General features: G+C 43.5%; 47 protein-coding genes and 1 riboswitch (1 of these 48 running past the window's edge). Of the genes, 12 read left to right on the forward strand and 35 right to left on the reverse strand.

Annotation, left to right across the window (positions count from 1 at the left end):
- Window positions 1-469 precede the first annotated feature (469 nt).
- From IT393_06375 to IT393_06385, 3 genes are read right to left on the reverse strand one after another with little or no spacing between them, the layout of a single operon-like run.
- Entirely contained in the window at window positions 470-2,101 is a 1,632-nt protein-coding gene (locus IT393_06375) for an FAD-dependent thymidylate synthase (GenBank protein ID MCC7202264.1), read from the reverse strand.
- A gap of 21 nt (window positions 2,102-2,122) precedes the next feature.
- Window positions 2,123-3,121: a molybdopterin molybdotransferase MoeA gene (locus IT393_06380; protein ID MCC7202265.1), complete on the reverse strand. Its 999-nt coding sequence runs from the start codon at window positions 3,119-3,121 to the stop codon at window positions 2,123-2,125.
- Window positions 3,102-3,731: an HAD family phosphatase gene (locus IT393_06385; GenBank protein ID MCC7202266.1), complete on the reverse strand. Its 630-nt coding sequence runs from the start codon at window positions 3,729-3,731 to the stop codon at window positions 3,102-3,104. The genes IT393_06380 and IT393_06385 overlap by 20 nt, the downstream gene beginning before the upstream one ends.
- Window positions 3,732-3,847: 116 nt before the next feature.
- Between IT393_06385 and tldD the strand changes: the two genes are divergently transcribed.
- The 3 genes from tldD to IT393_06400 are packed head-to-tail and all read left to right on the forward strand — an operon-like array spanning window position 3,848 to window position 7,271.
- Entirely contained in the window at window positions 3,848-5,293 is a 1,446-nt protein-coding gene (gene tldD, locus IT393_06390; protein ID MCC7202267.1) for a metalloprotease TldD, read from the forward strand.
- A gap of 33 nt (window positions 5,294-5,326) precedes the next feature.
- Window positions 5,327-6,670: a TldD/PmbA family protein gene (locus tag IT393_06395; protein MCC7202268.1), complete on the forward strand. Its 1,344-nt coding sequence runs from the start codon at window positions 5,327-5,329 to the stop codon at window positions 6,668-6,670.
- Between the two features lies 1 nt (window position 6,671).
- Window positions 6,672-7,271, forward strand: a complete 600-nt coding sequence (locus IT393_06400; protein ID MCC7202269.1) for a TetR/AcrR family transcriptional regulator — start codon at window positions 6,672-6,674, stop codon at window positions 7,269-7,271.
- Between the two features lie 53 nt (window positions 7,272-7,324).
- Here the strand turns inward: IT393_06400 and IT393_06405 are convergent, their stop codons facing one another.
- Window positions 7,325-7,651 (reverse strand): cytochrome c, encoded by a 327-nt coding sequence (locus tag IT393_06405; protein ID MCC7202270.1) that lies wholly within the window; start codon window positions 7,649-7,651, stop codon window positions 7,325-7,327.
- Window positions 7,652-7,861: 210 nt separating this feature from the next.
- Between IT393_06405 and IT393_06410 the strand changes: the two genes are divergently transcribed.
- Together IT393_06410 and IT393_06415 are read left to right on the forward strand one after the other, a co-directional pair.
- On the forward strand, window positions 7,862-11,155 hold the full coding sequence (locus IT393_06410) for a CoA activase (GenBank protein MCC7202271.1): 3,294 nt from the start codon (window positions 7,862-7,864) through the stop codon (window positions 11,153-11,155).
- Window positions 11,118-12,572, forward strand: a complete 1,455-nt coding sequence (locus IT393_06415) for a hypothetical protein (protein MCC7202272.1) — start codon at window positions 11,118-11,120, stop codon at window positions 12,570-12,572. The genes IT393_06410 and IT393_06415 overlap by 38 nt, the downstream gene beginning before the upstream one ends.
- Window positions 12,573-12,780: 208 nt before the next feature.
- On the opposite strand, the gene IT393_06420 is transcribed toward IT393_06415, so the two are convergent.
- Together IT393_06420 and ispH are read right to left on the reverse strand one after the other, a co-directional pair.
- Window positions 12,781-13,665, reverse strand: coding sequence for a DUF4438 domain-containing protein (locus tag IT393_06420; protein ID MCC7202273.1), 885 nt, complete (start codon window positions 13,663-13,665; stop codon window positions 12,781-12,783).
- A 333-nt stretch (window positions 13,666-13,998) separates the two neighbouring features.
- Window positions 13,999-14,907, reverse strand: coding sequence for a 4-hydroxy-3-methylbut-2-enyl diphosphate reductase (ispH, locus tag IT393_06425; GenBank protein MCC7202274.1), 909 nt, complete (start codon window positions 14,905-14,907; stop codon window positions 13,999-14,001).
- Window positions 14,908-15,052: 145 nt separating this feature from the next.
- Here ispH and IT393_06430 point away from each other — a divergent pair, with 145 nt between their 5' ends.
- Window positions 15,053-16,042, forward strand: a complete 990-nt coding sequence (locus IT393_06430; protein ID MCC7202275.1) for a polysaccharide biosynthesis/export family protein — start codon at window positions 15,053-15,055, stop codon at window positions 16,040-16,042.
- A gap of 78 nt (window positions 16,043-16,120) precedes the next feature.
- Here the strand turns inward: IT393_06430 and IT393_06435 are convergent, their stop codons facing one another.
- From IT393_06435 to IT393_06450, 4 genes are all read right to left on the reverse strand, one after another.
- Window positions 16,121-16,909, reverse strand: a complete 789-nt coding sequence (locus IT393_06435) for a CpsD/CapB family tyrosine-protein kinase (protein MCC7202276.1) — start codon at window positions 16,907-16,909, stop codon at window positions 16,121-16,123.
- Between the two features lie 20 nt (window positions 16,910-16,929).
- Window positions 16,930-18,438 carry a hypothetical protein gene (locus IT393_06440; GenBank protein MCC7202277.1) on the reverse strand — a complete coding sequence of 503 codons (1,509 nt, stop codon included), beginning with the start codon at window positions 18,436-18,438 and terminating at the stop codon, window positions 16,930-16,932.
- Window positions 18,407-18,886, reverse strand: coding sequence for a GGDEF domain-containing protein (locus tag IT393_06445; protein ID MCC7202278.1), 480 nt, complete (start codon window positions 18,884-18,886; stop codon window positions 18,407-18,409). Before IT393_06445 ends, IT393_06440 begins: the two co-directional genes overlap by 32 nt.
- Before the next feature lie 268 nt (window positions 18,887-19,154).
- Window positions 19,155-20,219 (reverse strand): sigma-54-dependent Fis family transcriptional regulator, encoded by a 1,065-nt coding sequence (locus tag IT393_06450; GenBank protein ID MCC7202279.1) that lies wholly within the window; start codon window positions 20,217-20,219, stop codon window positions 19,155-19,157.
- Between the two features lie 193 nt (window positions 20,220-20,412).
- Between IT393_06450 and IT393_06455 the strand changes: the two genes are divergently transcribed.
- Complete coding sequence (locus IT393_06455; GenBank protein ID MCC7202280.1) at window positions 20,413-22,689, forward strand: tetratricopeptide repeat protein; 2,277 nt, start codon at window positions 20,413-20,415, stop codon at window positions 22,687-22,689.
- Window positions 22,690-22,740: 51 nt separating this feature from the next.
- Here the strand turns inward: IT393_06455 and IT393_06460 are convergent, their stop codons facing one another.
- The 5 genes from IT393_06460 to IT393_06480 form a co-directional block, all read right to left on the reverse strand.
- The gene (locus tag IT393_06460; protein MCC7202281.1) at window positions 22,741-23,511 is read right to left on the reverse strand and encodes a choice-of-anchor N protein; all 771 of its coding nucleotides are present in this window, start codon (window positions 23,509-23,511) and stop codon (window positions 22,741-22,743) included.
- 24 nt (window positions 23,512-23,535) lie between these two features.
- The gene (locus IT393_06465; GenBank protein ID MCC7202282.1) at window positions 23,536-24,276 is read right to left on the reverse strand and encodes a DUF4114 domain-containing protein; all 741 of its coding nucleotides are present in this window, start codon (window positions 24,274-24,276) and stop codon (window positions 23,536-23,538) included.
- Between the two features lie 300 nt (window positions 24,277-24,576).
- Complete coding sequence (prsR, locus tag IT393_06470) at window positions 24,577-25,932, reverse strand: PEP-CTERM-box response regulator transcription factor (GenBank protein MCC7202283.1); 1,356 nt, start codon at window positions 25,930-25,932, stop codon at window positions 24,577-24,579.
- Window positions 25,929-27,902: a PEP-CTERM system histidine kinase PrsK gene (gene prsK, locus IT393_06475; protein ID MCC7202284.1), complete on the reverse strand. Its 1,974-nt coding sequence runs from the start codon at window positions 27,900-27,902 to the stop codon at window positions 25,929-25,931. The genes prsR and prsK overlap by 4 nt, the downstream gene beginning before the upstream one ends.
- Window positions 27,903-28,052: 150 nt before the next feature.
- Entirely contained in the window at window positions 28,053-29,063 is a 1,011-nt protein-coding gene (locus IT393_06480; protein ID MCC7202285.1) for a sigma 54-interacting transcriptional regulator, read from the reverse strand.
- A 714-nt stretch (window positions 29,064-29,777) separates the two neighbouring features.
- Between IT393_06480 and IT393_06485 the strand changes: the two genes are divergently transcribed.
- The gene (locus IT393_06485; GenBank protein MCC7202286.1) at window positions 29,778-31,136 is read left to right on the forward strand and encodes a TIGR03013 family PEP-CTERM/XrtA system glycosyltransferase; all 1,359 of its coding nucleotides are present in this window, start codon (window positions 29,778-29,780) and stop codon (window positions 31,134-31,136) included.
- A gap of 7 nt (window positions 31,137-31,143) precedes the next feature.
- On the opposite strand, the gene IT393_06490 is transcribed toward IT393_06485, so the two are convergent.
- Window positions 31,144-32,304, reverse strand: a complete 1,161-nt coding sequence (locus IT393_06490; protein ID MCC7202287.1) for a GNAT family N-acetyltransferase — start codon at window positions 32,302-32,304, stop codon at window positions 31,144-31,146.
- Window positions 32,305-32,602: 298 nt separating this feature from the next.
- Window positions 32,603-32,696, forward strand: a riboswitch (cyclic di-GMP riboswitch).
- Window positions 32,697-32,744: 48 nt separating this feature from the next.
- Between IT393_06490 and IT393_06495 the strand changes: the two genes are divergently transcribed.
- The 4 genes from IT393_06495 to IT393_06510 are packed head-to-tail and all read left to right on the forward strand — an operon-like array spanning window position 32,745 to window position 38,032.
- Entirely contained in the window at window positions 32,745-35,162 is a 2,418-nt protein-coding gene (locus IT393_06495; GenBank protein MCC7202288.1) for a fibronectin type III domain-containing protein, read from the forward strand.
- Entirely contained in the window at window positions 35,137-35,844 is a 708-nt protein-coding gene (locus IT393_06500) for a hypothetical protein (protein ID MCC7202289.1), read from the forward strand. Before IT393_06495 ends, IT393_06500 begins: the two co-directional genes overlap by 26 nt.
- A gap of 23 nt (window positions 35,845-35,867) precedes the next feature.
- Complete coding sequence (locus IT393_06505) at window positions 35,868-36,275, forward strand: fibronectin type III domain-containing protein (GenBank protein MCC7202290.1); 408 nt, start codon at window positions 35,868-35,870, stop codon at window positions 36,273-36,275.
- Window positions 36,276-36,322: 47 nt separating this feature from the next.
- Window positions 36,323-38,032: a hypothetical protein gene (locus IT393_06510; protein ID MCC7202291.1), complete on the forward strand. Its 1,710-nt coding sequence runs from the start codon at window positions 36,323-36,325 to the stop codon at window positions 38,030-38,032.
- A gap of 29 nt (window positions 38,033-38,061) precedes the next feature.
- Here the strand turns inward: IT393_06510 and IT393_06515 are convergent, their stop codons facing one another.
- The 19 genes from IT393_06515 to IT393_06605 form a co-directional block, all read right to left on the reverse strand.
- Window positions 38,062-39,249, reverse strand: a complete 1,188-nt coding sequence (locus IT393_06515) for a glycosyltransferase family 4 protein (protein ID MCC7202292.1) — start codon at window positions 39,247-39,249, stop codon at window positions 38,062-38,064.
- A gap of 13 nt (window positions 39,250-39,262) precedes the next feature.
- Window positions 39,263-40,003, reverse strand: a complete 741-nt coding sequence (locus IT393_06520) for a polysaccharide deacetylase family protein (protein ID MCC7202293.1) — start codon at window positions 40,001-40,003, stop codon at window positions 39,263-39,265.
- A gap of 81 nt (window positions 40,004-40,084) precedes the next feature.
- Window positions 40,085-41,206, reverse strand: coding sequence for a terpene cyclase/mutase family protein (locus IT393_06525; protein MCC7202294.1), 1,122 nt, complete (start codon window positions 41,204-41,206; stop codon window positions 40,085-40,087).
- Between the two features lie 68 nt (window positions 41,207-41,274).
- A complete protein-coding gene (locus IT393_06530) occupies window positions 41,275-42,381 on the reverse strand; it encodes a glycosyltransferase (protein ID MCC7202295.1) in 1,107 nt (368 codons plus the stop codon).
- Between the two features lie 5 nt (window positions 42,382-42,386).
- On the reverse strand, window positions 42,387-43,385 hold the full coding sequence (locus IT393_06535; protein ID MCC7202296.1) for a sulfotransferase: 999 nt from the start codon (window positions 43,383-43,385) through the stop codon (window positions 42,387-42,389).
- The gene (gene cysC, locus IT393_06540; protein MCC7202297.1) at window positions 43,385-44,017 is read right to left on the reverse strand and encodes an adenylyl-sulfate kinase; all 633 of its coding nucleotides are present in this window, start codon (window positions 44,015-44,017) and stop codon (window positions 43,385-43,387) included. Before cysC ends, IT393_06535 begins: the two co-directional genes overlap by 1 nt.
- 40 nt (window positions 44,018-44,057) lie before the next feature.
- Window positions 44,058-45,215, reverse strand: coding sequence for a hypothetical protein (locus tag IT393_06545; GenBank protein ID MCC7202298.1), 1,158 nt, complete (start codon window positions 45,213-45,215; stop codon window positions 44,058-44,060).
- A gap of 13 nt (window positions 45,216-45,228) precedes the next feature.
- Window positions 45,229-46,557, reverse strand: coding sequence for an O-antigen ligase family protein (locus IT393_06550; GenBank protein MCC7202299.1), 1,329 nt, complete (start codon window positions 46,555-46,557; stop codon window positions 45,229-45,231).
- 25 nt (window positions 46,558-46,582) lie between these two features.
- The gene (locus IT393_06555; GenBank protein ID MCC7202300.1) at window positions 46,583-48,043 is read right to left on the reverse strand and encodes an oligosaccharide flippase family protein; all 1,461 of its coding nucleotides are present in this window, start codon (window positions 48,041-48,043) and stop codon (window positions 46,583-46,585) included.
- A gap of 13 nt (window positions 48,044-48,056) precedes the next feature.
- Window positions 48,057-49,112 carry a hypothetical protein gene (locus tag IT393_06560; GenBank protein ID MCC7202301.1) on the reverse strand — a complete coding sequence of 352 codons (1,056 nt, stop codon included), beginning with the start codon at window positions 49,110-49,112 and terminating at the stop codon, window positions 48,057-48,059.
- The gene (locus IT393_06565) at window positions 49,105-50,208 is read right to left on the reverse strand and encodes a glycosyltransferase (protein MCC7202302.1); all 1,104 of its coding nucleotides are present in this window, start codon (window positions 50,206-50,208) and stop codon (window positions 49,105-49,107) included. Before IT393_06565 ends, IT393_06560 begins: the two co-directional genes overlap by 8 nt.
- 46 nt (window positions 50,209-50,254) lie before the next feature.
- Complete coding sequence (locus IT393_06570) at window positions 50,255-51,067, reverse strand: formyl transferase (protein MCC7202303.1); 813 nt, start codon at window positions 51,065-51,067, stop codon at window positions 50,255-50,257.
- Window positions 51,046-52,185 (reverse strand): glycosyltransferase family 2 protein, encoded by a 1,140-nt coding sequence (locus tag IT393_06575; GenBank protein ID MCC7202304.1) that lies wholly within the window; start codon window positions 52,183-52,185, stop codon window positions 51,046-51,048. Before IT393_06575 ends, IT393_06570 begins: the two co-directional genes overlap by 22 nt.
- Before the next feature lie 13 nt (window positions 52,186-52,198).
- Window positions 52,199-53,329, reverse strand: a complete 1,131-nt coding sequence (locus tag IT393_06580; protein MCC7202305.1) for a GNAT family N-acetyltransferase — start codon at window positions 53,327-53,329, stop codon at window positions 52,199-52,201.
- Window positions 53,329-54,351: a polysaccharide deacetylase family protein gene (locus IT393_06585; protein MCC7202306.1), complete on the reverse strand. Its 1,023-nt coding sequence runs from the start codon at window positions 54,349-54,351 to the stop codon at window positions 53,329-53,331. Before IT393_06585 ends, IT393_06580 begins: the two co-directional genes overlap by 1 nt.
- Window positions 54,352-54,367: 16 nt before the next feature.
- A complete protein-coding gene (locus IT393_06590) occupies window positions 54,368-54,979 on the reverse strand; it encodes an SGNH/GDSL hydrolase family protein (GenBank protein MCC7202307.1) in 612 nt (203 codons plus the stop codon).
- Between the two features lie 143 nt (window positions 54,980-55,122).
- Window positions 55,123-55,737: an acyltransferase gene (locus IT393_06595; GenBank protein MCC7202308.1), complete on the reverse strand. Its 615-nt coding sequence runs from the start codon at window positions 55,735-55,737 to the stop codon at window positions 55,123-55,125.
- A 21-nt stretch (window positions 55,738-55,758) separates the two neighbouring features.
- A complete protein-coding gene (gene xrtW / locus IT393_06600; protein ID MCC7202309.1) occupies window positions 55,759-57,369 on the reverse strand; it encodes an exosortase W in 1,611 nt (536 codons plus the stop codon).
- A 5-nt stretch (window positions 57,370-57,374) separates the two neighbouring features.
- Window positions 57,375-57,671: the end of a DUF3473 domain-containing protein gene (locus IT393_06605; GenBank protein ID MCC7202310.1), read on the reverse strand. The gene runs 534 nt beyond the window's last position; 297 of the gene's 831 nt are visible here — the last part of the coding sequence; the start codon falls outside the window, past its right edge; the stop codon is at window positions 57,375-57,377.

A 57,671-nucleotide genomic window follows, 5' to 3' on the forward strand; every position in this document is an offset into this window, starting at 1 on the left:
GCGGGAATCCAGACCGATGCCTGATTCCAGATTCCCACTACCCGCTTAAATCCTGCGGGGACAGGTTCCGTGGGAATGACGGGTAGACAGGAGCATTTTCAGGTAAACCGTCATGAGCCTCAGGCTCACCAAGGTTAGAGAAACCGTCATTCCCGCGTACGCGGGAATCCAGACCGATGCCTGATTCCAGATTCCAACTACCCGCTTAAATCCTGCGGGGACAGGTTCCATGGGAATGACGGGTAGACAGGGATTTTCGAGTGAACCGACATGAACCCTTCGACTGTCCGGCACGCTCACAGCTCAGGGCTCACAAAGGCAGATGAAAATCCCCCTTAGTCCCCCTTTACAAAGGGGGAAATCAGTTCCCACACTTTACAAAGGAGGAAATCAGTTCCCCCCTTTATTAAAGGGGGGAGAGGGGGGATTTGAACGGGGATTTTCGAGTGAAACAGTAGTCAGGCCGGGTTCAGATTATCCGCCTGTAATCCTTAAGCCTGAGGCGCCAGACTTTTACACCGCAGAACCGGTCTCCTTCAGGACAAACCGGCCTGACACGGGCCATATCCCTTGACGTGCACGGAGGCAGGAGATATTTTCCTATGATGGGATCAACCTCCCTGATCTGTTCTACTTCATCAAGCGAGGCCCTCCATATCTCTTCCTGTGCATTATAGCAGAGCCGCATGGCATACTTGTGACGCAGGTTCAGGAGATCCCCTGACTCTGTAAAACGGACGGCCACGGCATTTGGCAGAAGGTACATGGCAAACTCACTGCTCACTCCCAGTTTCTTAAGCTTGTTGACAGAATCCCATATCCGGTTCATTACTTCTTTATAGTTCTTCTCTATCCTGGAATCCTGACTGATAATAGCCGGCGTAATATAATCCGGCTCATCCGTTATTTGCCTGTGAAGACATGGGCGGGATGCAGGGGTATTCCTGTGTCTCTGATCCTGGGAATCTGCAGTGTGGCTGAGCCTTTTTCTGAATGTATACGATACATGTGACAGTGTTCTTGCAAGTTTGGACATTGTAGTCAGATTTAATGTCTCTCCATAAAGCCCGTTTACAGAAGGGTCTAATACCTGCCGAATTGCCTTCCTGTCACTGAAACTCCTCCTGTCTTTCTGCTTCGATGACGGGATACCGAGCACCTCACGAACAGACTGTGCGAGAATAGGTTCATTATGCTTCTTAAAGTCAACAAGCCTTGAAATCCTGCCGTCGAGGCTTGAATCAAATTCACTCAGAAATCTTTTTGTGAGCCTTGAAGTCCTGTCATGTCTCTCTGACTGAAAAAACTGATACTCCGGGATTGCATCCTCCTCCAACGGCTCTTCAAGAATCAGTTTATAGAGCGGCTCCAGGCGGAGGACCTCCTGCACCATCTTTTCAACAACTGCCTGCTGCTCAAAAGGGGTGTCATAGGATTTACACAGCCTGTAGTACCTTAAAAGGGTGACTGCACTGATCGTATGATAAAGATATGTAAATGCTGAAACTGGTATGACATACCTTGCAGCCTCCTGTGCCTTCTTGATCACAGCCCTGTTCAGGTCATCCGCTGACTTAAAGAATGGCAGGTCCAATTGCGGAGATGCACTGCCCTTTTTACTCTTTCTGCTGCCCTTCTTCTCCTGCACCTTGAAAATCTTCAGATATTCATTCCTTGCTATCGGCAGCAGCTCTTTAGAAAGCCTGCTGTATGCCTCCATCTGAAAAGATATGGTCTTTTCATATAATGCGAGGGCCCTCCCCTTCAGGGGTGGAACAAGAAAACTGCCGGGCCTGATTGCAACATAGCGCTGGCTTACCTGTTCGGAGTTGTAGAATGGATGACTGTGCAGGAAAGACCAGACGAACTGACGGGAGACGTTAGATATCGCAAACTGAAAGTGCGCGTGCTGAAGAGTTGTGTGGTGGCCTGCCTTGTAAATACTTTTTGCGAGCCTCCTGTGATCTTCTGTTATGCTGTCTTCAGTAACTATACCTTTGCCTGAGTAACATGTCCGGGCGGTTGCTATGAAATTATTGAAAGGATTGGAGAATGCCTTCTCCAATGTTACGACAGGGGCAGGAGATATAAAACGTTCCATAGATATTTCTCTGAATGCCCCTTATCCGGCAACCTGACCGAGAAGCCTTGAAATAGCCGGTATCCCGAATAATTCAAACCCCCTTATGGCCTCAGGCGGATAGCCTGCCACACACACAACAGGCTTTTCCGAAAGCACACCCATAATCAGAGGCTTTCCTGACTTCATGGGGACGCCATTCACAACAACACCAGGGTCATCAATGGAATTAATAAGCTCTGCTATGAACTCCCTGCCGCCGGCGGCTGTGCCGCCTGAGATTACTGCCATGTCCGCACGGGTCAGGGCGCCCCGCAGCGTTTTTTGAAATGCGGTAAAATCGTCTCTCATTATGTCCACTACCATAGGCATTCCGCCGCATTCTTCGACAAGCGCAGCAAGGGTGTAGGAATTTACATCCCAGACATACCCTGGTTTAAGAGGCTCCGAATGCCTTAAGATATCAGTTCCTGTACTGAATATAGCCACCACCGGTTTTTTTGAGACGGTAACTGATGAAACTCCCTGGCCTGCGAGCAGCATAATCTCCTTAGGTGACAATTTTGTTCCCGGCCTGATGATTACATCACCTTTCTTATGTTCATATGCCTTAGACTCAACATTTTCACCCCTGGCAACAGCCTTCTTTACTATTATCCCGGTCCCTGTCTTTACAATATCCATGTGCCTTACTACGGCATATTCGCCTTCCGGTACAAGGCCGCCTGTGCTTAACTCCATACAGGTCATTGACGCCAGGCCTTCAGCATATGCCTTGCCAGGCTCTATCGTTCCGGTGACCGCAAGTGTTACTGGTTTGTTTTCTCCTGCAGAGGCAGTATCTGCCACATTAACAAGATAACCTTCCACGAGCGCCCTCGAAAATGGGGGAGAATCTGTTGAAGCCTTCACATCAACCGCCACTATCCTCCTGTTGCACTCACTTAAAGCAGCCTCCTCTATGCCAAGGGGACCGGAGGGGAATGCATCAAAAAACCTCTTAAGAGCTTCTGCCACTGCATCATTTTGCTGACTGTTCATATACTGTCTCCTCAATAAACCTTGTTATCTGTGACACTGATTTAAACTCCACTGCATTTATACCCAATCCATGTGCACCAAGGACATGCCCCTTTGTATCATCTATAAATATAGCCTCTTCAGCAGACACTCCTGCCTTATCCAATGCAATACGATAAATCTGAGGATCAGGCTTCATTACACCTGCCTCATATGACAATATCCAGGTATCAAACCTGTGCACAATGGGAAAGTTTTTGCTGATAAACTCAAAATGGAGCTCATTAGTATTTGACAAAAGGAACAGGCTGAAGTCCCTCTTCAGCTTTTCAATTAATGCCGCAACTCCCTCATTTTCCCTGAATATATCACTCCAGATCCGTTTGAACTGATCAAATGACAGATCCAGTGCAAAGGAGTTTTTTATACTATTAAAAAACTCCCGGGAACTAATCCTGCCGGTCTCATACATGACCGCAATGTCATTTCCATGTTTCAGCAGGTAGTCTGCTATGTTAGCCGGGTCTCTATACAGTGCATCGTCAGACGCACTTGCAAGCCCCTCTGCAACAGAGGCAAAGGAGAAGTCCAGTATGACTTTCCCAAGATCAAAAATAATCAGCTTAATCATGTTGACCATTTATATTACAATGTACATGGCCATTTGTAAATACAGTGTAATTATTGTTGACACATGCACAACTGTTCTATTATTCTGTCATTATAACTACGAGATGGGAATTAACAATGTCAAAAGAGACAATTTCACCCGAAATCTTCCTTCCTGATAAGTTTGGGATAGACAACCTTACGATGGAAAAGACCCTCGCCGGATTACTTAGCCGTAAGGTTGATTACGCGGATATTTATCTTGAGTATGTTACGAGTGAATCTTTAAACCTTGAAGAAGGGCTTGTCAAGACGGCATCACGGAACATAACGCAGGGTGTCGGTGTCCGTGCCATAGCAGGAGACAAGACAGGTTACGCCTATTCTGATGATGTGTCTCTTCAGCACATTCAGGTTGCCGCAAGGACAGCAGGTTATATTGCGGAACAATCAGGGGATAATCTCACCGTGTCCCTGAACAAGATGAATAAACCGGCCCTGAACCTCTATCCCCTTGACATATATCCTACAGATGTAGCTGTAGAGGCAAAGGTAAGACTGCTTGATAAGATAGACAAGATGGCAAGAAACTATGACTCAAGGATAAAGAATGTCATAGCATCCTTCACAAGCCAGTATAAGGTGATACTCATCGTTACATCAGAGGGACTCATCATCGGAGATATACAGCCCCTATGCAGGCTTAATGTTACGTGCATAGCAGAGAGCGGGGAGAATCGCCAGGTTGGGAGCTTCGGCGGCGGCGGCAGGGTGGAGTTTTCATATTTCTTCGATGAAAACCGTTATGCACTCTATACCAGGAGGGCTGCCAAGCAGGCATTGATAAACCTGGATGCAGTTGATACGCCTGCCGGCACCATGGATATCGTGCTTGGATCTGGCTGGCCAGGTATACTGCTTCATGAGGCTGTAGGTCACGGCCTTGAGGCTGACTTCAACAGAAAGCGGACATCGGCCTTTACAGATATGATAGGGAAAAAGGTCGCTTCTGATATATGCACTGTAGTTGATGATGGCACAATTCCGGGACGAAGGGGATCAATAAACGTGGATGATGAGGGGACTGTGGCATCGCGTACAATCCTGATAGAGAATGGGATACTCAGGGGGTATCTGCAGGACAGGCTAAATGCAAAACTTATGAAGATGCCGCTGACAGGAAACGGCAGGCGTGAGAGTTACGCACATCCGCCAATGCCGAGGATGACCAACACGTTCATGCTGGAGGGGAATTCCACCCCTGTAGACATCATTCGCTCCGTTAGCAGGGGGCTCTATGCCGTCTCCTTCGGAGGCGGACAGGTGGATATTACGAATGGCAAATTTGTCTTTACTGCAAGCGAGGCATATCTGATAGAAGATGGAAAGGTGACGACGCCTGTGAGGGGAGCCACGCTAATAGGCAATGGCCCTGATGTGCTGAAGAAGGTCTCCATGGTGGGAAATGACCTCGAACTTGACACAGGAATCGGGACATGCGGCAAGGATGGCCAGTCTGTACCTGTAGGCGTTGGGATGCCAACTGTCAGGATAGACGGCATGACAGTCGGAGGGACAGTTTAAGGTTAATCAGGGGTGTATTATCGTGAGAATAATATGGACATTACTATTGAGATAGCACAGGATATCCTGGAAAAGGCAAAAAAAATGGGCGCAACTGATGGCGACATAATCATCGTTGATGGCCGCTCTTCCGACGTCCAGGTGCGTCTTTCATCTATTGACAAGATTACAGACTCCCAGTTTAAGACCCTTGGACTGCGGCTTTTTTTCGGCAAGAGGAGCGCAATCAGCTCGACCTCTGATTTCACCCCTTCATCACTGGAAAAGCTCATAGAAGACACCTGCGCCATTGCAAAGGTAACTGCTCATGATGAATTTGCAGGCCTCCCATTGCCGCAATATAAGATGAAGATAAAAGATGTGGAGGTATATGACGAAGCTGTTCACAAGATAACCAGCGAAGAGATGATAGAGATGGCAAAAACAGCAGAGGCCTCGGCATTAAAATATGACGAAAGGATTACAAATTCCGACGGCGGAAGCTGCAGCAAGAGATTTACTCATATCATTTACGCAGGTACAAATAATCTTTCAGGAGAGTACATGACCTCTATGTTCTCGATATCAACCACACCTATTGCATCAGCAGAAGGGCTTATGCAGCGCGACTACTGGTATTCTTCTTCAAGGCAATTCAGTAAGCTTGATAAGCCGGAGAGCATTGGAGAGACTGCAGCAAGGCGGACTATCCGCCGGCTCGGTGCAAGGAAGATTCAGACTCAACAGGCACCGGTTGTCTTTGATCCTGAGACGGCATCTACCCTTCTCGGCAACCTTTGCTCTGCATTATCAGGATACTCTGTCTATAAAGGGGCCTCATTTCTTGTAAACATGTTAAACAGGCAGGTCGCTGCTCCTGATGTAACCATATATGATGACGGGACAATCCCATGGGGGATAGGTTCAAAACCGTTTGACGGCGAGGGTGCGGCTGCAAGAAAGACGACTATAGCTGAGAGGGGCATCCTCACTAATTACCTCCTCGACTCATATTCTGCCCGGAAGCTGGGCCTGACCTCAACAGGCAATGCCTCGCGCGGGGCAGGAGATCCTCCTGTTGCAGCGCCAACAAACTTTTATCTTTCAGCAGGCAGATATACCGCTGATGAAATAATCAGATCTGTTGACTCAGGTCTGTATGTTACTGATCTTATAGGATTTGGATTTAATCCTGTAACAGGCGACTACTCACGCGGAGCATCCGGAATATGGATAGAAAGAGGGGAGCTGGCATATCCTGTGGAAGAGATAACGATAGCAGGCAACCTTAAGGATATGCTCATGCAGATAGAGATGATCGGAAATGACCTCGATTTCAGGCAGAAGATATGCTCTCCCACAATAAAGATCGGACGACTGACCATAGCAGGACACTGACTTGCTAAAAAAGAACCGCAGGGAGGAGATACTCAAGTCAGCCATCTCGGCCTTTTCACACAAAGGATATCATAATACGAGCATCTCTGACATTATAGAAAAGGCCGGCATAGCACGCGGCACCTTTTATCTCTATTTTGAAAATAAGCGGCAGATTTTCGACAGCGTCCTCGATAACCTCATAGTCGAGCTCGACCACTGTATAAAGAAGATAGAATTGGGACAGGGTCTTCCCAATCCTTTGGACCAGCTCAAGGCAAACCTGATACGGGTATTAACCCTTTTTATTGAAAATCCGGAGTTGACAGGCATACTGCTTCGTCATGCCACCGGCCTTGATGCAGAGCTTGACAAGAAGATTAGTCAGTTTTACAGGAACTGGGCTTACAGGATAGAAGAGGCATTCAACCTTGGGATTACAATGGGCCTTGTGCGGGAATGCAACTCAACATTGATCTCCTATTGTATCCTTGGATGCATCAAAGAAGTCATCGAACATATCACTCTGTACAGAAAGGATAAACCGGATATTGGAGTAATTGCGGATGAGATGATTAACTTTGGCCTGAATGGACTGAGGAATCCAAAGCTGACCTTTTAGGGGTGCAGCAACTTCTGCCGCACCCCATGACAATTTTACTGCACGCAAAGCTGTTATTTCTGTAAATCCCCCTTCAGATGAGTCACAAGGGCATTAGCATCAGCATCAGGCATCGGAACCTTCGGCATGTCAATGACAATTTTCGGATACTTCTTTGCTGGTCCTGTGCGCCCCTCAAGTATGACCTTCCTAATGTCTTCAGCCTTGCCTTTGGAAATGAACTCATTACCCTTTAGAGAAGGGCCCAAAGGTGTACCTTCCCCCTGGGTTCCGTGACATAATGAACATTTATCTTTAAATATCTTGCCGCCGTCGGCAGCAAAAGCTTCACCACTGAAAATGAGCAATAATGTAATAAATAACAGGGATACAACCTTCATGGAATTCACCCCCTTTCAATGATAATTTTGTCCTAATTATACAACTTAAAATTGGCCAGGTCAAAGTATTTGTATCTTAAAAATAACCTTGACTTTGCAGGAAGTTTTGAGTAAAATTGCCAGTAGACTGACATGTCAGTCTACTGGCACGTCAGCTGCCGTCAGCCTCTCCCTGCAAATCACAATTAAGGCAGCCTGACCCGATGTTTTATGAGCAATATTATTTCCAGCCTGAACAATATACTCATTGGCCTTGACGTAGGCTCGACCACTGTAAAGGCCGTAGTCCTTGATGGTGCAACCGGCAGCATCCTCTGGCAAGACTATCAGCGTCATGAGACAAGACAGATTCATAAGGTCCTCGAATTCCTTCAGGCTATAGAAAACAAATTTATGGGGAATTCCGGCCAATTCCGGATCTTTATTACAGGAAGCGGCGGGAGGGCTGTATCGGAACTAATAGGCGCCAAATTTGTACAGGAGGTTAATGCTGTTTCTCTTGCGGTGGAGCATAACCATCCGGACGCGGGATCTGTCATTGAATTAGGCGGCCAGGATGCAAAGATTATCATCTGGGCTGAAGACGCCAATGGAAACAGGAGAAAACTCTCAAGCATGAATGACAAGTGTGCGGGAGGGACGGGGGCTGTTATTGACAAGATCTCCGCAAAACTGAACATCTCTCAGGATGAGGTAAGCAGCCTGCGGTATACCGGCACAAGACTGCACCCTGTTGCAGGAAAATGCGGGGTGTTTGCAGAAACAGACATCAACGGACTTCAGAAACAGGGGATCCCGTCTCAGGAATTAATGGCATCTCTTTTTGAGGCCATCGTTCAGCAGAATTTGAGTGTACTGACAAGGGGCAATACCTTAAGACCGCATGTACTTCTCCTGGGCGGGCCCAATGCCTTTATACCGGCGCTGCAGGAAGCCTGGTCACATCATATACCCAGGATGTGGGAGGAACGTGGAATTACCCTGCCATCCGGGATGAAGCCTGAAGATCTCATCTACGTCCCTTCCAACGCCCAGTTTTATGCTGCAATGGGCTCAGTAATCTACGGCAGGAGTGAAGATGAGTCGGTCGGGAGATACAAGGGACTGAAGGAGTTGGAGGATTATATATCAGGAGGCCGGAGGAAATCAGATGCACGGGCGGTATCAACAGGTCTGGCTGCGAATGATGAGGAACTTGAGAGATTTGTGAGAGAGTTCAGAAAGGCTCCCTTCACTCCGCCTGCATTCCAGCCTGGAGAAACAGTCTATGGTTATATAGGCATTGACGGCGGCTCAACATCTACTAAAGGCGTTCTGCTTGACAGGGAGGGCGAGCTCCTTGCCAGGGCATACAGGCTTTCGAAAGGCAATCCAATTGACGATACGAGGGAAATATTGAGAGACCTGCGACAACAGGTAGAATCACAAGGGGCGCACCTTGAGGTCTCAGGGGCAGGAACCACAGGCTACGCAAAGGATATGCTTAAGGAATGCTTCGGGGCTGACATCGCCCTTGTAGAGACAGTTGCCCACACCAAATCTGCCCTTCGCTATTTTGAAAATGCGGATGTGATCGTGGATGTCGGGGGGCAGGACATAAAGGTCATCTTCCTGAAAGACGGCAAGGTGAAGGATTTTAAATTAAACACGCAATGCTCCGCAGGCAACGGCTATTTCCTTCAAAATACGGCCGAACGGTTTGGGTTTAACGTGACAGAATATGCTGACCTGGCATTTAAGGCAGCACGCCTGCCGCTTTTTCATTACGGATGTGCAGTCTTTCTTGAATCAGACATAGTGAACTTTCAACAGCAGGGGTGGGAGCGGGAAGAGATCATGGCAGGCCTGGCTACTGTTCTTCCGAAGAACATCTGGCTATACGTTGTCCAGGAACCAAACCTGCGCAGGCTTGGAAGGACATTCATCCTCCAGGGAGGCACACAGCATAATCTCGCTGCTGTGAAGGCACAGTACGATTTTATCAAGTCCAGGGTGCCTGACGCAGAAATACATGTTCACAGGTATACAGGCGAAAGCGGCGCTATTGGAGCCGCTCTTGAGGCAATACGCGTGGCTGGTGAAGGAAAGACGAGTTTTGTCGGTCTCGATGCAGCAGAGGGGATCAGATTCAATGCCCTGAGGGATGAATCAACAAGATGTAATTTCTGCCAGAACAGCTGCCAGAGGACCTTCATTGATATAGAATCATCTTCAGTCAGACACTCCAAACGTTATATAATCGCAACCTGTGACAAGGGGACAGTGGAAGATATCAGGGATGTTCAGGCTATAAAGAAGAAGGCTGACGACCTTAAGAAGATGTATCCTGACATGTCTGAGATTGCAGCAAGGGAAGTCTTAAAAAGCCGGCTATCGTCCAAATTGAACCCTGACAAAAACGAAGGCTGCAATATCAGGATTGGCATTCCGCGAACCCTTAACATGTATTCAGTGGCACCTTTCTTCATCGCATACCTTGAAAGTGCCGGGGTACCCTTTAAACATATCATTCTATCTGACAACACCGATGAAAAGATGTATAAAGAGGGTTCAAGGCGCGGGGCAATAGACGCATGCTTTCCGAGCAAGGTTGCACTTTCTCATGTCCATAACCTGATATATGGGAAAAAGACGAGGCCTGATGTGATATTCTTTCCAATGCTGCTTGATCTGCCTTCAGAGATAAAGAAGGCTGTTGCAAGCTCGTCCTGTCCGACAGTTGCAGCAACCCCTGAGGTAATCAAGGCCGCATTCACAAAGGAGGAAGACCTCTTTACAAAACATGGTATAAGATTCCTGGCGCCTCACCTTAACATGAGCGAACCGGAGCTCTTTGAACAGCAGATGCATCAGCTCGCATCCGGGTTATTCGGACTTGACAAGTTCCGGAACAGAGAGGCGATGGAGGCAGGCTACAGGGCCCTGTCAGATTATACAAATGATCTCAGAAGAAGGGGAAGTGAGGTGCTTCGCAGGATTGAATCAGAAGGCAGGGTGGGTGTTGTAGTCCTCGGCAGGCCTTATCATAATGATCCCGGGCTTAACCATGAAATCCTGTCTGAGATTCAAAAATACGGTTATCCCGTCTTTACCGTCGAATCGCTTCCGCATGATGATGACATAATGGACAGACTCTTTGGCGACGAAGTACGGCGTGGTGAAATAGGTCATCCCCTGGAGATAGATGACGTATGGAAGAACTCATACAGTGAGAATACAAACAAGAAGCTGTGGGGGGCGAAATACACGGCAAGGCATCCAAATCTTGTTGCTGTTGACCTCTCCAATTTCAGGTGCGGACATGATTCACCGATATACGCCGTGGTCGAAGAAATACTGTCTGCAACACAGACGCCCTATTTCACATTTCATGACATTGACGAAAACAGGCCGTCAGGTTCAATAAAGATCAGGGTTGAGACCATACATTATTTCCTGCAAAGATATGAGGAGGCGCTGCTGAAAAATGAACTCAAATATTCAACATTACAAGAGACCTGCTGAGAGGCCGTTTACAAAAGACCAGCGTGACTCGACCACCATCCTTTTTGGAGGCCTCACACACAATCATGACTATCTCATTGAAGGGGCCCTGAAGGGAATGGGGTACAATGCAAAATACCTTCCTGTCCCTGACAATCAATCACTGTCAGTCGGAAAAGAGTACGGAAACCGGGGTCAATGCAACCCCACATACTACACCGTAGGGAATCTGATAAAGTATCTCCGGGGCCTGAAGGCAGACAATGACACAGAAAAGATTGATGATAAATATGTATTTCTGACAGCAGGCTCATGCGGACCATGCCGTTTTGGGATGTATGAGGCTGAATACAGAAAGGCCCTGCGGGATTCCGGTTTCCCTGACTTCAGGGTTCTCCTGTTTCAGCAATCAGGGGACATGAATCAGGGAAAGGAATGGGGCCTTGAGCTTACGCCTAAATTCTTTATCACTCTGGTCAAGACAATCATGGCAGGAGATATGCTGAATGAACTGGGATATAAAATACGGCCATATGAAATTATTCCCGGTGAAACAGACAAATGTATTGAGAACGGGAGGACTCTCCTTTACTCTGCGCTTCAGGAGAGGAAATCTTTGCGCCCTGTATTGAAAAAAATCAATCAGCTATTCTCTGCAATCAGGGTTGATTATTCGCGCGTCAAACCAAAGGTAAAATTAACAGGCGAATTCTGGGCAATGACAACTGAGGGTGAAGGAAATTATATGCTGCAGCGCTGGCTTGAGTCTGAAGGGGCTGAGGTTGTTACAGAACCTGTCAGCAACTGGGTCAGTTTTATCTTCTGGGAACATGCGGAGAGGGCAATGGAACGCCGCAAAGTCAAGAAGGGGGCATACAAGACAATATTGGGTCTGAAGGCCGCAAGCCTCCTCTTCCACTACTATTACACCAGTTACCGGAGCGCCCTTAAATTCAGGCCTGATGCACTCTCCTCCCAGGACAAGGTGGCGGAATATGCAAAGAACTATTACAACCCGCGTATATCAGGCGGCGAGGGACATATGGAGATCGGCAAGCATATCATGTCATTCAGGGAAAAGAAGGCTCATCTGGTTGTCTCAGTAAAACCATTCGGCTGCATGCCGAGCACACAGAGCGACGGGGTTCAGGCCAAGGTGGTAACAGACCTTGGGAACAGCCTGTTTGTCTCGATAGAGACATCGGGTGACAGTGATGTAAATGTAAAGAGCAGGGTGCAGATGAAGCTCTATGAAGCACGGGAGCGTGCAAAGAAAGAGGTTGCAGACACCCTGAAGAGGCACGATCTGTCAATGAAACAGGTCGAGGAGTACAGCAAGAAGAATCCGCTTTCAGGTATGACAAGACTTCCACATTATGAGGCAAGCAGTACCAGCAACTTCATTAGCATGAAGGCTTCAGACATACGGAAGGGTTAAAGTTAAATGGGGACAGCGACTATTTATTTTGCAGATTATGACCTGAAGAAATAAATAGTCGCTGTCCCCATTTAACTTTCCATTTAACTTTCAGGGCTCACCAAGGTTTATGAAAACGTCATTCCCGCGGAAGCGGGAATCCAGACCGATGGCTTGATTCTGGATTCCCACTTCCGTGGGAATGACAGACAAATAGGACCTTTTTCACTTACCGCCAGCGTCCAATACTGAGATAAATTCCGAGGTTTGCATCCGGATCTATCGTTGGCTCTATCAGCGGCCTGGCTGAGGTCATTATAGTCTGTACACCAGGTCCATGGCCTGCAAGGTAACTATCCGTATGAATGACAATGCCGATAGTGACCGCCCCTTCCCTGTAGGTCCAGCCATAGCTGGAATCATGATCCTGTATCGCGACAAAATCACCCAGTCTTAGTCCCTCAAGTTTATGCCTTTTTATTGCTTCAGCGTCCGAGGTCTGGATGTCATAGTCCCCCTTGTATACATCATTATGCCCGAGACCTGAACCCATCAACTTGCCTGGGACTATGGCCGTGACCGGTACTTCAATCCTGCCGCCTGCGATTGCACTTATGGCTGTCTTTTTCAGCACCTCAGGGGACATACTGAATACCTTTATCTCCGGATAATCTTCGAGTGACAACCCCTGCCCATATGCACGGACTAATATTTTATCGTCCTGGGTAAGTTTCCCGAGCGTTTCTTCATCAAAATCTGCGATGACATGCTCCACACCGCCATGATGGCCTGTTACCACCCCTTTGGCACCTTTTGCATCACCCGATATTACAACAGCTTCATTGCCTATGCATGAAAATGTATTAAATGCACGATTAGGGTCCTTGTTTGGCTCCTTGGGGTCACTGCTGAATGACACGCACGGTTCGATATGGTCCCCTGCCCAGCCAAAAACAGTATCACCGACTTTAACATTGAACGTTATTCCTCCAACACTCGGCAGCATAAGGCTCACACCGCTGCTTGCAAGCTCCCAGCCAAAGCACCTGGCATAAACAACACTACCCTGTACCGCAAATTTAACGAGTCTGTCTTCATTTGTCCTTAAGGTCATTTTAATCTCCATAGGGTTCAAGTGGTCGAGGGTCAAGGTGAACCGCGGCCAGATTCTGGATTCCCACTCCCCGCTTAAATCATGCGGGGACAGGTTACGTGGGGATGACTGGTACTTAGGAGCATTTTCAGGTGAACCGTCATGAGCCCTTCGACTGTTCGACAAGCTCACAGCTCAGGGCTCACCAGGGTTCATGAAAACGTCATTCCCGCGCAAGCGGGAATCCAGACCGCGGCCTGGGTTCTGGATTCCCACTCCCCGCTTAAATCATGCGGGGACAGGTTCCGTGGGAATGACGGGTACTTAGGAGTATTTTCGAGTGAAGTACGGATATTACACTTGACCCCTCGCCCCCTTGACCCCTCGACCCCTGTTTGTCTCTTCCCACGCCTTATCTATCTCCTCTATCCTCTCTATAACATCATCAATAAGCCACTGCGGTGTTGAGGCCCCGGCTGTTATTCCAACCTTACTTATGCCGTTAAACCACTCCGGCAGGAGTTCCTCTGAGGTCTCCACATGCCTCGTGCATACATGCCTTGAGCAGATTTCAGCAAGCCTCTTTGTATTTCCACTGTTCCTGCCGCCGACAACCACCATCAAATCCACCATTCTCGCCAGTTCATCGGCAGCATACTGATTGCTCCTTGTTGCGCCGCAAATGGTATTTTTAATCTTCCATTTCAGGCCATTTGACTTGATACACTGCTCTATCTTTTTAAATTTCGTAAATTCCTGCGTTGTCTGAAAAACTATTGCAGGGCGCAGGGGCCTTTTCTCTATAATCTGTTCAAGGTCAGACACAACATGTATCGTACAATCCGGCACTTCATGACGGGCATGCCCCACAATACCTATTACCTCTGCATGCATCTCGTCTCCAACAACAAACAGCTCATAACCCCTTCTGCAAAACTCCACTGCATAGTCCTGCACATCCTTGACAAACCTGCAGGTGGCATCAATAATGTTCAGGTCATTTACCTGAGCCGTTTTATAATCTTCCGGGGGAACTCCATGTGCCCTTATTATAAGGTTCCCCTCCTTATATCCTTCAAGGTCCCTGATCGGTTCAATGCCATAATCCTGCTTCAGACGATCAATTTCCTGTGGGTTGTGAATAAGCGGGCCATACGTCCTTGTAGGCATTGGGGATGATGCAGCTATCTCCGTAGCCTTATTTATGGCCTCCCTGACACCAAAACAAAAGCCTGAATGACGTGCAATCTGTATTTCCATCATTTCATTAATATTCTACATTAACCGCGTATAATGTTGCAAATCATCCTCAGCGTATTACTATCGTTAAAACTTAGCACAAGGACGGCTTTGCCCGTTGACATTTTCGGGTTAATATCCTATTCTTTAATCACCGATAATAAGCGCTATGTCAATCAAATCCTATTGCACTGCAGGTATTCTATATCGAATAATTATTATACTGGTCGTTTTTTCAACATTCGGCGCCCTGCTCCTCTCATCAGCCAGGATAACAACAGCTGCGCCCTCTGACAAGAATGAAATACGTGATGGTGAGCTGATAAATACCATGAAGTCATTCTCAGCAGCGTTTAAGAATGGGAATGTTGATGAGTACATGTCATTCTATTCTAACACAGCGCTTGAAAATGGGGGCAATCAAATTGACAAAATAAGGGCAAACTATTCAGACATTATTGCCCGTAATTTGATTACTTTGTATGAATTCGAGATTTCAGACATCAAGAATGCAGGAGATTCTGCCGTTGTTGACGCTATTTATAATAAGACCCTCGTTAACAAGGCAAATGGCAATGCAATGCTTACAAACGGAAATGTGCGAATAAGGTTTATAAGGGAAAATAACAGGATAAAAATTTCAACTATTGATTATGACAAGAATATCAGCGGGGATTATATTATTGGGAAAGAAGACCTCCTTGAAATCTCTGTCTGGAAATCGCCTGAACTGTCACTCTCAATAATAGTCCGGCCTGATGGAATGATATCACTGCCGCTGATTGGAGAAGTCCATGCTGACGGACGTACCCCCAATGAGTTGCAGACAGCCATACAGGACAGACTAAAAGAGTTCAAGCAGGGGCCGATTGTATCCGTCATCGTCAGAGAATCAAACAGTAAATCCATATTTATAACCGGTGAAGTTATAAGACCAGGGAAATACCCCCTGCACAGTGACACCACCATAACTCAGGCAATAGCACTTGCCGGAGGCTTTAGCCAGTGGGCTAACAAGGATAAGATAACTGTAATACGAAAAAGCCCAATGAACCCGGAAGGAAACAGGGTTTCAATCAAATATTCGGATATTGTCGGCGGTAAAAATATGAGGGCTAATATCCTGTTACGGCCAGGTGATACCGTAATCGTACCATAATAGCGAAATAAATAGAAATAAATAGGGACAGCGACTATTTATTTTGTACAGAATAAATAGTCGCTGTCCCTATTTATTTCAGTAGTTGTCGTATCCTGAACCATAGTAATACTTGGAATGAATTGGTTCAACACAGTTCAGTACTACTCCAACAACCTTATCGGCTGCCAGGGTTGAAGTAGCTCTTTTCACAATACTTCGCGGGGTCTTGCCGGCCTGAATTACAAGCAAAATACCGTCTACAAGTTTAGAATAGATATTGATATCAGCCAATGGAATAATAGGGGGTGTATCAATTATGATGTACTTGTAATTTTCTCTGACAGTTTTCATTATCTGCTGCATCCTTATAGACGATATAAGTCTTGAAGGATTTCCAACTGTTTTACCTGCGAACAGTACCGACAACTGCCCGTCAAACATCTTCACAGCACATGACTCAATATCTATTTTCCCAACTAAAACATCTGTTAGTCCAAATCCAGGCGGATGTTTTAAATACCCATAAAGCCCTGGATTTTTTAAATCTCCTTCAATAAGAAGTACCTTCTCATCAAAGTCTCTGGCTATGGAGATTGCAAGGTTAAGCGAGGTAAAGGTCTTGCCCTCTGCTTTAACAGAACTTGTAACTGCGAGCGCATAGGAACTGGCTTCCTGACGCAACTGGGCTACACGCGTAAATAAAATGCGATACTGCTCTGCTGAAATAGAGGCTGGTTCTTTTAGGGTGACAAGCCTGTTGTCAATGACGCCGCTATTGATCCTGTTACCAGCCTCATCAATCATTACAGGAACCCGCTCATCAGCACCCTGGGTCATCACATTGCCATCTTCTGTTCTTTTTCTCTTTATCCAGTCCATTCTCATAGCTTATAATCCCTTAAATCCTATCTTCCTCCGATACGGGGTACAGACGCCAGAACAGGAATACCAATAGCCGTATAAACATCATCGGGCTTTCTGAAAGAGGCATCTATGTACTCCAGCAGGAGTGCCAGGCCAACGCCACCTCCTATGCCCCCGGCAAGACCTGCAAAAACTATCATCATTACATTAGGCTTGAATGGCTTGATCGGCAGACTTGCCGGGTCCAGTATCCTGAACTGCTCACCCTTCTGTTTTTTTTCAAGACTCTCAGCAAGCCTCGCATCAAGTCTCTTGGTCAGCAAATTCTGATAATTCTGCCTCGTATTTTCATAGTCCCTCATAAGGGCCGAAATCTGCTGTTCCCTTTGAGGAATACGCTCCACACGCGCCTGGAAGAGGGTAATGTTTCTTGACAGCTCTAATTGTTTTTCCTTAAGTGTCTTTACCTCTGCATTAACATCTGCTAATTGGGATGATAATGTAAGGTATCGGGGGTCATCACTCACTATCGGGTTTCTTCCAGCACCACTTCCAGTTGTTTCTCTCCCTTTTCCTGTCCTGATCATAGATTCAATTTCATCTATTTCACTCTTTACTCTAACAATATCAGGGTATTTTTCCGTATATGTGCTTGAAAGCTGAGACAATTCTGACTGTAATTGAGCAAGTCTAATCCTCATGGGGTCATTGGGCGCTGTCCCGGTTGCGGCTGCCCCCCGGCTAACCTGAGCAGCGCCAATCTCAGACAACTGACTTTCAATTGTAATCTTCCTGTCCTCGGCAACTCTTAAGGTTTCATTTGTCATCTGGCGTTCCATTTGTAAACGGTCCAGCGTCCTTAAATTTGCCTCAAGCTGTGAGGGAAGCTCCCCCATATACTTCTCCTTAAATGTCTTCATCTGCATTTCCTGTATTTCCAGGGAATTTTTCAGATTTTGGAGCTCATTCTCGAGGAAGTTCGTCGTCCCCTCAACCTGCTGCTCCCTGACCTTCAAATTCTCTTCTATAAACAGAGAAGCAAGCCGGTTCGTAACATGCATTACTGTTTCAGGTTCACTCCCAATATATGAAATGGCAAAGGAACTACCCTGACCGCGTGACCCACTCCTCACATCCAGGGTTATGCTCTTTCTCATAAGCTCTACAATCTCTTCATTTGTAAGCTTGTCCTTCACCCTGCTATATAGTCCAAATTCGTTTATAATAGACTCTAACCGCGTCCTGCTCATAACCTGCTGGGTAATCGTATTAAGCCTTGACGCTATATCATTATCAACCGTAGGGGTTACATAAAACTCAGGAATCATTTGACGCTCTATAAGTATAAGAGTAGATGACCTGTAAATCTTGGGAATAAGAATGAGTGCTAATAATATCCCTACAATGGAAACCATAACCGGAATTATGATAAACCACTTTCTGCGGAGAAATATCTCTAAATAATCTTCTATCTGCTGAAGTCCTGGTTTCTGAATTTCCATAAAATTGTTACAATTATTAATCTGGAAGGCAAACTTTCCCGCCGCCACCTTCAACAGCTATATTTAGTGCATGGCCAGCTTTTTGCCTAAGAGTTACAATATCACTCGCATGCGTCGGGAAACATGCAACGCCTATACTCGTCGTCATACCGATCAGATGTCCATTAGTTTTAAATGTATAATTTTCTATGCGCTCTTTGATCCTAACACCTACCTTCAAAGATGACTGATAATCTGCCTGGTCTAATATAAGAATAAATTTATCATCCCCAATCCTGCCTATAATGTCGGTTGACCTTATCTCCTCCTTAACTATTGCGGCAAGCTTCCGTATAAGCTCATCTTCTTCAGGGTGCGTCAGCTCTTTTAAAATTTTATCCCTTTGAACTACCATAAGCGAGAAAAAGTAAAGGTATCTCGCAGCCTTTTTCACCTCAATGTTAAGCATATAGTCAAATGCTTCCTTATCAAGGGCCTGTGTTACCTTATCAAACATAAGACTTACTTGTCCTCTTGGAATTATTTCCATGCTCAATGTTGAAACATGCAAGTTGATGCTCTCCTCGTCAAAGGGTCAAACTTGCAATATCAATGCCACCAATATAGTACCCTAAAAACAGGGCCTTTCAACATGGCACACCGCATCCATGAGATATTTGGGTATCATCTAAGCCGCTATCGTCTGAAATTCTGAAAAAATTTACGTTGACAAAACTATGACATGGTCACGCTTATTACTAATATTGGAAAATCTTTTCTCTTTTTTATTCAAACAGGTTATACTGCCTCATCTTATAAAAGAGTGTCTTGTAACTGATAGAGAGCATTTCTGCAGTCTTCCTGCGGTTCCACCTGCATAAGAGCAGAGTTTTTCTAATAGCCTCCTCCTCTGCCCTGCTGACGGCCTCCTGGGCAATCTCTTTTAAACGGCGGGGCTTAAACGTTGCTTCAACAGTATCCTTTTCCTTATTTTCCAAATGCACCATGGGAGCATTGTCCACTGATGCATCAGCCTCCGAACAACCACTTAACTCAACCTTTTCACTTCCAAGGACTATTATCCGTTTAACAATATTTTCAAGCTCCCTTACATTTCCAGGCCAGCGATAAGAGGCAAATCTATCCATAGTCTCCTGCGACAGTGTGCGATAATCCTTATTATAGATGTTACAATATTTGTGCAGAAAAAATTCCGTCAATACGGGGATATCCTCTTTTCGGTCACGCAGGGATGGCATAGTTATACTGACAACATTGAGTCTGTAAAAAAGGTCCTCCCTGAAAGTCCCGGCTACAACCGCCCTTTCAAGATTCTTGTTTGTAGCGGCAATTACCCGGACATCCACCTCAACCTCTCTGCCTCCTATCCTTGAAAATTCTCCATCCTGCAGTACCTGCAAGAGCTTAGACTGCAGTGATTGCGGCACATCACCAATCTCATCAAGAAAGATCGTCCCTTTGTTTGCGAACTCAAACTTTCCAGGCTTCATCCTGTGCGCTCCGGTAAAAGCGCCCTTCTCATGACCAAACAATTCACTTTCCAGCAAACCTTCAGGTATTGCCGCACATAAGACCTTGACAAAAGGTTTATCCATCCTGTTGGAATGCCTGTAAATTGCCTGAGCCGCAAGTTCCTTTCCAGTGCCGCTTTCACCCCGCAACAGGACAGTAATGTCCGGCTGGGCTACACGCCGTATTATGTTTTTTATGTCCGTTATCCGCCTGCTGTTACCAAGAAGAAGGCCCCCGACACAATCAACAGAGGGTTCTTCCTTCATAATACTATCAGGGTCTAAGTCAAGCCTGCTAATGTCGTTGCCATTTTCCATATATCGTGTTATCTTACCATGCGATTCAGTTTAATTTTCTGATTATTGTTAGTGTGTACTGCAAGGAACATTGAGAAACAGATTACCCATTCTTACCCAATCTGTTTCCCATTCATCGCCTATTTTAGCGTAATACGTGGACAAGTCAAGCCAATATTTTGACAAGGGATATATGATGACTAAAGGAGGGGGTATGTACAAGGGCCGCATTATTTTGGTTTGCATTCTTTTATTAACTTTGACTTCCTGCAGTAGTCCGGAAGAGAAGAAGGCCAAACACGTAAACAGGGGATTGAAGTATTTCACTGAAGGAAAATACAGGGAAGCAATTATAGAATATAAGAATGCGACCCAGATAGCCCCAAAGGATGCTGAAGCACATTACCGGCTTGGTTTGGCGCTTGTCAGATCAGGGCGGATACAGGATCTGGCTGATGCCTACAAAGAACTCAAACAGGCGGTTGAACTCAACCCTGATATCCTGGATGCACAGATACAGCTTGGCAACATACTGCTGCTGTCAAGGGAATATACGCAGGCTAAGGAAAAAGGAGAGTTTGTCTTAAAGAAGGAACCTGACAATGTAGATGCCCGTTTGCTCCTTGGAAATGCCTATGCAAGACTCCGGAAAGACAGCGATGCAATCAGGGAGATTAGAAAGGCTATTGAGCTTGATCCGAAACGTATACCATCATACCTTAATCTCGGCAGCATTTATGTCTCACAGAGAAACCTGAACGACGCTGAAAAGGTCTACCATGAGGCCATCTCTATAGATAGCAAATCAGTAAATGCACACCTCGCCCTTGCAAATCTGCATTATTTAAAAAATGAAATGACCGCTGCTGAGGAAGAATATAAAGAGGCCATTGGCATAGACCCTGAGAATGTCAATCTCCACATTACACTTGGAAGATTTTATTCCTCACAGAACAGGTTTAAAGAGGCAGAATCTAAGTTTATCGAGGCTGGCAGTATTGACCCTAAGAATCCGTTACCTCACATAATACTGGGAGACTTATATATTCTTCAGAAACATGATGATGAAGCTGTAAAGGCGTATCAGAAGGGTGATGAGATTAATCCGGCGGAACTGACTGCAAAAAAGAGGCTCGCTTCTTACTATCTTACAAAGTCAAATATTGACGAGTCATTAAAATATGCGGACAGTATACTTGAGAAGAATCCGGGAGACGCAGAAGGGCACTCACTGAAAGGGAGAATATTCCTTGCCAAATTAAAGGTATCAGAAGCAATCTCGGAGTTTCAAAAGGTATTGAAGGATGAGCCCGGACGCTCTGATGTCCGGTACTTTCTTGCTCAGGCCCACCTGATGGCAGGTGACTTACAGCTATCAAAGAATGAGTTGGCAGAGGTATTAAAGTCAGCACCAAATTCAACAGATGCACGGGCAAGCCTCGCAGAGGTCTACTTCAGACTACACTCATATGACGAGGCAGTCAGTGAGGCAAAGAAGGTATTGGCCATGCAGCCTGATAATCAAAAAGCAAGGAGGATACTCGGTGATGCCTATGTCGGTAAAAGGGATGCTGGCAGCGCCTTATCTCAATACAAAGAGCTGGTCCGTATTTCACCAAATGACCCGCTTGCTCATTTCAGGATCGGGACTATATACAGGGCACAGAAAAAGAATAATGACGCGATGGCTGAGTTTGAGAGAGCCATTTCCCTGAATCCTCAGATGATCCAGTCCCTTGCACTTATCATGGGAATATTTATAGAGCAGGGCGGGGTTGACAAGGCCATAGAAAGGGCGAATAAGCAACTAACCGTCTCGAAAAACAACCCCCTGATCTATAATCTGATCGGGAAGGCATACATGGTAAAAAAAGATGAAAAAAGGGCGGAGGAATATTTCAGCAAGTCCATTGAAACAGACAAGAACACCCTGGCATCATACATGGACCTTGGGACACTGTATGCGCAAGGCAAGACCTATGACAAGGCAATAGCCCGGTTTGAAGAGGCCATTAAGGTAAACCCCAATTACCTTCAGCCCTACATGCTAATAGGGATACTATATGATTCTCAAAAGAATCATGATAAGGCAAAGGAATATTACGAAAAGGCATTAAAGATTGACCCTAAGTTCGCTCCTGCAGCAAACAACCTTGCGTGGATATATGCAGAGCATGGCGGAAACATAGATGTGGCATTAGACCTTGCACAGAGGGCAAAGGAGAAACTCCCCGATGACCCTGGAGTCGCTGATACACTTGGCTGGATTTATTACAAGAAGGGGGCATATCTAAAGGCCATCTCGCTGCTGAAGGATAGCAGTGAAAATTTGCAGGATAACCCAACGGTGCGTTATCACCTCGGGATGGCATACTACAAGAATGGGAATAAAGAACTTGCAAGAAGGGAACTCGAAGCGGCCATAAAAATCAATAAGAAGTTTGATGAGGCGGATGAGGCAGAGAAGATTCTTGTGAGCTTGAAGAAATAATTATTCCAACTCCCCGTAAGAAAACGGGGAGTTGGAATAATGCAAAACTTATTATCCTATCTTTCTTTTAGTCAATCCAAGAGCCACAAGCCCGGAACCAAGGAGGAGCAATGTTGCTGGTTCAGGAACTTGCTGACGGCGTGATTCAGCATCGTGAGAGAACGGTGCAAATTGCGTTACATCAAGATCAGTTGTTGATCTTTTTGCAAGCGCCGTATTGTACAGGTCAAAGTGAAGATTGTACTCCGGGTTTAAAAGGGCGGTATTGATATCAAGCGCAACATAATACATGCCTGTCCCTGATGTTGGAATAGAACCGCCTGTCCTTGCCCTGTTCTGAGTATTATAAGGGTTTATCTGACTGCTGCCAAACTGAAATTCATACTCGTAGAAATAGGTCTCAAATATATCGTGCTTCGCCAAATCACCCGCGTCAAATGTCGCAATATTTCCAAGGTATGTCTCCAGTGGTGGAACGCCAAAGGTCATATCTGATGTGGCATTTACTGTTGTTGAATTGAAGGTAAACGAACCAAGAGTCCCACTTGTATTACGTTTTGGCGTAATGGCCATTGATATGTAATACTTGTCATTCAGCTTATTTGTTTTGTCAGGTATAAGATACGCATACAAAGTAAACGGATTGGAGGTAGTAACAATTGTCTCGGTTGTCAAATCATACGTACCCCCTCCGATATCAAGCTGAAGGGTTGGAATCGCAAAAGATGGCCCGGTAAAACATAATGTTCCAATTAGTAACAAAATTATTACCATTAGACATCTCTTAACCCCTGTTTTGTTGTGTCTTCCTGTTGTATTCATCTTAGGTCCTCCTGCTTGATTTTGCTATCCTCTTTTTATCTTCATTCTTCCCAATAAGCCCAGTCCGATAAGACCAGAGCCTAAAAGAAAAAGTGACGTGGGTTCAGGAACTGACGTAGCTGAAACCGGCCGTACATCCGTAACCCCGACAACCATGTCGTTATAATCCCTGTCGCCGCCTCCATATAGATCCTCTATTCCAACGACAACATCAGACCCCAGTAGTTGACCAACCGTATTGTCACCTGTATCAAACAAGAACATGTGATCAATGCCGTCCGGGTTCAGCGCTCCATGCGAATAATAGGTGTAATTTTGCGGCGTACTTAAATAGAAACCAAAGGTTGTTCCAATATTCCTGGTGATTGCAGTAGATAAATTGGTCACCGTACCACCGGCAATATTGAATCTCAGAGTCGCACTGTCAAAAACGCCATCGGCGCCGGAAAAAACTTCAAGCATATCACCTAAGCTGACACTGCTGCCGCTCCCTGAAAAACCATATATACCAAACGTATTGGAACTTGCAAAACCTGCCAGCTCCAGAAAGATAAACGCAGTAGCATCATCGGTTACACCATCCGTGTCTGTTAGCGTAACTGCTTCATATCCCGTATCAGCATAAACGGTAGGGTTATTGGAAAATGTCAGCGTTCCATTCATATTCACAATAGGAGTTGCAGAAGCAATTCCCGCCCATAGAACACCCATGACCAATATTACCACTGTTAAAAAATAGCACCTCATCTTATTAATTCTTTTCAATGTTTTCACCTCCTCTCCTTTGTGGTATTCATTCTTCATCATACTGCATTATCATGCAAAGAGAATGCCACATTTTCAACTTATTGATAATAAATAGAATTACACTTGTAGTAATGTTACACTAACTCCTGCTGTCAATTTCTCCGTCGGTTTTTCGGGTCTTTTAAGGGTAACAAATAGTCTGCTGATGGTATTTTTGCGGATATTCGTTGATTATTCAATTGGTTACGTTAAATAACATAGTGTTAAATTTTCTGTCACTTCAAATATTCGTTATCTTAAGTCAAGATGAAAAAAGACTTATCTCATCGTAATTCCATACTTGTTTATCATTGCGGTAAGGGTCTGACGACTTATATCAAGCTCCCTCGCGGCATGTGTTACGTTACTGCCGTGTCTTAGGAGCGCCTCACTTATAACACGTTTCTCGAGTGCCTCTCTCGCCTCGTGAAGGGACAGTATCTGTTTAGCACCATCAGGCGCGGCAAACTCAAGGTCAGACGGTGACAACCACTCGCCGTCTGACATCACCACCCCCCTTTTTACCCTGTTTTCAAGCTCGCGAACATTGCCAGGCCAGTCATAATCCGATAAAGCCTTGACAGTCTCGTCTTTAAATCCGCGAACATTTTTTTTAAATTCTCTTGAGTATCTGTGCAAAAAGGCACGTGCAAGCAACAGGGCGTCATTTCCCCTTTCCCTTAGTGGCGGCAGATTCACAGTAACCACACTCAGTCGGAAATAGAGGTCTTCCCGGAACTTGCCCTCTTCAATGGCCTTCTTAAGGTCCCTGTTGGTAGCGGCAAGTATTCGGACATCCACCTGGATTTCCTCCCTGCCTCCGACACGCTCGATAATGCGCTCCTGCAAAAACCTCAGCAGCTTGACCTGAAGAGAGAAAGAGAGCTCGCCTATTTCATCCAGAAATAAGGTGCCTCCCTCTGCATATTCGATCCTTCCCTTTTTCCGGCTGTCCGCGCCGGTAAAAGCCCCTTTCTCGTGGCCAAACAATTCACTCTCCAGCAGTGTTTCGGGTATTGCACCGCAGTTTATTACGACAAAAGGTTTATCCCTGCGCTCACTTAGCCGGTGAACAGCCCTCGCTGTAAGCTCCTTTCCGGTTCCTGATTCTCCAAGTATCACTACCGGCACATCAACAGTTGCCACCTTCCGTATAGCCTCGTATACTTGATTCATGGAAGCAGAGTTACCGAGCATTCCATCCAGCCCTTCTGTGTAAACCCTGCGCTGGAGGGTTTGATTCTCCAGTTCAAGTTCGGCCATCCTCAACGCCCTTGTAATGACTACCCTGACCTCATCAATAACAGGAGGTTTCGTAAAGAAATCAAAGGCGCCAAGCTCTATCGCCTTTAAGGCATTCGCCCTCTCCGTGTTACCGCTTACTATGATGACCTTGATCCTGTCATTAAAAGAGAGAATCTCTCTTAGTGTCTTCAAACCTTCTTCTGCCTCGCGGGGCCTTGGAGGAAGGCCTAAATCAAGGATTACAACAACTGGGTGGGCCTTTCTGACAAGTTCCAATGCTGAGGCGTGATCACCGGCCTCATAGATTTCGTAATCTTTGAGGAGCGCCCACCTCATCTGGGACCTGATTGACTCATCATCATCAACTATAAGTATTACACGCTTCGTCATCTTGGTAATATTACACGAAACTCGCTCCCTTTACCAACTTCACTTATTACCTCGAGGCTTCCTGAATGGGCATCAATAATCTTTTTACACTGAAATAAACCTATCCCAAGCCCGTTCGATTTACTGCTTTTGAACGGCTTAAAAAGGGCTGTTTTGATAAATTCTTCTGACATGCCGGATCCTGAATCTGCTACGGATAAGATAACATCGCCGTTACTGGAAAATGTGTGAACTGTGATTTTCTTTTCATGCTCACCTGGCGGCAACGCCTCTATCGCATTAAGCAATAAATTCAGAAAGACCTTTTGCAATTGACCACAGTCCGCATCAATTAACGGTATTTCTTCGAGATTCTTTACTACCCTGCCGGAAACCTTGCCATTAAGGGCAGAGAGCGTTTCCTCTATCATCTCATTGATACTCATGCGTGCAGGATTAATTTGAATCCCCTTGGACAATACAGTAAGGTTAGACACCATCGCATTCATCTTAGATACGGTTAGTCTCAGCGTCTTTAGTGCGTCTTGCTGAAATAACGGGTTACCCATATGTTCTTCTGCATTCTGGCTTAGCAGTGAAAGAGTTGAAACAAAATTTTTCAGGTCGTGGATGAAAAAGGTAGAAACCTGATGGAATGCCTCTGTCTCTTTAGAGGCAAGAAGTTCCTGAGTCAGATGGATGTTCCTGATTCTCTCCGCAGCATGACTTGCCACTGCCTTTAATAAATCAAAATCATCTCTTCTGTATGGCTCTCCTGAAATGTCTTCACCCTGCATAATAAAGCCCATCAGATTACCCCTTCCGGCCTTCAGGGGTGTACAGAGAACTGTTCGGCTTGTTGTGAAAAGGGGGTTGATTAATTCATAAAGCGCTTCACTATCGTTCTGTTTATTAATAAAAAAGGGGTCAGCATAGTCCTTTATCCTTGAAATAAGGGGACTGTCTTCCTTCAATCTGATATTATTTGCTGCATTTATTGTTGACTTAACAGGCATAAACTCACGATGTGCCGGCTCATAAATCCAGAGGGATACCTCTCTGGCCGCCATAGTGTCAGAGATCATATCTAACAGAGATTTTTCAATCTGTGAAAGATCGTTATTTAATCCGAACTTCTCTATTGTCTCCATCCATTTATCCCTGAATTCATATTTGTGCCTGTAAAAGTGCCTTGTGATGAATAATTGCAGCCGTCTTCGAAGACTCGTCGAAAGAGCAGCTACCACTAAGCATAAAATAGCAGTAAATGTAAAAAGGATACTCCAGAAAGTATCATATGATTCTCCCATCATCTTGATGCCCTGCGCAATTATACCTACAATAAGCAGATACGCACCGGCAACCAATACAGTGACAGAATTAAAGACTACGTAGCGGGAAATAAAGATATTCACATCCAGCAGTTTGTTCCTGACCACCGCAAGCATTGTAATAATACAAGAAACCAGTATGACGATTGAGGTAACCGACTGATTACTGCTATCAAGAAATGAGAAGAGGATTGCCTGACTTGCAAGATAAACATAATACGCAAGCATTGAGCCAACCCCTATTAAAACGTACTTAGCCTCTTTTCTCTTTGAGTTCAACGAAAAATGAAGGGTATTCTCCAACTGAACAAGACAAAGCAAAATGCCAATAAGGAAATACAGGTAAAAAGACTTCCCTACTGCACCAAGAGGGAATTTTGTATTTACGTCATCAAAAAAAGGAAGATCAATAAAGGCATACGAGTTTATCCATAGAAGAAAGAATCCTGAAATAAGATAAAGTCCTGCCGCAAGAAGCTTCCAGCGGGCAAGCAATTCTTTATAATTTGACCTTATAAAGGTAAGTGAGAAGAGAAACCAGCCAGGAACAAGAAGCGCCTGACCGGCAATTGCTATTCTTTTGCCAAAAAGGCTCCATGACAAACTGTCTGACATGAAGACAATACTATTCCCTGCCTCAATAATGGTCAGACTTAACATGCCCAGGCCAAAACCTATATTGGCAGGATGTCTGGGATTACGGATGAAAACAAGAAGACCTACGCCAAGGGTTAGGATGACCCCCAAAAAAGACAAGATCAAAAAGATATGGCTTGGATCATGGGACATCTCAAGGTCATATATTGCAATTTATGGGCCAGATATACCTTCATTCCCTTTTGTCAGATCATGCGGAATTCCAAGCTTTTTCATCTTTTGATTCAGGGTATTTCTGTGTATTTTAAGCAGCCTTGCCGCCAGGTTTCTGTTCCACTTTGAACCATGCAGTGCCTTCATTATCTCGCCCTTTTCATAAACCCTGCAGCGCTGTTGTAAGCTCTCCGAACCTTCTGTAATAGCCCTGTAACCACTCTTGTCCCTGCAAAGGAGGTCCATGGGAATATCCTTTATAGTAATATCCATTCTATCATCTGAAAGGACAACAACCCTCTCGATGAGATTCTCAAACTCACGTACATTTCCCGGCCATGCCCAATCCTGAAGTATACGGACCACCTCACTTGAATAACGAGGTTTCGCCTTGTTTAATTTCGAACACGCCTTGTCAAGGAAGTGCTCCAATAAAATGGGGATGTCTCCCTTTCTTTCCCTCAAAGGCGGGAGATGAATAGGGATCACATTTAATCTGAAATAGAGATCAGACCTGAAGCTGCCATTTTCAACAAGCTCATCCAACTTGTCATTAGTCGCAGATATGACACGAATATCCAATCTAATCGTCTTTACAGAACCCAGTCTCTTGATTTCACGTTCCTGCAGGGTGCGAAGCAACTTTGCCTGCAGGGGGAACGGGAGAGCAGACACTTCATCCAGGAATATCGTACCACCATGGGCGCTTTCAAAATCACCAATTCTGGCGCTAACAGCCCCTGTAAATGCGCCGCGCTCATATCCCATGAGCTCACTTTCTAACAACTCCCGTGGGATTGCCCCGCAATTGACCGGAACAAACGGGCCTTTTGACCTGGAACTTACTTTGTGTATACCCTTTGCAATCAACTCTTTTCCTGTCCCACTTTCTCCGGAAATCAGGACGCTGCTATTAGACCGTGCAGCCCTTCGCGCCATATCAAGAACATTAATGACATTGGGATCAGATGTCTTTATCTCTTCAAACCCGTTGGCAATATTTACACTCATTTCCCACCCCTGAACAAATTATTATTATGGCTAAAGCGTAGCAACAAATATACCCAAACCTGACACTATCGTAACGCTTTGATGTTTTTGATATTTTATAAACTACCGCAGCACTGCGTGAGGATAAAAGACATATTTTAGACATCCCTCACGATAAATAATCCTTAAGCTAAAGTTAACTAACTGATTTAACAGATAATTTCATGAAAGCTATTTTATGACCGTCAATTAACAATATATTGTCCTTAATCACATAAAGCCGTGTCCATAATTTTCTCTCTCATCAAAGCTTAATGTAATAAAATGGGAAACTCTTTTCCTGTTTTGGTAAAAACCCGATATAACCCGAATGAGCATAACGAAAGTTACAATACAACTTGTAGTACCCGACAGATTGAAATTTAAATGAAGATAACAAGTTATAACTTCTTGAATATATAACAAATAAATGCCGATGAGTTCGTGTGGCAATAAAGCCATCTCACGTCTTTGGTATTGATATTGCAAATCTTCATTATGCGATTAAATCTTCTATATCAAAATCCGGGATTGACTTCCCTGTCATTCCCACGAAAGTGGGAATCCAGAACCAGGCCACTGATCTGGATTCCCGCTTACGCGGGAATGACGTTTTCATAAATCTTATAAAATGTATAACGAAGGGATATGCCACGTATGAAGCGCGTACATAACAGATATGCTTTTTCAAGAAATTTGGTATTACCCCTAATAGAAGGAGCAATAATTTTCCTCTGCGTGTTTCTGGCAGTCATAATCAGGTTTCAATTTGTTAGCAGGAGCATCTACTCCTACGAATATCTAATATTAAAGGTTTTAGTTGTTACTCTCGTTTGTCAGGTTACTTTTTATTATAATGACATGTATTCCATCAATTTCAAGGGGCGCGCACGGCTTCTAAGCATCAAATTACTCCAATCTCTGAGCGCAACCGTTATCTTGCTTTCTATAATTTACTATGTTTTTCCGCCTCTCATAATTGGAAGGGGTATATTTCTAATCACAGTAACAACATTAACACCGGTGCTTTTGATCTGGAGGTTAATCAGTGCCAGGATTTCTGTTCTGCACAAAAACAGTGAAAACATACTTATCATTGGCACAGGTGATCTGGCCGTAGAAATAGGTAAAAGAATATTTAAAGACGGTTATGCTGGTTATAAGATATCAGGTTTCATAGATGAAAACAAAAATAAAAAAAGGATAGGACAAAGCCTGTTTAATCCCAAAATAATTGGTACATTCGATGACATATATTCCATCGCCCGCGAGGAAGATACCAGTAAGATTATTGTTGCAATGGAAGATATGAGGGGACGATTTCCGATTGAACAGCTCCTCAAATTAAGGCTTGATGGGATAGAGGTCGAAGATGGCATTTCTTTTTATGAAAAGATAAGCGGAAAGATACATGTCAGTCATCTGAAACCAGCGTGGTTAATTTTCTCCGAAGGCTTCAACAGGCGCAGGATAGAGATTAGTAAGCGCATCATAGATATATCGCTTTCCACTACAGGGCTTCTACTCGCTGCACCTGTTATGCTCATTACAACTATACTTATCAAACTGGAGTCGCCAGGTCCTGTATTATTCAGACAGGAGAGGGTTGGTGAGGGTGAGAGAGTTTTTACGCTTCTTAAATTCAGATCAATGAAGATGGATGCAGAATCTGAATCAGGTCCTGTATGGGCGAATATTAATGATAACAGGGTAACAAGAATAGGCAGCATCATCAGAAAGTCGAGGATTGATGAGATCCCCCAGATGATCAACGTATTAAAGGGGGACATGAGCTTTGTTGGGCCCCGGCCTGAACGTCCGCACTTTATTGCGATGCTTGTAAAACAGATACCATATTATTCGCTCAGGCATAAAGTAAAACCCGGTATAACAGGTTGGGCTCAGGTAAGATATCCCTATGGCGCATCAGTGAAAGATGCGCTGGAAAAATTACAATACGATATTTATTACATTAAGAACATGTCAGTTCTATACGACCTTACGATTGTGCTTGAGACAATAAAAACGGTTATTCGGGGAACAGGGGCCAGGTAACCTCTTCTTAATCACCACGACTAAACTGCATTAACCTCTCTAACCATTCAGTGACACCTCCCCAAAAAAAGCTATGAACGTAATGCATCTTTATTGAATTTTTTAGTTGCGAAGACTTCATTATAAAATTAGCTGCCACTGTCTTATTATATATAGTACCTGTGTAAAGTGCCCTGCTGTCATGCGTCCATCTGCTTTTGTATGCTTCATTTCCCCGCAAGAAATCAAATTCTTTATAGTTTTTGGAAAAGGCTTCCTTTATAACTTCATAAAACAGCACTGTCCCGGGGCTATAGGGCTCCCATTCAGGGTCAATACCTAACTGGTAATAAAGAAGATAACCGTTTATGGCAAACCCATAGAATGCGGAAATAATCTCCCCATTATTGTTTCTCAGAAATCTAAGCCATAACCAGCCATTTTTGCTTATCCTCTGTGCCAGGGCATTATGAAAATCAAATAGCATCTTCCCTTTAAATGTAGTTTCTATTTTCTTGCTTCTTGCCCTTAATTCATGAAGATGAAAGAGGGTCTTTATACCTTGAGTTATATCCAACGGATCACAGGATATATACTCAACCTTCTGCCCTTCACATAATACTCTCTGTTTCTTCCTGAGATCATATCTCTTTTTATTTCCAAAGTTACCTGTATAGTCCTCGAACGTCCCGTTTAAAGCAATAAAAGGCGCTGACGTGTTTGACTTCATTAATGTAGTAACATTGGAATTCGTATCTGCATATAACCTTAAATTGTTTTCTTCTGACAGAAGGGATATATTAATCGCGGACCAGTAAGTGTATTCGGACACAAGAAAATTAATAACAGCCTTGACACATTGCTCCGCATCCTCTTTTGCACATATGATATCGAGATGATCAGGATAAGTCTCCTTGCTCCCACAGTAGGTTAATACCCGCTTTGTCAAATATCTGTTGAAAATACCAGCCTTGTAATAAGATAAGGGTAAAATACCAACGGGGTCTGTATCGTTATATATAAACAGGATCAGAGGTTCATATCTTTCACCAAAATGTTCCCACCATGTGTAGACCCACTCCCATGTACAGAATATACGGGGGATATTCATTGACAAGGCAAGTTTGTTCCATACCTCCCTGCTTTCCTTAAATTCTTTTACCGTCGCTACCCTGACATTATATGCCACCTAAGACCTCATGCCATTTAGATGATTTTTCTTTATTTTTCCCGTTGAATATCGGTATACAGAATATTATCTTGAAGCAGACTAAAATTCAACCTCGACGGAAGCCAATTATACCTCCCTGGCGTGACAGTTTTTAGTAAATCAATAACAAAAAATGTAATATTTTATGCGTGAAAATGCAGGCTGTCTGAAGGCATATTAACCAAACCACTTGATTTTCCTGCTCTAAATATAATGCATAATTACGGCATTGATCTTGCTAAGCCTTTATCAGAATACACTTCATAAAAGTTTCATCCTTTGCTCAGAGCAAACCTGCCGAAAGTCAGGGACGCAGAGTAACGGGACTAAAGGACGTCTTTTTGAGTCCTATTGTTCGCCGAGCCGCCAGAGGAATATTATGTTTTCTGGCGGTTTTTTTATGAGCAAATGGAGGAAACATGCAACTGGTAAAACAAAAAGAAGTGCGTGAATTAGTATGCAGCATAAGGTCACTAATAATATTTTTCATTTTATTACTTCTCGTTTCAACTCTTTTTAACGTCTTTCCCGGTTTGACTTCCCATGCCAGCGCGGGGCAAATTACTTTAACCTGGGACCCCAACACGCAACCCGATTTTGCGGGGTACAACGTCTATTACGGAAATACGTCAGGAACCTATAGCACCAGGTTAAATGTGGGTACTGTTACATCCTATACAGTAACGAATCTGTCAGATACAGCAACCTATTTCCTTGCCGTAACTGCCTATGATTCGGCCGGCAATGAGAGTGACTACTCAAATGAAGTCTACAATCTCGGACTGGATACGACGCCTCCGGTTATATCCGGTACAACTGCCAGCAGTATTACCAGTACCAGCGCTGTAATTACATGGACTACCAGTGAGTCCTCCACATCTCAAATAGAGTACGGCACAACGACATCTTATAATCTTTCAACGACCATAGACAACTCGCTGCAAACATCGCACAGTGTCACATTAACAGGGCTTTCAGCCTGGACCACTTATCATTACAGGGTAAAGAGCAGTGACGCGGCTGGTAATATGGCAACTTCTTCAGACCAAACCTTTACTACGCTGGCACCGCCTGACACAACTTCACCCATCGGCACAATCTCTATCAGCAGCGGAGCGACATACTCAACTGCAACCACTGTCAGCCTGACTCTTTACTGCAGCGACGCAGGCTCAGGCTGTAACCAGATGCAGTTATCTAACGATGGGACGACCTGGAATACCTGGGAGACTTATGCAACAAGTAAGTCATGGACATTACAGGCTGGTGATGGAACTAAAACCGTCTATGCACGGTATCGTGACAACTCAGGCAATGTCTCCTCTAATTATTCAGATACGATCACGCTGGACTCTACTGCCCCCGCGATCTCAGGAATAAGCGCAAGCAGCCTAACAAGTACACAGGCAACAATTACCTGGACGACCCAGGAAGCCTCCTCCACACAAGTAGAATATGGAACAACGACTTCCTATGGTTCCTCGTCAACATTGAACAGCAATCCGGTCACCACCCACAGCGTCACCCTGGCCAACCTCTCAGCATCTTCTACCTATCACTTCCGGGTGAAGAGCAGTGATGCGGCCGGCAACCTTGCAACATCTTCAGACCAGACCTTTACTACAACAGCGCCGCCTGATACCACACCTCCTGTAATTTCAGGCGTGACCACAGGCAACATTACAACAAGCGGCGCGACAATAAGCTGGACAACAAACGAACCAGCCACCACCCAGGCAGAATATGGAACAACGTCCTCCCTCGGATCCCTGAGCCCGTCAGATAGTGCCTTAGTCACGAGTCACTCTGCCATCCTGACGGGCCTCAGCCCCAACACCACCTATTACTTTAAGGTACGTTCTATTGATGGGGCCGGGAATAACACACTGTCAGCCCAATACTCCTTTGTGACCCTCCAGGTGGCTCTCCCGGATACCCCAACAGCAATCCAGGACCTTCATGTCACTTCCGGCTCTTCTACCAGGAACTCTGTGGTAGTGATGTGGACCGCCACAGGGGCAGACGGTTCTGTTGGAACAGCATCCCTGTATGACCTTCGTATATCCAAATTAAAGATTATAGAAGACAACCTCACTCCAAATACCGGAGAAGTCACATTTGCTAATGCAACAGCCGTAACAGGAGTCCCGGCGCCACAACCGTCAGGGACAAGCCAGTCCGTTCAGATTACGGGTCTTGAAACCAACACCGTCTACTACCTTGCCATCAAGGCTATTGATAACAAAGGAAACAAGTCCCCTATCTCCAATGTTGTCAACGAGGGAAACCTCCCCCCCCTCCCCATAACTGCCGTGCGTCAGGGATACACGTTGATTTCATTACCTCTGGCGCCGGTGACCACGGATGTCCAGACATTACTCGGAAATATTGTCGGCTCACCTGTGGAGCTCTACTGGTGGAACTCCTCCGGTGGTTCTGATGCCTCCGGAGCCCTTGTGAAAGAAACAAATGTAGTACCCGGCTATGGCTATTTCCTAAAGTCTGACAGGACAAATGCCGTTTTTAATATAGCCGGTACGATAGTTACCGATCCAAACCGTGCGATCCCTATTCAACCTGGATGGAACATGATTGGAAACCCTTACCCTGCTGAAATTGCATTAAAGAATACACAGATAAGAAATCTTGCAACCAGCGAGGTCAAGACCTTCGAAGAAGCTGTCGTTGCCGGATGGGTGGGTAATGCCATATATAGTTACAACGGGAGCACATATGATTTTGCAATCCATTCAACTGCAACTTTAAGGCTTTGGCATGGATACTGGCTTGCCGTATTGGGGGAGGAAATGTATGAACTCATTATTACGAAACCATAACATGTATATTCGATTGATCGGCTTCACCATGATGATTGTGATCTCCTGGATATTTGTTAATCCAGGACATACGGCCTGGCAAGTTGACTTTCAGGTGTCGCTGCCTGATCAGGCAGCGGATAACGGTCATGCATCAAACCGGTTGGTCCTGGGCCTGGATAACACTGCTACGGACAACTTTGATAATCTGCTGGATACAGTAGCATATGCCGGAGGTAAAGTTAATGCTTACTTCCTCCATCCCGAATATGCCACTGCCAAATCCAAATTGTGGCAAGATAAGCGTGACAATCAACTTCCAAAAGAGTGGGAAATTGAAGTGTCTTCTTCTCTGACAGGACAGGCAAATATAACGTGGGACACTAATAACGTTCCGTCGAATGTGTCCCTTAAGCTTACAGATGGACAGACAGGCACTACAATAGATATGAAGACCATGAGCGAATATACCTTTCAGAACAGCCCCACTGTGGCGAGGAAGATCACCCTTCTTGCATCTCAGGATGCAGGTGCCGGTGAGACACCGCAGACCGCCAGCCAGGGGGGAGGATGCGGTTATATAAAGGACATCGGAAACAATAAATCCAATCCAATGAATCCCGGCACTGCAGCCATAAATGTCCTGATACTTTTTATTCCACTTGTTGGTCTGCGATTCCTTAGATTGACTATGAGGGGTTAATTGGTGTATAAAAGAAGGGAATGATGAACTGGATGGGCTCGTTTTTTAGACGGATATTATTCTTCCTTGCGGTCTTTACTCTTGTTGCATGTGCAGGGTGTGGTGGAGAGAACGGAGGAATTGGAAATCTGGGAGGTGGGGGCAACGATACCGGAGGAGGCAGCGAAAGTTCGGATCCTTCAACACTTTCCTGGGATCGAAACACACAGCCAGATTTGGCCGGATACAAAATCTATTATGGAACAACATCTGGTGATTATACTGCATCAAAGGATGTTGGTTTGACTAATACACCCAGCTACCCCAAGTATCCTGTTGCTGACATTAGCAGCCTTAGCAAGGGAGAAAAATACTATTTTGTTGTTACAGCATATGATACAGTCGGTAATGAGAGCGATTATTCCAATGAAGTTTATACAATAATACCATAATCTCAAATGTCAGAAAGAGCACACAGAAAAACACCGGAGGTTATTCAATGAAGAAGTATATAAAAAAGTCTCAACATTTTTGGAGTGGCCTTGTTCTGTTGTTCGTAATCATGGCTTTCCCAGTATCTGTTCTGGCAGCACCTGCCATCTTGTTTACAGATATTCTGTCTGGCCCTAATACAGGCGGAAAAAATAACAACGGAGTTTTTGTCTGCATTTATGGCAAGAATTTCGGAGCCACACAAGGTTTAAGTAAGGTTTTTATCAACAACACAGAAGTGGCATCCTACGAGTATTGGGGAGTTTCTGACACGGCACCAAACTATTATGATAAAATTTGTGTACAGCCTGGTACTTCAGTAACAACCGGCGCTATTAAGGTTCGCGCCGATGGAGTAAATTCAAATACGGATCATACTTTTACTGTTCGATCCGGGAATATATATTTCGTTGACCTAAATTCTCCTGCCAGTCCAGGTACTGGAACATATGCTGATCCATTTAGAAATCCTAATTCCTGCATAAATAATAGTAGCATCGTTGCCGGTGATACATGTTATTTCAGGGGTGGAACTTACGGCACTAATACGACTCCTACAATGTATGGTTATACCACAGGTGGAGCCGTTTTTACGTTACGAGACATCAATAATGGAGGTAGTTCAAGATCTGGAACATCTTCTGCACCTATAGCATTTGTTGGTTACCCTGGCGAAGATGTATTTCTCAATGCCCAAGGTTCTTCCAGCCCAATTAGGGGTTTTCGCGGCTATTTTGCCCCTGATTGGATAACAGTGGCTGGATTTAGGGTTTTAGCTTTTACGGTATGTTTTTCGGCAGGATCAAATCAAGACCGTCAAGGTAACGGTTGGAGGATTGTTGCGAATAACTGTAACGGATTAACCACAACTAATATGGTTCAGACTGGAACAATACTACCCGGAAAAGATAATGCGAAGGTTTTAGGAAATAGGATTTGGGGAGGCAGGACTGGTAGTAAGTTCGACCATGCTGTATATTCTCAAGCTTGTTCTCAAGATACGGAAATGGCATTTAACCATGTCTATGACAATAGTTTTGATAGCGGACCTCTTTTATCTTTAAATTACGAATCAACGAATTGCGCATCGACAGAATATGCAGGCAATGTGTATATGCATGATAACTTCCTAGATGCTACTAATTATCCGGTAAGATGCATTTATATATACGAACAATCTTATCGTACGGGTGATCCCACCCCGCCTCCCACGGCTTATATCTATAATAATGTCTTTTATAACTGTGGATATTCTACCGATGGCGCACTTGCTCTTGCAAATGGGAATGCAGAAATATACAACAATACATTTTATAATACGCGGTCATATGCTATCAGTTTCAATAATCCAAATGGCGCTCCTATACCATCTGTCATTATAAAGAATAATATTTTTCACAATCAGAGTGGGTCTAATGGTTATTATAGGCAGTCAGATATTGTTTCATCACTAACATCTTCCAATAATCTTTACTACGGTCTTGGTACCTACTCAGGTACGGAAGATTCAAACCCAAGGACTGGGGATCCCTTGTTTGTTAATCCCACAGCAAAAGATCTTCATTTAAGAAGCAGCAGCCCGGCTTTTAAAGCAGGGTTATCAACAGTTAATAACGTCCTAACGAAAGATTTTGAGGGTATTTTACGGACAAAAGATTCTTTTTTTGATATAGGTGCATACGAGTACGTTGTAACTCCACCTGTTAACTTAAGATGAGCTGAACTATTAGATTAAACCTGTTTGCATCAAACAGAGAACTGCCCGATTGCATGAATGATATTTTGTGAGTCATTTAGCCAGTTGTATTTGCTAATGACTGCCTTTTTTCCATTGTGTCCAATGGTTTCATAATTGTGTGTTGATAACAAGGTTATTATAGCCTTTGTTAGATCTGAGACATCCCCGCTCTTGAACACCAGGCCACAATTTGATTCCTCCACGATTCTTCGAAGGGGAATACAGTCTGAGACGACAACAGGTTTGCCCAATGCCATATAGTCGAAGATTTTGTTGGGTATAGTAGTGTCCGTGTGTTCACTTCGCAAGTGGGGTATGAAACAGATATTACTATCCTTTATTATAGCAGGTATCTCTTTGATATCTATCCATCCTGGAAATTCAACGTTATCTTTAATACCTAGAGATTCGGATAACTCGATTAAACGCCTTCGCTCAGTACCATCACCAATAATTAATAGTTTAATTAAACTATATTTCTTCATGACATTGGGAAGAGCACGTATCAACAATTCGATACCTCTATGGGCATCAATCTTACCTACATATAAAAGGTTAACAAGTTTTTTATCATCGGGAAATATAGTCTGCAATTGACCTTCCTTAGAAAGGTAAAATTCCATTTCAGGAGTATTTCTTATAATGGTGATTTTGGAATCAGGCACTCCCATATTGCAGAGTCGGGTCATCTGTTCCTCAGCAACAACGAAGACGTGGTCTATATATTTCACAGCCAATTTTTCATATGTTTTGGGTAACCAACCTTGTCCAAAAAGAAATGGCCTGTAATAAGGATTCTGATAAGCAATTAACGCTGCTGGATAGTTCTCTGCCATGTCCAAAAGTGTAGGAATATGCAGGCATTTTCCTACAGCCGAAGTCATAAGCGATAAAGGAATATCTCTGACAACTAGGAGATCCACTTTCTGCCGTCGCATTATTTTTAGTGCGGTGAAGAACCAGAATGGATTAAAAAAAAGAGGATAACTAATCAATTTGTTAAACAGTGGCCATTTTATCTTCTTCAGAGAAATCCTGCATATGGTAAGTTGCCCCTCCTGTTCCATCGCCGGAAGCCCATTTCTACCTTTACAGACCAGACAAACTGAATGTCCCGCATCCAAGAAAACCTTGATCATCTTCTCTATGCGTACATCCCATGGATATACACAATGCCATATAATTCCGATTTTCATGATCCCATCCTGCTCAAGATTTTGAAGATGTGGCAAACCTGTGCCATATACTGTAATAAACTTTATTACCAATAGCCTTTTTAAGAAATGCTTTCAATGCGTAATCAATTCTCTTCTTAACTATGTATGTACTGTTTGACTTGACAATTTGTTGAAATGTTTTAATTCTAACTGTGGAATCGATCAAAAAACGTCCACCAACGGGAATGCGCCCTCCTATGACTTTATTTGTTGGTACTGATGTAAGTAACCCACAGTAACCTGTATCTGCAGCAACATCAATCACCTCTGGACGGTATCGGCCGCCAGGACATGATAAAAATGAGACCTCCTGACCAGTAACATCCTCTAAAAAAGACTTGGATTTATATAATTCATCTACAATATCTCTTGATGAAAGCTCATCAAGAAACCTATGACTGTGTGTGTGAGAACCTATTGTCATGCCACTTTCAGACATAGCCCGAATCTGTGTTCGTGACATATAATCTTTTCTTTTACCTGTATAACCCGTAGTTATAAAAAATGAGGCTTTAAGACCCAATTCAAGAAGTAAGGGCAACACGTGGGAATAATTACTTATATGCCCATCATCAAAAGTCAAAATAATACTATTCGAGGAATGAACTGATGTGGAACCTCGCATATAGAAATAGTCAAAATAATTTTTCATAGATAACGTTCGGATAGCATTGTACTTCACAAACGCCAGCTGTTCCGAGAATATATTTAATAAAACAGTGTATCTATGCATTAGTGTATCCGATGCCAACACATCGTGATACATCAAGACTGGCATCATAATTTCCCTTCCTCTAACATTATGATGAAGCAATTAAACCTCGTTCAGCTTTTTCTCTAATAACAACGCATCAACAAAAAACTTTGTAGCCCAATTAGGAAAAGCAAATCTTTGATATTGACCCCAAATAGGATATGAACCACTTATCGCTCCTCTAATTGAAGGTTCTCCATCAACATCCTGGCAGTAACATAAAAACCTATTGATTTCTTGCGCCACATGGAAAAACTCTTTTGAACCTCTTGCTTCATACAACCGTAAAAAGATTCCTGCAATTTGCGCATTGCCTGTCAGACACGAATAATTAACATCTGATTTCCATTGAGAGTCATATGTTCCATACAAAAAACCATCCTTACACACTTCTAACAGAGCTTTTCCTGCTTTTAGTGCGCCATCAATATAATCGTCTCTCCCTATACAAATACCTGTTTTCATAATCCCCTCAATTGTGTAGGCTATAGTATGGGTATAAGGTGTACTGTGTGTCTTTTTGGTAAAACCAGCATCGTCGAACCAACCATTATCATGTTGTCTTGAAATTGCCCAATCTATATTTCTAATGGCAGCTTTGGAATAGAAATCATCTTTAATATATAGTCCAAGCTCCGCTAAAGCCCATGCAACCATCGTATAGTACACATGAGGAATATTATTATATGTATAATCCCTCCACATGCCTTCTGAGCTCTGAGCACTAACCAACCATTTTCCGGCTCTTATAGCACCGTCAATATACTTTTCCTGCTTCGTTACTCTGTGTGCATCAATCAAACCAAAAATAATTTGGCCGGTATCAAATACAAAACTACTATAGCCACTTCCTAATGGACCACCTTTAAAGCTACCGTCCCTCTGCTGAATTGATAATTCCCAATCCGCCATTCTGATTGCTCTCTGATAATATTTGATATTTTTAGTCAAGTTAGCATAACTGAGAAATGTCGGAATAATGTATCCTGTAGTTTCAGGATAGGATGTATCCCAACCCTTCAATAAAGAATATCTTAATGATACACCTCCATCGGTTGAAGCATCTTGTGCCACACAAAGCCAGTCCATGGCGGCTTGAATATGGTAATCTAATGATACAAATCTTTTATTTATAGGACTTATATCCCTAACAATCCTTTTTGTCAGTGATAAAATATTCATTTATAGTTATGTCAATGATTTTATTTTGTCTGCGTGTTCAGTATCTGTTTTAATAATAATTCTCAACCTTAACTAATAACTTGAGCATAAACAGCTTCATATTTATTTGCCATAAATGTTGAAGAATAGCTATCATAAACAACCTTACTAGCGGTTATGGCGAGGTGATCTGCTTTTTTAGTATCTAATAACAGGTACTGAATAGCCTGTCTCAAAGCTGTTACATCTCTTATTTCAACAATCAAACCAGACACATTACTTTCAATAATACGGGGTATATCCCCCACCCGCGTCGCCACAATCGGCACGCCGCACGCCATCGCCTCCAGGATGACCATTGGAAAAGCCTCTTTTAACGAAGGGAGCACAAAAACATCCAATGCCGAATAAATAAGCGGAGTATCATCTCTTTTGCCGGTGAATACAACCCTATCCTCGATTCCTAAAGATTTGACTTCAGCTTTTAGTGCGTCAAGATTGTCGCCGTCTCCCACGATGATTGTACTAAGATCATGCCCTTCGGAAACAAGTTTATATGTTGCCTGCAATAAGTAGGAGATGCCTTTCTCAGGGGATAGCCGTCCAACAAACCCAATAACCTGCTTACCCTCAAGCCCGAGGGCCTTTTTTGCTTCATCCTTTTCCATGACCCGTCTGTATCTTTGAACATCAATTCCATTCTCGATCTTCCTGATTTTAGGGGCAGGTACATAATTGTTTAATTCCTGGACTACTTCATCGGAGACACCAACAACTACATTAAAATTTCGTAATATATATTTATCAAGCTTAGCGTAAAAACGCATATTAAAGTCATACCCCAGCCAATTATGACATGTACTGACCAGTTTAGACTTTGTTCCTAATCTCGCTATATATGAATAAAAATTCGTTTTATATTTATGACTGTGAATAATATCTATTTCGTTATCTCTTATATACTTGCGTAGTAATAAAATGGTCTTAATATCCATCTTCCCTTTGCAAGGGAACACAACGCCATCAACAAGATAAGGATTCACTATCTTCAATATATCCATATTTGAGTTTTTGTTATTGTAAAACACCCCAAGATAGTTTTTAACACCTGTCTCCGTAAGCTGATGAATTAATTCTGCGGCCATATTTTCAGCACCGTGATAACCGGTACTGCTTAGTAGATGCAGGACTTTCACAGAATTCATCTGCCTTGAATTAACTCAAGACCCGTTGGGAGGAAGTGACCAATAAGCAATTTTTGTTTTAATATTTTTTTCGTACGAATCAAAACCTTGTAATACAACTTCAGGCATGTGGCCTTCCAATACAGTCCGGCTTTGTTCATCCCACCCCTTTCAGGCACGTTATAACCGAGTTCGCTCAAGCTCTTGCCAATAGCTATATTTAAGCATGTCAACTCATCCTCCGTAAGGTCTTTTCTCCAGCGTTCCACGGCCTTGCTTGAAATGCCGTCCATCTTTTCTCCAAACGCTGTATTTGCCTTTCTTAAAGAGCCCATGGATATGTCCTTAATCTTTTGCCTGTCAATTTTGACGTCAGCAAACTGATTTATCCGGGTTAAGACATCCTCTATATTGGAAATCAGGTCCTCGTAACGAACCTCAAGATAATTAGATCCCAGTTTATTTCCCATGCGCCTGCCGTTCCTGACCGTAATCTCCCAATCAATTGCAGAAAATAACAATTGTTTCAAAGGGTCTTTGCTGCGAACTCCGATCCAACCCAATTTTCTACGGGAAAGGGCTACATCTCTTCCGTCACGGATGATATGAATAAACCTGGCATTGTCAAATGCTCTTGATAATTCTCTCATATGCCTTATGTGAGACGGAGTTTTCTCTGCCCATCGCTTCTTACCCTGTCTTTTTGCCATACTATCCATAAAAAAGCTGAGAAACTCGATGTAGTTATTACAATGATCTCGCGCCTGTTCCTGAAATTGTTCAATTTTCATTCCAGATCTTATAAATTGCTTTGATATGCCCCAATCCTTCATGAATTTATGATAATTCCGCTCCCTTTTAAGGTTTCCGTATTTTATGGCACATTCATCCAGCAATTTTGTTTCAGCTTCATATAGCGGAAATTCTCCTGATGAAAGCAAAATATTATACAATAACGTTGTACCAGACCTTGAGGTACCTACTACGAATATTGGAGAGTCTAACCTGTTTTCCACTATAAGGATTCCCCTTCTAAGCTACCTCTGTTATCAACTATCTTTTCCTTCAAAAGGTAGCGAATGATCACATCAACACATTCATCCAGCCCCATTTGATCCGTTTTCAAATGCAATTCCGGATGTTCGGGCGCTTCATAGGGGGCTGACACGCCTGTAAACTCCGGTATTTCGCCACGTTTTGCTTTTGCATAAAGCCCCTTGACATCCCGTTTCTCACAGGTTTCAAGGCTACTGTCGCAATATATCTCAATAAAATTTCCCTTGCCTGCCAATGTCCTTACCCAGTCACGGTCTTTCATATATGGTGAAATAAATGCTGTCAGCGCCATGATTCCCGCTTCTACAAATAACTTCACCATTTCCCCGATTCTTCTGATATTCTCTTTGCGGTCTTCAGGTGAGAAACCCAGATCAGAGCATAAACCATGCCTTACATTATCGCCATCAAAGACAAATGTACGGCATCCCATGTGGTAAAGACGTTCCTCCACAGCATGGGCCAACGTTGATTTTCCGGAACCAGAAAGTCCTGTAAACCACAAGGCTATTCCCCTGTGACCATTGAGCTTCTCCCGATGAACAGGGGTAATCGTCGCATGATGCCAGACTGTGTTTTTGTTTTTTTCCATACGTTAAATTTCCTCCATATTATACTGCCTCATGGTTGTTTTAAAATCTCCTCTCATAGGGTGTCACTCTGACATTTATAAAGACATTATCCCTTGTAAGGTCCGTTCCAAGGGTTCGATGGGCCGTTTGCTCAAAGTGAGAATACCCTGCATTGACAGTCGTGCCAGCAGAGAGCCGCCATCCGCCGCTGAAACCAACCCTGTAAGAGGTTATATCAACAACATCTATCGGTTTTGTATTGTTCTGATAATAAGTCCCAAACACAGAAATATTAAATGAATTGGTAGGTGAGTAATTCCAGGCAAGCGAAAATGTTTCACTGAGATTCAATAGATTAGTTAACCCCATTGTGTGAGTTGTGGTTCTTGTGTATCCGGCACTGACAGAAGACGATTCAAATGATTTTCTTAGCTCTGTATTTGCCACCCAGTCGTAAGATTCATTGACCGAGGGTGCATAAACAGCGCCCACGGATAAATCCAAATTCAGAAATGGAGAGAAGTCTTTGGAAAAACCGAACAATAGAAAATGATTTTCCAGTTGTGTCGTGCCATCGGATGTAAAAAAGAGATGCGTTGCATACGTATATCTTGAAGTTAGTGACGTACTGTCAGTAATGCGATAATTTCCGGAGATTCCTGCTGAGTCGCTTCTGCTGTCAACGGATATGCTATTTTCAAATTGCATCATGCTGTCCGACAAATTCAGAGACCAGGAAGCCCGTTGTGTAATCTGATGATTCACCTGAAGAGACGTTGTATTGGACCATAGACCATCATTCGAACGTTGTATGCCTGTCAGGGCAGACTCTAATAAAGATTCTCTTTCATAGCTAATCGCTTCATTAGCCTCCAGCGACCATTTCCTGGTAAGTAATGCATTCAAACCAAGGGTTGCATAATGATTCACACTGTTAATATCCGTATTTTTATAATGAAAAGAGGCCATGGCCCTGTAGAATCCGTCAAGGGTCCACTTTCCCCGCTCATTGAGAACCTGTAATTGAGGAGAAAGGAAGATAATAACATCGTCATTCATCGTTTCGTTATTGGCTGCTACAGTCGCATTGTTATCGTATCTAAGTTCAGCAGAAATTGCATGTCTAACAATAACGTCTGCCCTGCATACCGAGCCATACCCACATAAGGCCACAATAATAAAAAAAATAGTTGAGATTATTTTAACTCTATAGGACACAGCCCTTCCTTTTTCAAACGACAGATTTCTGTTTGATGAATAAATTATCCGGCATATGGTTTTCCAGCGTCATTAAAATCCCCCGGTCTACAAATCCCCACAAAATCCAGAAATACCCCCCCAATACAAAATAGGACCACCGGTCACCAAATACGTTTGCAATCATGCAGGCAATAATGGTGCCCATGAAACCAAATCCGAGCCCCTGGTGAAACGTAGTTGTTCCTGTCCTGTACAAACGCCAGCCGCTGCGCATAGCCATCATAAGAATGATCAATAATAAAATAAGCCCGATAACACCTTGCTCAGACAGTGTCTTCATATAAAAATTATGCGTGTCCGTGAGTTCTCCTTCAGGCACCGTAAACCCGAAACCACCGAATCCGATTCCGAAGACCGGATTCTGCTCAAACAAACCATATGCATGTTCCCATAAATTAAACCGGTGAGATGCAGAACCTTCAAGCTCTCCGGACGCAGTCTCCGTCATCATGATTCGATCCGCTACAGAAGAAGGCAAGACCGTGGTCCATGCCAGCAGAATAACAGCAACACCAATCAACAGAGTCCTTTTTTTGAAGATTCCGAAAAATGTAACCGTGCCCAAGGCTGCTGCATATGCCCCTCTTGAGTAAGAAAAGAAAAGCGGATGAAGGCCAAATAATGCCGTAACAAGAAACAACACGTTCCTCCACCTGTCCTTGTCAAAGAGAATAATACCGACAAGAACAGCACAATATTCGGCAATAAAGGCTCCGAGATGATTCGGACCTAAACCGACCGTTTCAAAGGGGCCACCAACCCTTTTATCGAACTGAAAGGATACACCGCCTGTAAAATTACGGTAGCTTCTGACAGAAATCAATAAAATAACGAGGGACATTAATAAGATAGCGGTTTTCTGATGCTTTTCATCTTTAATGACGTTCAAAGCCAGAATATACAAAAAGATCATCTGCGCATAATTTTTCCAATCAATAAATAATATATTCTCCATGCTTAAAGGTGCTGGGAGTGAAAATCGAAGGCTGCTGTTCCACACGGAGATGTAACTGATTAAAATAAAAAGGATTATGACCAAGGAGGCGCGCGTCCCTGCGAAACCCTTCTTTTGAATAATAATCCCAAGGAAAATTGCCAAAAACAATAAATCCATAAAATCTTTTCCCAGAGGATAGTCGAACAATTTGTACCAGATGTTGGGTTGAGGAATAAGTAAAATCATCAGGAAAAATCCCCACTCAACCCTTTTGAAAACAGTGGCAATCATAATAAGGATTCCACCAATATAAACAAAGAGCGGAAGTGCAAGCCTGAGAAAATATTTGAATGCAGTCAGCATCGGTAAATGAAGGTCAGAAAACTGATTATTTTAGCGGAAGCATGCTCAATACTTTTAGACGGATATCTTTTTCTATAAAGAACACACCGAATGAAATAATTAATAAACCTGCCGCAACTTTAACAAAAAGATTAATCCATACTTCGTCTATGACGATCTGCCGAACGACAAGAAACATCACTGCAGACAGCGCCAGATGATACGCAATCGGCTTTAAATTTACCCTAATAGTCAGATGGTTATGAGAAAACATATACGTCAGTGCAGAGGATAACATGCAAGCTGCCAGCGTAGCCACGGCGGATCCCATAATCCCATAGACCGGCAAGAGGAATAAATTCAGGATGATATTCACTATGACCGCAGTTAACATGATTGCCAGAATAACCCTGGTTTTTTTGCCAAGGTACAGCCCGGCATTCAGTATGTTATTCATCCCCAGAAAAAATGACCCGAACAATATTATGGGAGAGAACTGAGCTGCCTCGAGATACCTTTTCGAAGCAAGGGTAACCAGAAGGTCCCGCGAGACTAACGTATAACCAATACAAATGGGTATAATCGCAACCAGCAGGTAATGCATACACTTGCTCAGGAACTCTTCTGTCCTCTCTCTTCCTTCTTTTTGGTAAAGGGCCACATAGATGGGTACCACAGCATAAGACAGGGAAAACATCATCATGTCGCTTATATATGAGGCAACGTTATATCCCACAGAATATATACCAAGATCATCAACGCCCTGATAGGCGGCTATCAGGTATCGGTCTGCATAGGACAAAAGGAGATAGGATAATTCCGTAATAAGCAGAGGCAACCCAAATTTAACCAGACTCATGGCAAGACTTCCGGATACCTTGCTCAGAACTATTTTATAATGCGTAAAAAACCAATAGAACAAGATAATGGATACAAACAATTCGGATAACACCAGCCCGATAAAGTATCCATAGAATGCTCCAATGATGTAAAGGAGCAACAGCAGGGAACAGACGACAGCCGTTATTTTCCCAAGCAGATTGATAAAATTGAAAAAGATCGTCCTCCCTGTGACCCGCAGGATATTAAGAATAATAACATTCAATGGACGCAATAAGAAATAACCTGACATTATCATGAAACAGACAACATACTTAATGTCCACATTTAAAAACTTGCGAACTGTCAGGAAAATAACAATGTACAAGAAAACAGTTGATAATGAGAATACAAGGCCTCTTATAACTACGGTTGATGAAAATATATCCCGTTCTTCAGGTGTACTATCATATTCTTTATAAAATCTGACAATTCCATCGGATAATCCGGCCTTGGCAATGGCAACGACTACAAACATGGTTGTTGTCACAAGGCCCAGCATCCCGTACTCTTCCCGGGAGAGAATTCTGGTCAGTATAGGAAAGCTTGCAAGTCCGACCAATAATGACAAAGCCTGCCCGGTAAGGAAATGGCTGTAGTGGAAGAAAAATGTTTTTACTGATGACATAATCTACTTCACATTAAACTTCTTTGTCCCTGTGAGTTAAATACCATTTGTGTCCATCAAAAAGAGAAGACGCCTCTACGGTGTTCTCATTCTGCTTTATCATCAGCTTTTTATTGTTGGAACGTTTTATAAAACCAAATAGGGATAACTGAAATCCTGATAAATTATTTCTGTCCATTTTCAGTGTAATCGAAGAAAGTTTCTCATCTTGTTTTGCAACTCTCAGGAAATGATACAAAAGACAGGTCCCGTAATCTTTCCCATGGAGACTCGCAATATCCTCAATAAATAATTTATCTTTGTCAGTATAAAATACAATATAACCGCATAGTTTATGATGTCTTAATAATGTAAATATCCGGTATTTTAAAAGAGGATGCTCTGAATATCTCCACCTGAGATATTCGCTGTTTCTCAGCCCGATGATGATATCTGCCTTATTGATGTTGTTCCAAAGCTCATCAAACCTCTCGTCAAAATCAGAAACGAATTCTCCGCTGTATTCTGAAGATGGCCTGAGATAGGTCTCAAGGTATATTAACTTAAGGGCATGGTTGAGCGGGTGGGAAATTACTTTTAAAAGAACGGGCGATTTTAAAAGACGTTTAAACTGATGTTCAAGGTCAAGTATTTTGACATATCGCTCCAGCCTTGACACCGTTTGCCATTTCGCCTTTTGTAATGGTCTTGCGGCATCTTCATTAGGTAAAACGATACATGCGTCAAAATCATTCATCTCCCCCAATCCCGATAAATAATGAAACATCTTCCGGGCTATACCCTGACCACGACATTCTCTTGAAACGGAAATATCGCCAAGCACCCCAATGGGGCACAACCGATTATTTATCATATAATAATCGGGAACTACTGAAAGAGAACCTACTTTTCGTCCCTGAGCTGTCTCTGCCCAAACGATAATCGGCTTTAACTGCTTACATGGCCTGTTTAGGTATCGCCAGTCAAAATAGGTCTCGGATTGTATTATCTCCCGGTTTGCATTCCTGAATGCGATAAAATCATATTTACTTTTTTCATAAGATGTACTTAAAAATGTGATGTCAGCCATCTGCAAGTCTCTGATAGAGTTTCTGATAAGAGTAAAGCATAACATCCAAACTCATTTCATTTCTGATTTTCTCACGTGCCTTTGTTCCTAATTTTTCCATAGTCATTTCATCATTCAACAATTTTAATATATGCCGGGCCAGCGTCTGATAGTCATCAAGAGCAAAGGTATACCCATGAATGTCATGAATGATCAGATCCGGATTTCCTCCACTTTTAGAAACAACACATGGAATTCCGGCGGCCATATATTCCATTATGGCATTGGAAAGTCCCTCGGCTTCGGAACAATTGACTCCGATTTCCATAATAGAAAGATAGGGAATTATCTCCTTTTGTTGACCGACAAAACGGAGATATGGAAGAATCTGCAATGAAGCAGCAAGGTTCCTTGTATTCTCTTGCGATGGTCCGGAGCCAACAAGAATAAAGATTACATCATTTCGATGTTTTAATACCTCGTTTGCCGCCTTAACAAAAGTCTCATGGTGTTTCATAGGTCTAAAGTTGGCTACAATTCCAACAACTTTATGATTCTCCGGAATATTCAATTGTGATTTCAAATGATTGTCCCTTTTGATACCTTTAAACAGATCTGCGTCTATGCCATTATAAATAACCTCTACTCGCTCATCCGGGATACCCTCTCTCTCAAGTGTTAATCTCTTAACCATATTGGAATTGGCAATTACTCTTTTAACAAATCTGTTTGCAATCTTAGTGGAAAACAGATAACTGCCATTCATCCACTCGCCGTAGTCCCGTCTGCTTGAAATAATATTCCTGACACCTGCCAGTCTTGCTGCAAGAACACCCACGATATTACTAACAGGGAAGAACGTATGAAGGATATCAGGCCTGTCATCCCTGAAAAAACTTACAAGCCTCAGAAAGTTCATATAGGAGTAAGGCTTTTTAAATTGCCTTATTTCGAAGATACGCGAACTGCAATCTAAAGAGGACCCATTGGCCTTAAACCATGGATGATCAGCCAAACAAATAAGTTGCACCTGAAATATTTTCTTGTCCAGACCATTGATCATTTTTATAAGCTGATTTTCCGTACCTGCCAGGTCTGTATCTAATATATCAATCATGTATGTAATCTTTATGGGCACTTTCATCTTTAAGAAAACGGCGGCTTCAGATCAACCGGTAGCCTCTTTTTTTGAATTCCAGCACATCTTTTTTGGTCGGGAATGTGAAGTAGGTTGCTTCTGTTGAAAGATTGGGTATAGATTTTAATGTTTTATTTTTTATACCCTTGATTGCCTCAATCATCAGCCGTCCGCCGAATCTTTTCGTTCTCCGGATAACGGAATCCAGGCTTTCCCCGGGTAGTAGCAGCGTCTCTTGTTGTAAAAGGATATCGCCGTCATCAATTCCAGGGTTAATGCGGTGTATGGTTGTCCCGACTGCTTTTTCGCCGTGAAACATTTGCCAGAAATTGGGGAGCATCCCCCGGTATTTTGGAAGTTTCGCATTGTGGATATTGATGCATCCATCTTTGGGTATTTTGATCAGGCCTTCTTTGAAAATCTGTGGCGCTGCCACTGAGATTATCAGGTCAAGATCCATCTTACGAAGATCGTTAAGGAAGTCTCCGGCATTAATATTACTGCACGTCTTTACAGGAATTCTATAGTAACGACATACCTGAGAAATGGAATAAAACCGCTTTAGAGACATTATGTTTGATAGACGGTCTCCGGCTTTATAATAAACATATCTTAGGCTCATCCTCACAAAATCCGCCAGACCGTAGAAGTCATACATCTGTTTTATGAGATTATTAATACTCTTTTTCCCCATTGTTGGGGCAATGACAACACCTTTGACATCTTCTATAGGAGTATAATCTTTGAAGAACTCTTCAAAAAACAGACGTACATAGAAGGGGTCTTCCTGGGTAATAAACAGGATATTAAACGGCTTCATTTTCGAAGGGTTTCCCATGTGACCGCTTTGTAACCTCTTAAGGTCTTATAGAGTGAAATAACTGAGGCTATATTGACTGTAGAAAAATACAGGGGGACCGAGACAAACTTAAGTTTAATATTCCATCTTTCCCCGACCCAGCCCACAAAAGCCATTCCATAAAAGGCAATTTGCAGTATGAAGATTATTTTGTAGAAGGGGTTGCTCAATAGAAAGAGATTTGACAGGAAAATAACTACGAGGAATAACGGAATTAACCACCGTAGCAACTTGTGGGAAATCAGTTGAAAAGAGACAAATCCATATCTAAGAGGATTGAACAGCTTTTTCATGTATAACATGCCACGCATACCTCTTGATATGACCCGGATCCGCATATAGAACTCTTCGGCAGCCTTTTCCGTAGTCTCCTCGTGGGCGATTGCATTCGGCTCAAATGCGATTCGATATCCCTTTTCCAATATTTTCAGCGGTTCAACCAGATCACTGATAATATCGGGTGGAAGGGGTTCATACAATGTGCGTCTGACGGAATAGATACAACCGCAGCAGCCTGTGATGGTACTGATCCTTGTCTGGCAACTTTTGATAAGGTTCTCGTACTTCCAGAACAGGATGTTGCCGATGCCGATAGATGCCCCTGTGGGATTATAGTATTCATACCTGCCGCTGACGGCCCCTACGGTGGGGTCGGCATAATTTCGCGCTATATTTTTTACGGCATTCCGGTCAAACTTAGTCGTGGCATCGGAAAAAATAATAATCTCTCCCTTCACCATTTTGACCGCCTGATTTTGCGTCCCCGTCTTACCAACCCGGCCTTCTACCCGTATCAACCTTACCCCATGAGAAGAGAACTGCCTCACTATTTCATCCGTCCGGTCCGTGGAACCATCCGATGCTACAACGACTTCAAGTTTATCCTTCGGATAATTTTGAGCAAGCGTATCCCTGAGTTTGTCAGCTATGTTTTTCTCCTCATTGTATGCTGTGATAAGGAACGTCACCCGGGGCTCGTATTTCCCGCTTTTAACTGCGTTGTTAAACACCCGTGAAAGAAGCATGATAAAGAGTGAATATCCGACATATGTATAAAATATGATAAATGCGGTTGCCCAGAACATGATCTTGGCTATGGTCACTTTTCCCTCAAATTACAGAGTGGTGTCCGATATATCTCTTCAAACTATTCTTGATCACATTCTTTGATTCAAGAATTCTTTTTGAAAGGTTTCCCCGGAGAGTCTTATTGTAGATTTTGATGTCAAAAAGAGTCCTGCCCTGGTTTGTCCAACCTTTTTTATATTCTTCCTCACCGCTGAGAAAATTATATTCCTTATGCCCTTCTGAAAAACTTTCCTGAATAAGTTCATACAATAGTACTGTTCCCGGACCGTAAGAATCCCATTGGGGATTAAATCCCTTCTGATAAGAAAAGACACACCCCTCGAAGATGAAATTATATGAAGCAGCTATGACCTCTGAATCTTTTCTGAGGGCCCTCAGAGAAACCCAACCCTTTCCCGCGATTCTTTTTATTAAATCCCTGTGAAAATTAAAGATATTTTCCCGGGCAAATGTGCTTTTGATGTTCTTTCTCCTGGCCCGGAGGTCATGGAGGTCAAATAAAGCATTCAATACATCAGTGTCTTGTAACAGATTGGCAGGAATGTATTTGACCCCATGTTCTTCAAACAATTTCTTTCTCCTGCTTCTAAGGTTATATCTCTTCTTTTTGTTAAAAGCACTAATGTAATCTTCAAAACTTCCGGCCAGTGGAATATAGAAGGCCGCAGACGCCTCTTTCACCTCAAAGTCAAATGGAGACTCCATGTGTGTGTCTGTATAACTCAGAAATGAAATAAACCGGCTACTTTCTATCAAACGTGGCAAATGAAGTATGTCCCAATCCGTATATTCATTGGTAAGAAAATCAAAAATAGCGCTGACACACTGTTCGCTTTCTTCCTGCGAACAGATTATGTCCAGATGGTCTGGATAGAGTTCCTGACTGGCACAGTAACGCAGGATACGGCCGGACATCCAGTCTTTTGATAAGGCTTCCACATGGGAATACAACGGCAAAATACCCCGTAGTTCAGTGCCGTCATATACAAATAACAAGATGATTTGATTATCTTTACCGAAGTGCTCCCACCAGGTATAAACCCACTCCCATGTGCAGAATATATTGGGAAAAACCATTTCTGAAACTAATTTGTTCCATATATCTTTATTTTCTTTAAATTCACTAATGCCGGCAATCCTTACATCGTACATTATGCCCGCCCGCCTGAAACTTTTATCTTGAAAAGATCAAAGGAATCATAACGGCCTATTCCCACCCTTGGAATGGCAAAAAGAGACTCTCCCATTTTCCATGGCCTTGCCACCGTTGTAAGGCCGCATTGAAGCCCTGATTTCTTTACCATATTGATAACAGTGTCATTATAATTACCGTTAGGATAAGCAAAATAATGTATTGGACGCTCGATCCATGACTCAATTAACTGTTTTGATTTGTTAACACTGATCCCGATGTCATAGTCCTGCAGTTGGGTTAACAGATTATGACAGTGTGAGTGAGCCCCGATAGTTACAAGAGGACATTCTGACAGTTCGCGTAATTCATGTATCGTGAGCGGGGCAACGTGATAGGAGTGTCTTTTTGTGGTAATATGCACATCGCTCAGGATATCATCTACAACGTTTTCTCTCTTGTCAGGCTCCAGTGTCTTGAGATCTGAAAGGAGCTTTTCCATTTCTCTCCAGTTTTCTGAACCTTTTGAGGCATTAATCCTGTATTTTCCCAGCGATGAATAAGTCAGATCAATATCAATCACCTGTTCACCTTGCAACCCGTTGATTACGCGGTCATACCAGTAGATACCCTGATCCTGTATGGCCCTGGTCGCTATGAAAATGGTAACCGGCAAATTCATATCTTTCACTATCGGAAGGAGAACCTGCCTGTTCCCGGCATAACCATCATCAAAGGTAACAACAGCCATTGGTTTTTGCTCAGCGCCCCCATTAGCCTCAGTCATATGAGCAATTGCATCTCTCAGGCTAACTACCCTGAAATGGTTGGACAGATATTCCATCTGTTGTAAAAAGTCACGCTTTCGAACCACTGTCCAGGCATCTATCTCATCCTCGTCATTGGCTATTTCATGATACATTAATACAATCGCCTTGCCGTGAAGTCTTGCCTTCCGCTTGCGACTGAGCAGTGCCTCGAGTGAGATTATTTTATAGGCAGAGGCTTTCAGTATCTTCTTGACTATATTTCTGGACAGCACGGTTGTTGAGCACTGTTCAAGTGGTTATACCCAGCATATTTTGCAGGAGGTTATCCATTATCCCGTATGCCTTTTGGTTTAAGTGGAGACCGTCGCCGCTTGTCAGGTCATCCCGGAGAAAACGGCCTTGTCCGTCTGTTCGCAGGGCTGCTTCAAGATCAAGAAGGGGTATACCCTCTTTTTCCGCATATTCACGAACCCAGTCATTAAATTCCAGGATAGTTTCATTCCTTCCCTTACGTCCTTCTGCATGCTTTTGAGTAACCGGCACTGTAGTTGCCAATATCAGTTTAATGTTGTCCTCCCTTATACGCTTTACCCACTTTGTCATCAACGTCTTATACTCTTCCAAATCGCCTGGGAAATAGGCAGCACATTCCTTGATGATTATAGTATCCGGCCGTTGCGGGGATGGTTTAAAGAATCCTCTCAGGTATGTGCGTGTCAGGCGAAACTTCCTTTTCGGCCTCATCAGTATTTCTTCTATTGCCTCTGTTTTATCATACTGATAGGCGGCAACAGACTCAAATATATACCCATCACTCTTTGTCCTTAGTGAAAAATCAGAAAGCTTCCACGCCTTTCCAACTGAGGCGCCTACAAGCATTATCCTTTCCTTCTTTGTCATAGTCTTCTCCATTGGGGTACTGCTACCGGATGAATTGCAACTGGTCAGCATCAGTAACCCAATAATAAAAGTTAAAAACGATGAAAAAGCTTTATTTCTTTTATTCATAAAAATAACCATGGCAATACCTCACTCAAATAAAATTATAGCTCTTTTAACTCCTTCTCGAAGACCTTTAACAGGTGCTCTCTTAGCTTCTTTCTGTTTTCATGGAAATGTTTTGAGTGCCACCAGTCTTCACCAGGATCAATTACGATATCCGGAGGTCTTTGTGTCTTCCATCTTTCAACACACTTTTCTTTATATTTTAAAACAGAGCCTATTGGCCTTGCCGGGACGCCCATGACAATGGTATCTGGCGGCACATCTGTGATCACTACGGAATTTGCACCTACTATAGAATTTTTCCCTATGCGGATGTTAGGGAACAAGACCGCGTAACCCCCTATGACACAGTTGTCTTCGATTACAATAGGGCCAAAAACCTGCAGATCAGGTATCTCATCCCTGAATATCCAGGGCCCGCCATCATGTGTCATGAAACTTACTCCTCCTGCAATAGTAACATGATTACCTATTTTCACCAAATAGGATTCTGCACCGAGGCTGCTCGGTATAATACTGCAATTATCCCCAATCTGCGCCCCCTGTTCCCTGAAATATTCAGCTATTGTAAATCGGTCATACTGCCTTAAACGAACGGCCTTTCTCTTTCTTGAAATATAGGATGCGATAGACTTAAACAATTCGAATATCATCTTTTCCTTCGTGCCTGCCCATTACTTGCCAGGGAGATAGTTGTGAACAGCAAGCATTGCATCCCGGATAAAACGCCGCTCATTCTCAAATCCATTTTCAGGTTGTTCCTGTTGTCCAAGCGGAGCAGATATGGACACTAATGCTCCATTGGTTCTGCCATATACAAGCGCATCCCATATAGTATATAGTTTAGCTATATAACGATTCGCGACAACACGGCCATTTAAACTATACCAGAAAAGGACAGCCTGGGGCGAATTCCCTTCATTTAATACTACCTGATTGACCTTATACTTTTTTCCATCCACTCCTGTGATCCCCACAGTCCCGTCACCCCGATGGAATATCCACGATGTCTTGTACATAATTAGTTCCTTCCCCTGCTGCTGGTCATCGAAGTAGGCAATATATAGCTTTACGGTATTGCCAATCTTGTCCCGGTAAATCCGCATCAGTTCTTCATCCGCCCAGTCGAGCCTCAGCGTATACATTCCAGGATCAACATCTTCTCCCTTCCACTCTCCAATAATCATTGGAAAGGTCATGAAGCCATCTTTGAGAGGGATGGGAACCGTACGGTGAAGATAGTAGTAGCCTCCTATCGCCATAAGAAGAACTATTGCCACAAACAAGGGCATCCTGAACTTACCACTTTGAGCAGCTTCAAGCCATTTATGCCATTGATATCTTAAATCAGATTTTGCGCCCTTCAGTGATTTTCCGGATATTACAGGATACTTGTCACCCCTGGGCCCCTTACTGAGAATCCATGCCCCGACAAAAAGGACAATAAACCCGACCCAGCTTACGAACACCCCGTACAGAACATGGAACGGGCCATGGATGTCTGCGTCTCCATTATGATAGGCCCACACCCCGATCAGGGCGACCCTGATCCCATTCGCAATGATTGCGACGATTACAGCAAATAGAACGAGTCCGATTTTTCGAAACCAGGTTCGTTGCGTCACATGGGCTAAAGGGATCCCAATAGCAATAATGGAAACAAGAAACCGGACGCCGCTGCAGGCCGCTGCCACCTCCAGCGTTACCCTTGGCAACTGGATATAATTGGCTTCCTGATAAGCAGCGAAACCAAATAACCTAAGGAGCCACACTCCGATATCGGCTGCAACAAGCTGAAACGGCCAGTGAAACCAATCAACTCCCTCCCCGAAGATTTTGATCATAAAAAGGAGATAGGCAATCGGTAAGGCAAGCATCCTGAGGCAAGCTACACCCAGGAGCAGGGCGATCAAACCTGCAATCATAACCAGCATGGATAATTCCTGCAGGACTGCTATCTCACCGGCCCTGCCAAAGTTTAACAGGAAGCCGGCTGACAGGATCAACAAAACCCCGATTTTCAGATTTGGATTAGACCGGATATCCCTTAATTGTTCCCGCTTAACCCATACCAGGTAGAGTGAGATAAATGGAACAAAAAAACCGTGGCTATAGTCATCACTGCTCCACCACATCTTAAGCAATGCCTGAAATGTTGGGAAGTACAAGACTACAAATGCCGCAAGGAGGAAGAGGACTTGAACGGGTATCCCTCGTATAACAGCAATATCCCGTACGGCAGGAACATTTAATGACCCCGGGTTTTCTTTATCCATACGCTTCATAATTATTAATTTGAGATGAGATCCCTGACAGGCGCAAACCTGAAATCCCTCAGCAGGTATCGAAGGTTTCTTTCCATCTTGGCTAAATTGACATAATGCCTGAACTTAGACAACAGACTTCCCTGAAGCCTCGGTTGTTCCACATCAATTTCCCAGGGGTGCAAATATATAATTGCCGGTTTGTTTTCTTTAAGATTTATCTTTTGGATGCCCCAGCGGATAAAGGAATACGGTAACAACCTCATATAGCCTCCTCCGGCAATAGGAATATTTTTCTTTAAGAAAACGACTGTTGAAAGGGG

Source organism: Nitrospirota bacterium, assembly GCA_020851375.1.
Classification (GTDB): domain Bacteria; phylum Nitrospirota; class 9FT-COMBO-42-15; order HDB-SIOI813; family HDB-SIOI813; genus RBG-16-43-11.

Coding starts and splice junctions, on each gene's coding strand:
- IT393_06375 (MCC7202264.1), bottom strand. CDS start 2,101: ATGGAACGTTTTATATCTCCTGCCCCTGTCGTAACATTGGAGAAGGCA.
- IT393_06380 (MCC7202265.1), bottom strand. CDS start 3,121: ATGAACAGTCAGCAAAATGATGCAGTGGCAGAAGCTCTTAAGAGGTTT.
- IT393_06385 (MCC7202266.1), bottom strand. CDS start 3,731: ATGATTAAGCTGATTATTTTTGATCTTGGGAAAGTCATACTGGACTTC.
- tldD (MCC7202267.1), top strand. CDS start 3,848: ATGTCAAAAGAGACAATTTCACCCGAAATCTTCCTTCCTGATAAGTTT.
- IT393_06395 (MCC7202268.1), top strand. CDS start 5,327: ATGGACATTACTATTGAGATAGCACAGGATATCCTGGAAAAGGCAAAA.
- IT393_06405 (MCC7202270.1), bottom strand. CDS start 7,651: ATGAAGGTTGTATCCCTGTTATTTATTACATTATTGCTCATTTTCAGT.
- IT393_06410 (MCC7202271.1), top strand. CDS start 7,862: ATGAGCAATATTATTTCCAGCCTGAACAATATACTCATTGGCCTTGAC.
- IT393_06415 (MCC7202272.1), top strand. CDS start 11,118: ATGAACTCAAATATTCAACATTACAAGAGACCTGCTGAGAGGCCGTTT.
- IT393_06420 (MCC7202273.1), bottom strand. CDS start 13,665: ATGACCTTAAGGACAAATGAAGACAGACTCGTTAAATTTGCGGTACAG.
- ispH (MCC7202274.1), bottom strand. CDS start 14,907: ATGATGGAAATACAGATTGCACGTCATTCAGGCTTTTGTTTTGGTGTC.
- IT393_06430 (MCC7202275.1), top strand. CDS start 15,053: ATGTCAATCAAATCCTATTGCACTGCAGGTATTCTATATCGAATAATT.
- IT393_06435 (MCC7202276.1), bottom strand. CDS start 16,909: ATGAGAATGGACTGGATAAAGAGAAAAAGAACAGAAGATGGCAATGTG.
- IT393_06445 (MCC7202278.1), bottom strand. CDS start 18,886: ATGTTTGATAAGGTAACACAGGCCCTTGATAAGGAAGCATTTGACTAT.
- IT393_06450 (MCC7202279.1), bottom strand. CDS start 20,219: ATGGAAAATGGCAACGACATTAGCAGGCTTGACTTAGACCCTGATAGT.
- IT393_06455 (MCC7202280.1), top strand. CDS start 20,413: ATGTACAAGGGCCGCATTATTTTGGTTTGCATTCTTTTATTAACTTTG.
- IT393_06460 (MCC7202281.1), bottom strand. CDS start 23,511: ATGAATACAACAGGAAGACACAACAAAACAGGGGTTAAGAGATGTCTA.
- prsR (MCC7202283.1), bottom strand. CDS start 25,932: ATGACGAAGCGTGTAATACTTATAGTTGATGATGATGAGTCAATCAGG.
- prsK (MCC7202284.1), bottom strand. CDS start 27,902: ATGTTAAGTCTGACCATTATTGAGGCAGGGAATAGTATTGTCTTCATG.
- IT393_06480 (MCC7202285.1), bottom strand. CDS start 29,063: ATGAGTGTAAATATTGCCAACGGGTTTGAAGAGATAAAGACATCTGAT.
- IT393_06495 (MCC7202288.1), top strand. CDS start 32,745: ATGCAACTGGTAAAACAAAAAGAAGTGCGTGAATTAGTATGCAGCATA.
- IT393_06500 (MCC7202289.1), top strand. CDS start 35,137: ATGAACTCATTATTACGAAACCATAACATGTATATTCGATTGATCGGC.
- IT393_06505 (MCC7202290.1), top strand. CDS start 35,868: ATGAACTGGATGGGCTCGTTTTTTAGACGGATATTATTCTTCCTTGCG.
- IT393_06510 (MCC7202291.1), top strand. CDS start 36,323: ATGAAGAAGTATATAAAAAAGTCTCAACATTTTTGGAGTGGCCTTGTT.
- IT393_06515 (MCC7202292.1), bottom strand. CDS start 39,249: ATGAAAATCGGAATTATATGGCATTGTGTATATCCATGGGATGTACGC.
- IT393_06520 (MCC7202293.1), bottom strand. CDS start 40,003: ATGCATAGATACACTGTTTTATTAAATATATTCTCGGAACAGCTGGCG.
- IT393_06525 (MCC7202294.1), bottom strand. CDS start 41,206: ATGAATATTTTATCACTGACAAAAAGGATTGTTAGGGATATAAGTCCT.
- cysC (MCC7202297.1), bottom strand. CDS start 44,017: ATGGAAAAAAACAAAAACACAGTCTGGCATCATGCGACGATTACCCCT.
- IT393_06550 (MCC7202299.1), bottom strand. CDS start 46,557: ATGCTGACTGCATTCAAATATTTTCTCAGGCTTGCACTTCCGCTCTTT.
- IT393_06555 (MCC7202300.1), bottom strand. CDS start 48,043: ATGTCATCAGTAAAAACATTTTTCTTCCACTACAGCCATTTCCTTACC.
- IT393_06560 (MCC7202301.1), bottom strand. CDS start 49,112: ATGGCTGACATCACATTTTTAAGTACATCTTATGAAAAAAGTAAATAT.
- IT393_06565 (MCC7202302.1), bottom strand. CDS start 50,208: ATGATTGATATATTAGATACAGACCTGGCAGGTACGGAAAATCAGCTT.
- IT393_06570 (MCC7202303.1), bottom strand. CDS start 51,067: ATGGGAAACCCTTCGAAAATGAAGCCGTTTAATATCCTGTTTATTACC.
- IT393_06580 (MCC7202305.1), bottom strand. CDS start 53,329: ATGTACGATGTAAGGATTGCCGGCATTAGTGAATTTAAAGAAAATAAA.
- IT393_06590 (MCC7202307.1), bottom strand. CDS start 54,979: ATGACAAAGAAGGAAAGGATAATGCTTGTAGGCGCCTCAGTTGGAAAG.
- IT393_06595 (MCC7202308.1), bottom strand. CDS start 55,737: ATGATATTCGAATTGTTTAAGTCTATCGCATCCTATATTTCAAGAAAG.
- xrtW (MCC7202309.1), bottom strand. CDS start 57,369: ATGAAGCGTATGGATAAAGAAAACCCGGGGTCATTAAATGTTCCTGCC.